Origin of the sequence: Rhodococcus sp. MS16 (assembly GCF_013277795.1) — a bacterium.
Lineage (GTDB): Bacteria > Actinomycetota > Actinomycetes > Mycobacteriales > Mycobacteriaceae > Rhodococcus_F > Rhodococcus_F globerula.
Map to the genome: position 1 here is coordinate 362524 of NZ_VBTM01000011.1, position 56814 is coordinate 419337.

The 56814-nt window shown below is 62.6% G+C and carries 56 protein-coding genes (1 of these 56 only partly in view); 34 read left to right on the top strand and 22 right to left on the bottom strand.

Annotation, left to right across the window (positions count from 1 at the left end; all coding sequences use genetic code 11):
• The first annotated feature begins 26 nt into the window (after nt 1-26).
• The 3 genes from FEZ60_RS24290 (at nt 27) to FEZ60_RS24300 (ending at nt 2915) form a co-directional block, all read left to right on the top strand.
• Nucleotides 27-590 carry a PadR family transcriptional regulator gene (locus FEZ60_RS24290; RefSeq protein WP_033237088.1) on the top strand — a complete coding sequence of 188 codons (564 nt, stop codon included), beginning with the start codon at nt 27-29 and terminating at the stop codon, nt 588-590.
• Nucleotides 583-1686, top strand: a complete 1104-nt coding sequence (locus tag FEZ60_RS24295) for an inositol-3-phosphate synthase (protein ID WP_033237087.1) — start codon at nt 583-585, stop codon at nt 1684-1686. Before FEZ60_RS24290 ends, FEZ60_RS24295 begins: the two co-directional genes overlap by 8 nt.
• A 215-nt stretch (nt 1687-1901) precedes the next feature.
• Entirely contained in the window at nt 1902-2915 is a 1014-nt protein-coding gene (locus FEZ60_RS24300; RefSeq protein ID WP_172937191.1) for an isopenicillin N synthase family oxygenase, read from the top strand.
• Nucleotides 2916-2953: 38 nt separating this feature from the next.
• Here the strand turns inward: FEZ60_RS24300 and FEZ60_RS24305 are convergent, their stop codons facing one another.
• Nucleotides 2954-5074: an NAD(P)/FAD-dependent oxidoreductase gene (locus tag FEZ60_RS24305; protein WP_172937192.1), complete on the bottom strand. Its 2121-nt coding sequence runs from the start codon at nt 5072-5074 to the stop codon at nt 2954-2956.
• A gap of 41 nt (nt 5075-5115) precedes the next feature.
• Nucleotides 5116-6510: a PLP-dependent aminotransferase family protein gene (locus tag FEZ60_RS24310; protein WP_045065893.1), complete on the bottom strand. Its 1395-nt coding sequence runs from the start codon at nt 6508-6510 to the stop codon at nt 5116-5118.
• Between the two features lie 84 nt (nt 6511-6594).
• Here FEZ60_RS24310 and FEZ60_RS24315 point away from each other — a divergent pair, with 84 nt between their 5' ends.
• Complete coding sequence (locus tag FEZ60_RS24315) at nt 6595-7272, top strand: pyridoxamine 5'-phosphate oxidase family protein (protein WP_116104653.1); 678 nt, start codon at nt 6595-6597, stop codon at nt 7270-7272.
• Nucleotides 7273-7283: 11 nt separating this feature from the next.
• On the opposite strand, the gene FEZ60_RS24320 is transcribed toward FEZ60_RS24315, so the two are convergent.
• A complete protein-coding gene (locus FEZ60_RS24320; RefSeq protein WP_080711885.1) occupies nt 7284-8141 on the bottom strand; it encodes a slipin family protein in 858 nt (285 codons plus the stop codon).
• Nucleotides 8138-8608 (bottom strand): NfeD family protein, encoded by a 471-nt coding sequence (locus tag FEZ60_RS24325; RefSeq protein ID WP_033237083.1) that lies wholly within the window; start codon nt 8606-8608, stop codon nt 8138-8140. Before FEZ60_RS24325 ends, FEZ60_RS24320 begins: the two co-directional genes overlap by 4 nt.
• 327 nt (nt 8609-8935) lie before the next feature.
• On the opposite strand from FEZ60_RS24325, the gene FEZ60_RS24330 reads away from it, so the two are divergent.
• Complete coding sequence (locus FEZ60_RS24330; protein WP_172937193.1) at nt 8936-10204, top strand: reverse transcriptase family protein; 1269 nt, start codon at nt 8936-8938, stop codon at nt 10202-10204.
• A gap of 10 nt (nt 10205-10214) precedes the next feature.
• Here FEZ60_RS24330 and FEZ60_RS24335 read toward each other — a convergent pair whose 3' ends face one another.
• From FEZ60_RS24335 to FEZ60_RS24350, 4 genes are read right to left on the bottom strand one after another with little or no spacing between them, the layout of a single operon-like run.
• Nucleotides 10215-11468 carry an FAD-dependent oxidoreductase gene (locus tag FEZ60_RS24335; protein ID WP_172937194.1) on the bottom strand — a complete coding sequence of 418 codons (1254 nt, stop codon included), beginning with the start codon at nt 11466-11468 and terminating at the stop codon, nt 10215-10217.
• A gap of 11 nt (nt 11469-11479) precedes the next feature.
• Entirely contained in the window at nt 11480-12178 is a 699-nt protein-coding gene (locus FEZ60_RS24340; RefSeq protein ID WP_172937195.1) for a maleylpyruvate isomerase family mycothiol-dependent enzyme, read from the bottom strand.
• Complete coding sequence (locus FEZ60_RS24345) at nt 12175-13011, bottom strand: fumarylacetoacetate hydrolase family protein (RefSeq protein ID WP_172937196.1); 837 nt, start codon at nt 13009-13011, stop codon at nt 12175-12177. The genes FEZ60_RS24340 and FEZ60_RS24345 overlap by 4 nt, the downstream gene beginning before the upstream one ends.
• Nucleotides 13008-14144, bottom strand: coding sequence for a cupin domain-containing protein (locus FEZ60_RS24350; RefSeq protein WP_172937197.1), 1137 nt, complete (start codon nt 14142-14144; stop codon nt 13008-13010). Before FEZ60_RS24350 ends, FEZ60_RS24345 begins: the two co-directional genes overlap by 4 nt.
• A gap of 57 nt (nt 14145-14201) precedes the next feature.
• Here FEZ60_RS24350 and FEZ60_RS24355 point away from each other — a divergent pair, with 57 nt between their 5' ends.
• From FEZ60_RS24355 to FEZ60_RS24380, 6 genes are all read left to right on the top strand, one after another.
• Nucleotides 14202-14969, top strand: a complete 768-nt coding sequence (locus tag FEZ60_RS24355) for an IclR family transcriptional regulator (RefSeq protein WP_092805019.1) — start codon at nt 14202-14204, stop codon at nt 14967-14969.
• A 75-nt stretch (nt 14970-15044) separates the two neighbouring features.
• The gene (locus FEZ60_RS24360) at nt 15045-16220 is read left to right on the top strand and encodes a cytochrome P450 (RefSeq protein ID WP_172937198.1); all 1176 of its coding nucleotides are present in this window, start codon (nt 15045-15047) and stop codon (nt 16218-16220) included.
• On the top strand, nt 16217-16411 hold the full coding sequence (locus tag FEZ60_RS24365) for a ferredoxin (RefSeq protein WP_172937199.1): 195 nt from the start codon (nt 16217-16219) through the stop codon (nt 16409-16411). Before FEZ60_RS24360 ends, FEZ60_RS24365 begins: the two co-directional genes overlap by 4 nt.
• The gene (locus tag FEZ60_RS24370; protein WP_172937200.1) at nt 16408-17535 is read left to right on the top strand and encodes an NAD(P)/FAD-dependent oxidoreductase; all 1128 of its coding nucleotides are present in this window, start codon (nt 16408-16410) and stop codon (nt 17533-17535) included. The genes FEZ60_RS24365 and FEZ60_RS24370 overlap by 4 nt, the downstream gene beginning before the upstream one ends.
• 24 nt (nt 17536-17559) lie before the next feature.
• Nucleotides 17560-18483 carry a LysR family transcriptional regulator gene (locus FEZ60_RS24375; RefSeq protein ID WP_172937201.1) on the top strand — a complete coding sequence of 308 codons (924 nt, stop codon included), beginning with the start codon at nt 17560-17562 and terminating at the stop codon, nt 18481-18483.
• A gap of 222 nt (nt 18484-18705) precedes the next feature.
• A complete protein-coding gene (locus FEZ60_RS24380) occupies nt 18706-20367 on the top strand; it encodes an MFS transporter (protein ID WP_172937202.1) in 1662 nt (553 codons plus the stop codon).
• Between the two features lie 12 nt (nt 20368-20379).
• Here FEZ60_RS24380 and FEZ60_RS24385 read toward each other — a convergent pair whose 3' ends face one another.
• Nucleotides 20380-20967 (bottom strand): TetR/AcrR family transcriptional regulator, encoded by a 588-nt coding sequence (locus tag FEZ60_RS24385; RefSeq protein ID WP_045065917.1) that lies wholly within the window; start codon nt 20965-20967, stop codon nt 20380-20382.
• 148 nt (nt 20968-21115) lie between these two features.
• Here FEZ60_RS24385 and FEZ60_RS24390 point away from each other — a divergent pair, with 148 nt between their 5' ends.
• The 8 genes from FEZ60_RS24390 to FEZ60_RS24425 all read left to right on the top strand — a co-directional run bounded on the left by FEZ60_RS24390 (nt 21116) and on the right by FEZ60_RS24425 (nt 29402).
• Nucleotides 21116-22129, top strand: a complete 1014-nt coding sequence (locus FEZ60_RS24390; protein ID WP_172937203.1) for a phosphotriesterase — start codon at nt 21116-21118, stop codon at nt 22127-22129.
• A 57-nt stretch (nt 22130-22186) separates the two neighbouring features.
• Nucleotides 22187-23140, top strand: coding sequence for an aryldialkylphosphatase (locus FEZ60_RS24395; RefSeq protein ID WP_045066811.1), 954 nt, complete (start codon nt 22187-22189; stop codon nt 23138-23140).
• A 14-nt stretch (nt 23141-23154) separates the two neighbouring features.
• Nucleotides 23155-24282, top strand: a complete 1128-nt coding sequence (locus tag FEZ60_RS24400; RefSeq protein WP_045065919.1) for an FAD-dependent monooxygenase — start codon at nt 23155-23157, stop codon at nt 24280-24282.
• Between the two features lie 12 nt (nt 24283-24294).
• A complete protein-coding gene (locus FEZ60_RS24405; RefSeq protein WP_095887497.1) occupies nt 24295-25212 on the top strand; it encodes an alpha/beta hydrolase in 918 nt (305 codons plus the stop codon).
• A 1-nt stretch (nt 25213) separates the two neighbouring features.
• On the top strand, nt 25214-26155 hold the full coding sequence (locus FEZ60_RS24410; RefSeq protein ID WP_172937204.1) for an MBL fold metallo-hydrolase: 942 nt from the start codon (nt 25214-25216) through the stop codon (nt 26153-26155).
• A gap of 13 nt (nt 26156-26168) precedes the next feature.
• Nucleotides 26169-27890, top strand: a complete 1722-nt coding sequence (locus FEZ60_RS24415; RefSeq protein ID WP_172937205.1) for a CocE/NonD family hydrolase — start codon at nt 26169-26171, stop codon at nt 27888-27890.
• A gap of 193 nt (nt 27891-28083) precedes the next feature.
• On the top strand, nt 28084-28743 hold the full coding sequence (locus tag FEZ60_RS24420; RefSeq protein ID WP_045065926.1) for a TetR/AcrR family transcriptional regulator: 660 nt from the start codon (nt 28084-28086) through the stop codon (nt 28741-28743).
• Nucleotides 28740-29402 carry an enoyl-CoA hydratase-related protein gene (locus FEZ60_RS24425; protein ID WP_045065928.1) on the top strand — a complete coding sequence of 221 codons (663 nt, stop codon included), beginning with the start codon at nt 28740-28742 and terminating at the stop codon, nt 29400-29402. Before FEZ60_RS24420 ends, FEZ60_RS24425 begins: the two co-directional genes overlap by 4 nt.
• Here FEZ60_RS24425 and FEZ60_RS24430 read toward each other — a convergent pair.
• Nucleotides 29367-29912 carry a hypothetical protein gene (locus FEZ60_RS24430; protein WP_346343404.1) on the bottom strand — a complete coding sequence of 182 codons (546 nt, stop codon included), beginning with the start codon at nt 29910-29912 and terminating at the stop codon, nt 29367-29369. The genes FEZ60_RS24425 and FEZ60_RS24430 overlap by 36 nt on opposite strands.
• Before the next feature lie 88 nt (nt 29913-30000).
• Between FEZ60_RS24430 and FEZ60_RS24435 the strand changes: the two genes are divergently transcribed.
• Together FEZ60_RS24435 and FEZ60_RS24440 are read left to right on the top strand one after the other, a co-directional pair.
• Nucleotides 30001-30735 (top strand): MBL fold metallo-hydrolase, encoded by a 735-nt coding sequence (locus tag FEZ60_RS24435; protein WP_033237071.1) that lies wholly within the window; start codon nt 30001-30003, stop codon nt 30733-30735.
• A 121-nt stretch (nt 30736-30856) separates the two neighbouring features.
• Entirely contained in the window at nt 30857-32131 is a 1275-nt protein-coding gene (locus FEZ60_RS24440; RefSeq protein WP_033237070.1) for a YbjN domain-containing protein, read from the top strand.
• 11 nt (nt 32132-32142) lie between these two features.
• Here the strand turns inward: FEZ60_RS24440 and FEZ60_RS24445 are convergent, their stop codons facing one another.
• From FEZ60_RS24445 to ugpC, 7 genes are all read right to left on the bottom strand, one after another.
• Nucleotides 32143-32979 carry a mycofactocin-coupled SDR family oxidoreductase gene (locus FEZ60_RS24445; protein WP_033237069.1) on the bottom strand — a complete coding sequence of 279 codons (837 nt, stop codon included), beginning with the start codon at nt 32977-32979 and terminating at the stop codon, nt 32143-32145.
• A 118-nt stretch (nt 32980-33097) separates the two neighbouring features.
• Nucleotides 33098-35257: a transglycosylase domain-containing protein gene (locus tag FEZ60_RS24450; RefSeq protein ID WP_033237068.1), complete on the bottom strand. Its 2160-nt coding sequence runs from the start codon at nt 35255-35257 to the stop codon at nt 33098-33100.
• Nucleotides 35258-35369: 112 nt separating this feature from the next.
• Nucleotides 35370-35579, bottom strand: coding sequence for a hypothetical protein (locus FEZ60_RS24455; protein ID WP_033237067.1), 210 nt, complete (start codon nt 35577-35579; stop codon nt 35370-35372).
• A gap of 54 nt (nt 35580-35633) precedes the next feature.
• Nucleotides 35634-36470: a carbohydrate ABC transporter permease gene (locus FEZ60_RS24460; protein ID WP_033237066.1), complete on the bottom strand. Its 837-nt coding sequence runs from the start codon at nt 36468-36470 to the stop codon at nt 35634-35636.
• The gene (locus FEZ60_RS24465; protein WP_033237065.1) at nt 36467-37645 is read right to left on the bottom strand and encodes a sugar ABC transporter permease; all 1179 of its coding nucleotides are present in this window, start codon (nt 37643-37645) and stop codon (nt 36467-36469) included. The genes FEZ60_RS24460 and FEZ60_RS24465 overlap by 4 nt, the downstream gene beginning before the upstream one ends.
• Before the next feature lie 20 nt (nt 37646-37665).
• Nucleotides 37666-38955, bottom strand: a complete 1290-nt coding sequence (locus FEZ60_RS24470; RefSeq protein ID WP_033237064.1) for an ABC transporter substrate-binding protein — start codon at nt 38953-38955, stop codon at nt 37666-37668.
• A gap of 169 nt (nt 38956-39124) precedes the next feature.
• Nucleotides 39125-40198, bottom strand: a complete 1074-nt coding sequence (gene ugpC, locus FEZ60_RS24475) for a sn-glycerol-3-phosphate ABC transporter ATP-binding protein UgpC (protein ID WP_172937207.1) — start codon at nt 40196-40198, stop codon at nt 39125-39127.
• A gap of 113 nt (nt 40199-40311) precedes the next feature.
• On the opposite strand from ugpC, the gene FEZ60_RS24480 reads away from it, so the two are divergent.
• The 3 genes from FEZ60_RS24480 to FEZ60_RS24490 all read left to right on the top strand — a co-directional run bounded on the left by FEZ60_RS24480 (nt 40312) and on the right by FEZ60_RS24490 (nt 42079).
• Nucleotides 40312-41148 carry a DUF2786 domain-containing protein gene (locus FEZ60_RS24480; RefSeq protein WP_033237062.1) on the top strand — a complete coding sequence of 279 codons (837 nt, stop codon included), beginning with the start codon at nt 40312-40314 and terminating at the stop codon, nt 41146-41148.
• Nucleotides 41149-41205: 57 nt separating this feature from the next.
• Nucleotides 41206-41649 (top strand): TIGR04338 family metallohydrolase, encoded by a 444-nt coding sequence (locus FEZ60_RS24485; RefSeq protein ID WP_242484809.1) that lies wholly within the window; start codon nt 41206-41208, stop codon nt 41647-41649.
• A 61-nt stretch (nt 41650-41710) separates the two neighbouring features.
• Nucleotides 41711-42079 (top strand): helix-turn-helix transcriptional regulator, encoded by a 369-nt coding sequence (locus tag FEZ60_RS24490; protein ID WP_033237060.1) that lies wholly within the window; start codon nt 41711-41713, stop codon nt 42077-42079.
• Nucleotide 42080: 1 nt separating this feature from the next.
• On the opposite strand, the gene FEZ60_RS24495 is transcribed toward FEZ60_RS24490, so the two are convergent.
• The gene (locus FEZ60_RS24495; RefSeq protein WP_172937209.1) at nt 42081-42668 is read right to left on the bottom strand and encodes an ATP-dependent Clp protease proteolytic subunit; all 588 of its coding nucleotides are present in this window, start codon (nt 42666-42668) and stop codon (nt 42081-42083) included.
• 5 nt (nt 42669-42673) lie between these two features.
• Entirely contained in the window at nt 42674-43282 is a 609-nt protein-coding gene (locus FEZ60_RS24500) for an ATP-dependent Clp protease proteolytic subunit (protein ID WP_172937210.1), read from the bottom strand.
• 226 nt (nt 43283-43508) lie between these two features.
• Here FEZ60_RS24500 and FEZ60_RS24505 point away from each other — a divergent pair, with 226 nt between their 5' ends.
• The 7 genes from FEZ60_RS24505 to FEZ60_RS24535 all read left to right on the top strand — a co-directional run bounded on the left by FEZ60_RS24505 (nt 43509) and on the right by FEZ60_RS24535 (nt 49719).
• On the top strand, nt 43509-44210 hold the full coding sequence (locus tag FEZ60_RS24505; protein ID WP_033237058.1) for a Clp protease N-terminal domain-containing protein: 702 nt from the start codon (nt 43509-43511) through the stop codon (nt 44208-44210).
• A 58-nt stretch (nt 44211-44268) separates the two neighbouring features.
• Nucleotides 44269-45945, top strand: a complete 1677-nt coding sequence (locus FEZ60_RS24510) for an FAD-binding protein (RefSeq protein ID WP_172937211.1) — start codon at nt 44269-44271, stop codon at nt 45943-45945.
• Nucleotides 45942-46295, top strand: coding sequence for a ferredoxin family protein (locus tag FEZ60_RS24515; RefSeq protein WP_033237056.1), 354 nt, complete (start codon nt 45942-45944; stop codon nt 46293-46295). Before FEZ60_RS24510 ends, FEZ60_RS24515 begins: the two co-directional genes overlap by 4 nt.
• Nucleotides 46292-47293 (top strand): ABC transporter substrate-binding protein, encoded by a 1002-nt coding sequence (locus tag FEZ60_RS24520; protein ID WP_141485277.1) that lies wholly within the window; start codon nt 46292-46294, stop codon nt 47291-47293. Before FEZ60_RS24515 ends, FEZ60_RS24520 begins: the two co-directional genes overlap by 4 nt.
• Entirely contained in the window at nt 47290-48135 is an 846-nt protein-coding gene (locus tag FEZ60_RS24525; protein WP_172937212.1) for an ABC transporter permease, read from the top strand. Before FEZ60_RS24520 ends, FEZ60_RS24525 begins: the two co-directional genes overlap by 4 nt.
• The gene (locus FEZ60_RS24530; protein WP_172937213.1) at nt 48132-48860 is read left to right on the top strand and encodes an ABC transporter ATP-binding protein; all 729 of its coding nucleotides are present in this window, start codon (nt 48132-48134) and stop codon (nt 48858-48860) included. Before FEZ60_RS24525 ends, FEZ60_RS24530 begins: the two co-directional genes overlap by 4 nt.
• A gap of 64 nt (nt 48861-48924) precedes the next feature.
• Nucleotides 48925-49719, top strand: a complete 795-nt coding sequence (locus FEZ60_RS24535; protein WP_033237104.1) for an LLM class F420-dependent oxidoreductase — start codon at nt 48925-48927, stop codon at nt 49717-49719.
• 53 nt (nt 49720-49772) lie between these two features.
• Here FEZ60_RS24535 and FEZ60_RS24540 read toward each other — a convergent pair whose 3' ends face one another.
• The 3 genes from FEZ60_RS24540 to FEZ60_RS24550 are packed head-to-tail and all read right to left on the bottom strand — an operon-like array spanning nt 49773 to nt 53652.
• Nucleotides 49773-51464, bottom strand: coding sequence for an acyl-CoA dehydrogenase family protein (locus tag FEZ60_RS24540; RefSeq protein WP_172937214.1), 1692 nt, complete (start codon nt 51462-51464; stop codon nt 49773-49775).
• Nucleotides 51465-51474: 10 nt separating this feature from the next.
• The gene (locus FEZ60_RS24545) at nt 51475-52980 is read right to left on the bottom strand and encodes a long-chain-fatty-acid--CoA ligase (RefSeq protein ID WP_172937215.1); all 1506 of its coding nucleotides are present in this window, start codon (nt 52978-52980) and stop codon (nt 51475-51477) included.
• A 36-nt stretch (nt 52981-53016) separates the two neighbouring features.
• Complete coding sequence (locus FEZ60_RS24550; protein WP_045065966.1) at nt 53017-53652, bottom strand: TetR/AcrR family transcriptional regulator C-terminal domain-containing protein; 636 nt, start codon at nt 53650-53652, stop codon at nt 53017-53019.
• Between the two features lie 249 nt (nt 53653-53901).
• Here FEZ60_RS24550 and FEZ60_RS24555 point away from each other — a divergent pair, with 249 nt between their 5' ends.
• From FEZ60_RS24555 to FEZ60_RS24565, 3 genes are all read left to right on the top strand, one after another.
• The gene (locus FEZ60_RS24555; protein ID WP_045065969.1) at nt 53902-54900 is read left to right on the top strand and encodes a helix-turn-helix domain-containing protein; all 999 of its coding nucleotides are present in this window, start codon (nt 53902-53904) and stop codon (nt 54898-54900) included.
• Nucleotides 54901-55112: 212 nt separating this feature from the next.
• Complete coding sequence (locus tag FEZ60_RS24560) at nt 55113-56162, top strand: phenylacetaldoxime dehydratase family protein (RefSeq protein WP_045066813.1); 1050 nt, start codon at nt 55113-55115, stop codon at nt 56160-56162.
• Nucleotides 56163-56184: 22 nt separating this feature from the next.
• Nucleotides 56185-56814, top strand: partial view of an amidase gene (locus tag FEZ60_RS24565; protein ID WP_172937216.1) — the 5' end (the start) only. Its footprint extends 936 nt past the window's final position; the window shows 630 of its 1566 coding nt (coding positions 1-630); it begins with the start codon at nt 56185-56187; its stop codon lies beyond the right edge, outside the window.

Genomic DNA, 56814 nt, shown 5'->3' on the forward strand with positions numbered 1-56814 from the left:
AGATCCACAGACTCGGGAGGTGTCAGTTGCTCGAACTCGCAATTCTCGGGCTACTCCTCGAGTCACCGATGCACGGATACGAGCTGCGTAAGCGGCTCACCGGTCTGCTCGGCGCATTTCGTGCGTTCTCGTACGGATCGCTGTACCCGGCACTACGGCGCATGCAGGCCGACGGCTTGATCTCGGAAGACATCGACAACACCACCGGCCCACTCAAGCGTCGGGCCCGTCGCGTCTACCAGCTCACCCCGGAAGGCCGGCAAAGGTTCACAGAATTGGTTGCCGACACGGGACCGCAGAACTACACCGACGACGGCTTCGGCGTTCACCTCGCCTTCTTCAGCCGCACCCCCGCAGAAGCGCGGATGCGGATCCTGGAAGGCAGACGACGCCAAGTCGAGGAGCGCCGCGAAGGCCTTCGCGACGCCGTCGGCCGGGCCAGCGGATCGCTGGACCGATATACCCGCCAGCTCCACCAGCTCGGACTCGAGTCGAGTGAACGCGAAGTGCGTTGGCTCAACGAATTGATCGCAGCCGAGCAATCGATACCAGGAACATCCAAGAAAGAAGGAGAGCCCGACCATGGGTGAGAACAGCACCGCGGTGCGCGTAGCAATTGTGGGCGTGGGTAACTGTGCCTCGTCCCTGGTTCAGGGCGTCCACTACTACAAGGATGCAGACGAGACCGGCACCGTTCCCGGCCTCATGCACGTCAAGTTCGGTAAGTACCACGTCCGCGACGTGCAGTTCGTCGCTGCTTTCGACGTGGACGCCAAGAAGGTCGGCTTCGACCTCTCCGAGGCAATCCTCGCCAGCGAGAACAACACCATGAAGATCGCTGACGTCCCGCCGCTCGACATCCCCGTCCAGCGCGGCCCGACACTCGACGGCATCGGCAAGTACTACGCCGAGACCATCGAACTGTCCGACGCCGAGCCCGTCGACGTAGTCCAGGCACTCAAGGACGCCAAGGTCGACGTCCTCGTGTCCTACCTGCCCGTCGGCTCCGAAGCTGCTGACAAGTTCTACGCACAGTGCTGCATCGACGCAGGCGTCGCGTTCGTCAACGCGCTTCCCGTGTTCATCGCCTCCGACCCGGAGTGGGCTGCCAAGTTCAAGGACGCCGGCGTCCCGATCGTCGGTGACGACATCAAGAGCCAGGTCGGCGCCACCATCACCCACCGCGTGATGGCGAAGCTGTTCGAAGACCGTGGCGTCGTGCTCGACCGCACGTACCAGCTCAACGTCGGCGGCAACATGGACTTCAAGAACATGCTCGAGCGCGATCGCCTGGAGTCCAAGAAGGTCTCCAAGACTCAGGCCGTCACGTCGAACCTCACCGGCTCCCTCGCCGGCAAGGTCCACGACCGCAACGTCCACATCGGCCCCTCGGACTACGTGGAGTGGCTCGACGACCGCAAGTGGGCATACGTGCGCCTCGAAGGCCGTGCTTTCGGTGACGCTCCCCTCAACCTGGAGTACAAGCTCGAGGTCTGGGATTCGCCCAACTCCGCAGGCATCATCATCGACGCCGTCCGCGCAGCCAAGATCGCCAAGGATCGCGGCATCGGCGGACCGGTTTACCCGGCATCCGCTTACCTGATGAAGTCCCCGCCGGTACAGATGGCCGACGACAAGGCTCGCACCGAGCTCGAAGCGTTCATCATCGGAGCCGATGAGGCGTAGGTCTACACCGGGCCGATGAGGCGTAGGTCTTTTCAGCTCACACGGATTCGGGGTCTTGCGCCACTGGCGCAGGGCCCCGATTTCTGTATCCCGCAGGGCGTTTCCGCAGCCGCGCGGCTGATCACGCCTGCGGATGCGGAATCGCCGCGCGGGGCCAGGTGCCGGGCTGCGTGGAATGATGGACGGTAAGGACCATCACACGAATCGAGGACCCCATGTCGATTGCGTCCCTGCCTGTTCTCGACCTCGCACTGGCGGAGAATCCCGAGACTGCCGAGCAGTTCCGGACTCAGCTCCGCGACGCGACCCACGACATGGGCTTTTTCTACCTCGTCGGCCATGGAATTCCCGACGCTTTGCAACGACGCCTCCTCACCGTCGCGCGCGAGTTCTTTGCTCTCCCCTTGGCGGAGAAACTGGCGATCGAGAATCTGCGCAGCCCGCACTTTCGTGGATACACACGCCTGGGCGGTGAACTCACCGAAGGTAAGCAGGACTGGCGTGAGCAGATCGACATCGGTGCCGAGCAACCTGCTGCAGCGCGCACAGCCACGTCGCCGGACTGGGAGATCCTGCAGGGGCCCAATCAATGGCCAGACGCCCTTCCCGAATTACGGGAAGTCGTCACCGAATGGAATGACGAACTTACCGGCGTCGCATTGCGACTGCTCCGGGAGTGGGCTGTCGCCCTGGGACAGGATCCGCACATTTTCGATGCCGCGTTTGCGAAGGATCCGTCGATCCTGATCAAAGTGGTGCGCTATCCGGGCCGACCGAAGAACGCGGGAACTCAGGGAGTCGGCGGCCACAAGGACGCCGGCGTACTGACCCTGCTGTACGTCGAACCCGGCAAAGCCGGCCTGCAGGTGGAGCACGACGGCGACTGGATCGACGCACCGCCACTCGAAGGCGCGCTGGTGGTCAACATCGGCGAACTACTCGAGGTCGCAACGGGCGGATATCTGAAAGCCACTGTGCACCGGGTTATTTCACCGGAAGGCGCGGGCGAGCGAATCTCCGTGCCGTTCTTCTTCAATCCGAACTACGCCACCCAGGTCCCGGAGTTCGATCTCCCACCGGAATTGGCGAAGCACGCTACCGGCGTCACCGTCGATGCGAACAACCCGATCCACGATTCCTATGGCGCCAATGCGCTCAAGAGTCGGCTGCGCGCACATCCCGATGTTGCGGCGCGGTGGTGGCCGGACATTGTTGCTGTGCGCCTTTAGTAACCGCCCGCGGTTAATAAAGGCGCACAGCAGAGGGCTCAGATATCCATCGCAGCTTTCCACGCGGTGTGCATGGCACCCTCGATGTAGTCGACCTCGGAGGCGTCACCGACAACACGTACGTCGGCCACCACACCTGCCAATGCGTCGGCCAGCGGCGCCTGAGCCGACACACCCGAGGCGACGACAACCATGTCGGCCGGAGCTGTCAGTGTCTTGTCACCGGAACGGAATTCGACGTGTTCCTTGGTGATTCGCTGCACCGTCGAATTGCGGTGAATGTTCACACCGACATGCTTGGCGTGGCGCACAGCGGTCCAGCGGCGCGGCATCGCCATCGGAATGCCCAACTGCTGGCCTTCTTCGATCAGCGTCACGTTGCGACCGCGCTCGGCCAGGAACTCCGCAAGTTCAAGTCCGACAAGCGAACCACCGATGACCACGACGTCCTTGCCCATAGGCAGGAACTTGCGGGTCACCGCACGAATCGCGGCGGGACTCTTGGTGATTCCGGAGAGCTTGCCCAGCTTCGCCATCGTCCGCAGGAACGGCGGAACCTGCGACGTGTCGCCGGCACCGGTCATCAAGGCGCGCAACGTATCACCGGTGTGCACGTGCGGCAGGTCGCCGCCGGGAACGGACGGACGGTCACGAACAGCGCCGGTGGCCACCACAACCACGTCGGCGCCCAGAGCCTTGATCGAAGCGACCGTGGCCTCGGTGTTCAGCCGGATATCGACGCCCAGGCGCGAGGTTTCCACCTTGAGCCAATCCAGCAGACGACCGTTGTCCGGCGTCGTGAGGCTCGAGAACCAAAGCGTGCCGCCGAGCCGATCTGCCTTGTCTACCAAAGTAACTCGATGTCCGCGTTCACTGGCGACTCGTGCCGTCTCGAGGCCACCTGGTCCGGCACCGACAATCACGACGTGCTTGGGTGTCGTCGACTTGACGAAAGGTACGAGCGCCTCGTTGCCGAGCGCCGGGTTGACAGCGCACAGCGGGGTCTCGTCCCAGAAGTTCTCCTGCACGCAGACGTAGCAATTGATGCAAGGCCGAACCCGCTCGGGTGTCCCGTCTTTGAGTTTGTTCACCAACTGTGGGTCTGCCAGGAGCTGACGGCCCATTGCGGCGAAGTCCGTGCGTCCTTCCGCGATCATCTTCTCGCCGACCTCGGGGAGCATACGTCCGACGGTGATCACGGGGATCGATATCGCCTGCTTGATTCGCGTTGCATTGTCGGTGTAATAGCCGACCTTGTCTGGCAGGGGGCCGTCTGTGAAGTTGGCAAAAGCATTCAGTGCGGTACCGGTGACGTGGATGGCGTCAGCGCCGGCCTCTTCGAACATCTTGGCGGCAGCAACAGCCTCGTCGACGGTTAGCCCGTCGGATTCGCCGTACTCTTGACCGGCCAGACGCACGATGACGGCAAGCGAACCGCCGACCTCCGCCTTGACTGCGCGAATAACTTCACAGGCCAGGCGAGCCCGATTCTCCATCGAACCGCCGTACTCGTCGCTGCGCTGATTCGTGTACCGACTCAGGAACGCTCCGAGGACGTAGTTGTGGGCGCAGTGAATCTCGACTGCGTCGCCGCCCGCCGCCTTCACCCGTCCGGCAGCCTCGGCGAACATGCGGACCAGCCAATCAAGATCTTCCTGGTCGGCCTCGTGGTAGGTCGCCCTCTTGCCCTCGTTGATGGCAGCCATCTTGCCCAGTTCTTCGGGTGTGCAATCGGCCATCGCACTCATGTCACCCGGCGGCTTCGGCATGGACGGCACCAGCTGCGGTCGGCCGTCGAGGGTGTCGATTCGCGCGACCTTGCCGTGGTGCGTCATCTGCACACACAGCTTGCTGCCGGCGTCGTGCACCGCGTCGGCCAATGCCTTGAGTCCGGGGATGAACCGGTCTTCCGAGAGCCCCGGTTCCTTGCGGCTGGTGCAGCCCAACGGATACGCAACAGCGCAGCAGCCGGTGATGATCAGCCCGGTTCCACCGGCCGCACGCGCCACGAAATGGTCGATGTCGCCCGTCTCGATTTCACCGTCTTCGCAGAGGTTCATGTCCATGGCGGGCAGAACAACGCGGTTGGGCACGGTGATGGGACCGATGGTCCCGGGTGCGAGCAAGTGCGGGAAGGTCTGGTTGCGGATCACGAGCAAACGCTAGAACCGAGAGCCGCACCTCGGGGCGCCGTTCCCGATCAACGGGATTCAACGCCGTGATCTGCGAGACAGTTAGCGATCACCTCGAGTGCATATTCCAGGTCGCGTGCGTCCACTCTGCCGTATCCGATCACGAGTCCGCCCGGGTTTTTGTGACTGCGCGCAGACTCCGTCAGAGTCGGTACCTCCACTCCGTATTCGAGCGCATGACGTGCGACGGTCTCGGCCAGATCCGCATCCAACACCAGCGTCGTGTGCATGCCGGCTCCCAGCCCGCGCAGTTCCCCGAAGCGGGACAGCGCAGCGTGTACCAACCGATCGCGCTCCCGATATCGCCGACGCGCAGCCCGTACCGTTCTGTCCCATTCACCGTCCCGCAGGAGTGAAAGCAGAGCCCGTTGCAGCGGAAGAGACGGGAAATCCCCGATGCGAACCCGATGCGCCGCAATTCGACGGGCAAGCTCTTCCGGCGCAACCAACCAACCCAGCCGAATTCCGGCGCCGAGCGTCTTGGCGACCGTACCCAGATACACCACCCGATCCGGCGCGAGTTGCGCCAGCGCTGGCAAAGGCGCTACGTCGTAACGGAATTCGGAGTCGTAGTCGTCCTCGAAGAGGAGGACGTCCCGAGCCCGCGCAAAGTCGATCAACTGATTTCGCCGACTCACCGGCAAAAGTCCACCGGTCGGATACTGATGTGACGGGGTCACGTACACACCACGAACATTCCGGGGCGCCGATTCCAGCTCGTCGACGCAAAGTCCGTGTGCATCTACCGGCACGTCGAGCAGTGACCATCCGGTGGCAAGCGCCGCCGTCGACGCGCTTCGATAGCCCGGATCTTCCATTGCCAGTACAGCGTTGGGGGAGCGCAGCGCTGACAACGCCAGTCCGAGGCCGTGTGTAGCCCCGGAGGTAATGACGATGCGCTCGGGTTCGACGGCCATGCCGCGAGCCCGGCCCAACAGTTGCGACAGCGCAGAGCGCAATTCGACGTCGCCCGCCGGGTCAGGATCTCCGAAAGGTGGTGGCATGGAACCGACATCTCGCCAGGCCCGACGCCAGGCCGCACTCGCCCGCGGCGGAGTCCACGGCACTCCGGGGCGCAATTGAACCTGCGGCGGTGCGGGAGCGACTACCTTTGTAGGCTTGGGAGTAGACAGCACAACGGATGAAGGAGCTTCGGCCACAAAGGTTCCCGAGCCGCGCACCGCTACGAGCCAGCCCTCGGCAATCAGTTGCTCGTAGGCTCGTTCCACCACGGCGCGGGCAACACCGAGCTCAGCAGCCAGTTTCCGCGAACTCGGCAGCCGCAATCCCACAACAGCCGATCCACCGCGAATGTCTGCTCGCAGGTGATCGGCAACCTGGATCGGCAAAGGTCGCCGATCGGTCCGGTCGAGCACCACCGCTACCGCCGAGGGCAGAAGCATCGTTTCCCTTTCCCTAAGTGGCCTACCAAAGTGCCCACAAATTGGACCATGACGCAAAGCCACTTGGCTAGGAGTATTGCTCACATGACACACACCGTCGCACTCGCCCCACTGTCCCCAACAGCACGTACAACCCATAAGCGCGCGCGTCATCACGGTGTCACCGATCGAGCAGCGCTCTTCGACGTCCTGCGCTCCGCCAAGCTGTGCCACTTGGGCGTGTCCACCGACGGTGTGCCCCTCGTGCTGCCGACCGCATACGGATTTGATCCCGAGGGCCCGGATCAAGACGGTACCCTCTACCTGCACGGTTCGGTAGCGTCACGTAGCCTCGCACCCGACAGCGAGATCTGCGTAACCGTCACCGTGCTCGACGGACTTGTTCTGGCGCGCTCCGGTTTTCACCATTCGATGAACTACCGCAGCGCCGTGATTCTCGGTCGACCCCGGATCGTCACGGACCCGGACGAACGGCTCAGTGCACTGAATTTGATTGTCGATCAAGTAGTTCCCGACCGTTCCGGACACCTGCGGGCGTCAACACGCAAGGAACTGGCGGCAACAGTGGTGCTTGCACTGCCCCTGTTCGAGGCGTCGGTGAAGGCACGCACCGGCGGCCCCGGCGACGACGAATCAGATATCGGTGTCGAAAAGGTCTGGGCGGGTGTCATTCCGGCATCCGTACAGTTCGGTGAACCCATCCGAGCCGAAGACCTCGATGCGGATATCACGCTGCCGGAACATGTCTCGGCAATGATGTAGCCGAAGCAACGCTACCGCGGGATCGGCGGCGACAACGGCGGGCGAATATCCAGACCATTAGGTCGCGGCTCGGAAGTCACCGGCGTGGCCGATCCGGACTCGTCCTGCTTGTCCTCGCCCCGGTTCCCCAGGAACGGACGAACCAGGTCGAGGGGCAGCGGGAATACGACGGTCGAATTGTTCTCGGCGCCAATAGCGTGCAACGTCTGCAGGTAACGCAATTGCAGGGTGGTCGGGTTGCGGCTGATCACGTCGGCTGCGTCGGCGAGCGTAGCCGACGCCTGGAATTCGGCTTGCGCGTTGATGATCTTGGCTCGCCGTTCTCGTTCGGCCTCCGCTTGACGGGCGATGGCGCGCTGCATATTGGCTGGAATCTCGACGTCCTTGATCTCCACCGTGGTGACCTTGACTCCCCACGGTTCCGTCTGTTGATCGATCACTTTCTGCAGGTCTTCGTTGAGACGTTCACGTTCGGAGAGCAAGGCGTCGAGGTCGGCCTTGCCGAGGATCGACCGCAGAGTTGTCTGCGCAATCTGCGACGTAGCTGCCAGGAAATCTTCGACCTCGACGATTGCGCGATCGGCATCGACCACTCGGAAATAGGTGACGGCTGTGACTTTTGCCGGCACGTTGTCGCGCGTAATGACTTCCTGCACCGGAATTTTCAGTGTCACGGTCCGTAGGCCGACCCGCTCCATCCGATCAATTGCCGGAATGAGGATTACCAGACCCGGCCCCTTCAACGCGATCAACCGTCCGAGCCGGAACACCACTGCACGCTCGTACTCTCGCAAGACCCGAATCGACATGCCGACCAGCGTCACGAGAAGCAGAACAACGATGCACAGGGAAATGAGAATGGTGGTCATAGCAACTCCCACGGTTCACGACGGCGCACTGTCAGGGTCAGACCCCGGACCTGCTCCACTACGACAGGATCGCCGGCCTTCGGAACAGAATCGTCACTGAACCCGAAATCCATTCGGGCGTTCCACAATCCACCCGCAGCCTCGACCTGTCCGCGCGAGCCGTCCCAACTGCGAACCGTCGCATCGGATCCGATCAGCGATTCCACTCCGGTGCGCACGGGCGCATGCCGGGCGGTCAGAACTTTCCGGCTCGCCACCGCGGTAACACCCAGGCCGACCACTGCAACCCCTGCCGTCACCGGAATTGCAATCACCTGGCCCGCATCGCCGGAGGTGAAGAGCAACCAGACACCCGCCCCGATCAGGAGCGCACCAAGACCGCCGAGCACCCCCGCAGTCGGGGCATGTGCCTCGACCACCATCAACAAGACACCCAACAGCAGGGCCGCGATACCCAATGTCGTCATCACTCGTCTCCACGCTCACGAGGACTCGGTCGCGTCGCGTAGCCATCGTGCGATCGGGCCCTCGACATCAACGGTAATCACGTTTGTCCGGATCTGCCACAACCTGAAGTGATCCACGTGACAGATACCGGACGGTCTGCCATTGTGAAGGGATGCGGCGGCGCGTGGGTGAGAGTTGGTCCACGCGACCAGTCTCAGGGGTAACCCCTGGGTCGGCCAGAAGAATTGGATACTGCGTCCGACGGCATTCGGCACGCTCCGCGTGCTCCCCGCCGCCCCGGACAAAGGATTTGGTCACCCCGCGCCGCCGCATCCCGGATATACATCATGAGTGACTTCGAACTCGACGCCGAATTGGCGCGTCGGCTGGCAGACGCAGCCGACGACGCACCGTGGACCGTCGGCGGCCTCGAAGAGGCATTCGCAACCGTCTTCGGTGTTTCCCCGACACTCCTGGCGGTCCGAGTCCTCGATCTCATGCCCGCCCCACCGTTCGAACCGCAGACTCTGTACCGATTGCTTCGCGAACTACCTCGCCTGCGGCCTGTTCCTCTCTCACTGGACACCAATGAATCTTCGGTGTGGCGGTTCGACGTTCCCCGCTACAACACCAGTGCCGACCTGGCCCGCTCCCTCGATCTCACAATCTCGGAACTCGAGTGGTTCGCCGATCGAGGTGAATGGCTACGCACGAAACCTCTCCCGCTGCGCCACTACCGGCCCATGCAGATCAGCAAGAAGGCCGGCGCTCGACTACTCGAGATACCCAAACCAAGGCTGCGCGAAATTCAGCGGAAGATCCTGCGCCGCATACTCGATCAAGTACCAGCACACGAGGCGGCACACGGATTTGTCCGTGGTCGAAGTCCCTTGACATTTGCAGCGCCGCACGCACTGTCGGAAATCGTGATCGGTGTGGACCTCGCTCAGTTCTTCCCGTCCATCACCGGCGACCGTGTTCACGCGATCTTCACCGCCCTCGGCTACCCGCCCGCCGTCGCGGAAGTTCTCACCGGATTGTGCACTGTTGCAACGCCTGCCGATACCCTGCGCGGAGTGCCATACGCACAGGCGTCACAGTTGCGAACGGCGCACCTGCCTCAGGGTGCGCCGACGTCGCCTGCGCTCGCGAATCTTGTAGCGCGGGGGCTCGATATCCGGTTGAGTGGGCTGGCGAAGACGAACTGGCTCACCTACACCCGCTACGCCGACGACCTCGCATTTTCCGGAATCGAAGTGACTGACATCGGCACCCTCCTGTGGACGGTCGAACAGATCGCCGGAGACGAAGGGTTCGCCGTCCATCCACGGAAGACAAAAGTGATGCGTCCGCACCGACGCCAGCACCTCACCGGCCTGGTCATCAACAACCAACCGTCGTATCCGCGTGACGAATACGACCGATTGCGCGCCCTGCTCCACAACGCCGCCAATACCTCTGCCCAGGAACAGAATCGAGAGGGAGTCGCGAACTTTCGCGCTCACATCTACGGCCGGATCGCGCACATCGGCGAAACCAGCCCTACGCGCCGACGCACGTTATTGCGGTTGGCCGACCGTGTCGATTGGGGCGCCGAGATTCTCGAGTCGGACTGACCCATGAGTTTCAGCGATTCGCGACCAACTCGGCGGCCGAGGCCAGAGGGACAATCGGATACAGCGGCGGCTCGTCCTCGGGCACCAGGGCGGTCGGCCCGTAAATCCAGTCGGTATAGGTGTAGTCCTGTGTGCCGCGGGCTCGCAGCAACAGATTTCGCTGCTGCCGTTCCTCTCCGTCGAGGTGCCACAACTCGCCCCAGACGCGTGCCGTCGTCAGTACCCGGCGGCAGTGCTCAGGGCGAACGGCCTCATAGGCCGCGAGGGCTGCGTCCCAGTCGATCACGCCGTCGGCACTCCGCAGACGGGCAACATGTTCGGCGAGCACCCAGCCGTCTTCGATCGCCATGATCGCGCCCTGTGCCATGTACTGCAACGGCGGGTGTGCCGCATCGCCGAGCAAAGCGATCCGGCCCGAAACCCACGTCATGATCGGGTCTCGGTCGTACATCCGCCACCACTTGTCACGCCACATGAACGGGATACCCTCGCGCACCTCCGAACAAGAATCAGCGAATGCCGCGTCGAGTTCGTCAGGTGTGCCCCAGTCCTCCTCACCTGCAATTGCTTTGGGTGACTCGAAGACGGCAACCTGGTTGAGCATCTCGCCGCCGCGCAGACCGTAGTGCACAAAGTGATGCCCCGGCCCGACGTAGACCACGACCTCCGACAGATCGACGGGGCGGTCGGCCAAATCCGCCACCGGCACCGTGCCACGGTAAGCGACGTAGGCGGACGACACAGGTTCGTCGTCGATCAACAGTTTGCGTGCAACCGAGTGCAGACCGTCAGCCGCGATGACCACACCGGCCTCGTGCACTTCACCACTCGAAAGACGCACCTGCGCACCGGTATCGGCGTTTTCGTAGGCAACGGCCTTGGCGTCGGTGACAAGTTCGACTCCGGCACGCTCGCACGCACGCAGGAACAGTCCGTGCAAGTCGCTGCGGTGGATGACCAGGTACGGAAACCCGTACCGGCGTTCGAGATCGGTCAGGTCCAGCTTCGTCAGCTCCGACGCGTCAACGGCATCACGCATCACCATCGACGTGGGCACAACCCCAAGGCTTTTGGCCTCGTCCAGTAGGCCGTACTCGTTCAAGATGCGGGTGCAGTTCGGTGCGAGCTGCAGGCCGGCGCCGACCTCACCGAACTCGGCGGACCGCTCGAGCACTCGCACGGTAAGACCCTGGCGCGTCAGGGCAAATGCAGCGCTGAGGCCGCCGATGCCGCCACCGACAACAATGACGTCAGGTGTGTTCATGATTGCTCCGTTCACAGCCACGCCGGCAGTACCGGCACGGGAGATCCGTCAGTGGTCGACAGATCGTGAGGGCGGCCGCTCAGATAGGCGACCAGGTCGGCAAGCGGACCGGCGATGCCAACCGGTGCATCCGCGCCGGGGAGGTCCCAGGCCACCGAAGCGTCGGTGGCTTCGATCCGAAGCGCCACGCCGGGCACCGCGCCGCGCTTGCCCACGATGTCATTGCCAAGTGCCACAAGGAAATCGGACGGAAGATCGGCGAAGGTGACGCCCGTACCGAGATCAACAGCATGGACGCACACCTCCCGCGCCCGCATCCACGGGATCTCCGTGGCTGGGACGGTCCGACCCTGGGCCGTCACGATCAGCTGGGTCCACTGCTCATCGGAGAGTGACCCCATAGCAGCGTCGAGCTTCTCGGCCGAGGACCGCGGCCACGCAAGCAGAGTGGCCGCCGGCAACTGGGAACCTTCCTCGATCCCACGGGCGCGGGCGTCGGAGGAGGCGTACATCGGTGTCTCCTCGCCGGTTTCGGCCCAATGAACGAGGTTGCCGAGCGCTTCGGCGTTGGCGGCGACGTGGGCGAGGAGGTGGCGCCGACTCCAGCCCGGAAGGCCAGACGGCGCAGCCACACCGGCGTCGTCGAGTCCGTCGACGCCGCTCAGGAACAGCTGCGTTCCGTGCTCCATCCAGCGCCGGGCGTCAGTCATTCCTTCACTACCTTGTTGGTGCACGCACCGAGGCCCGAGATAGCGGTCACGACGGTCTCGCCGCCGAGCAGGTAGACCTTCGGATCGCGGGCATGACCCACGCCTGCGGGTGTTCCGGTTGCGATCATGTCGCCCGGGTTGAGGCGCGTGATGGTCGAGATGTACTTCACGAGCGTGATCGGATCGAAAAGCAGTGTGCCGGTGTCGTCACGCTGCATGACCTCACCGTCGACGGTTGTCGTGACCTCGAGAGCCGGGCGGACTCCGCCGACCTCGTCCGGCGTCACGAGGAACGGACCGACCGGAGTCGTGGAATCCCAGATCTTGCCCTGGGTCCACTCGATCGTGCGGAACTGCCAGTCGCGCACCGACACATCGTTCATGACGGTGAAACCGGCAATCGCAGCCTCGGCCTGAGCATCGTCGGCGCGGCGCACCTGCTTGCCGATGACGATGACCAGCTCGACCTCCCAGTCGAAGGCCCCGGTCTCGTCGGGCCGGACGATATCGTCGTTCGCGCCGATCAGGCTGTCGGCGAACTTCGGGAACAGCGTCGGATACGACGGGAGCTCGCGGCCCATCTCCTTGATGTGATTCGTGTAGTTGTGACCGACGCAAATGACCTTCGACGGCTGCGGCACTACCGGCGCGAAGTCGGCACCTTCGAGCGGGTACGTGGTGGCATCGTCGGCGGACACAGCTTCTGCACGACGTTTCCAATCCTCATGGGCAAGAAAGATTCCCAGATCGCTCTCACCGAGGTCGACCAGGCGGTCGCCGTCGAGCTTGACTGCGCGCGTCGCTGCGCCGGTGCGAATTGTCGTGAGCCTCATCGTGAAATCTCCATTCGGTTGAGCTGCAGTGCTTCGAAGACGGGGGCGTCGCCGAAGCGGAAAAGGTCGAGTGCGCCGGAATCCGAGTCCGTCATTCCCGCTTCGGATTTCGCGGAGAACGGCGTCCAGGACGGAACGACGAACAGGTCGCCGCGCGTCACTGTCCAGGTCCGGTCACCAACCGTCACCGTGCCGGAACCGTCGAACACCTGGTAGACGCTCGAACCGGTCTCCTTCACCGGAGCGGTTTCGGCGCCGCGGACGATGCGGTGGAACTCGGTGCGCATCGTCGGCAGGACGTCGCCGCCGGTGTGCGGGTTGGTGTAGCGAACCGCCGCGTGGCCGGGTTCGACTGTGCCGCCGTAACCTTCGGTTTCGATCGCGAGCTGATCGCGCAGTGCGCGGTCGGTGAACTCCCACTTGTACGAGAGCAGTGGGCTGCCGGGAGCGACCTGCGTGGCACTGAGCGGGCGCAGTCCGGGGTGACCCCACAACCGTTCGGACCGGGAGCGCTCGGGAGTGATGCGCTCGGCGTCACTGATCTCGTCGCGGCCGAACTCGAAGAACTGCGCTTCCGTCAGGTACTGGAACGGGATGTCCAGGCCGTCGATCCACGCCATCGGCTTGTCGGTGGCGTTGTGGTGGGCGTGCCAGTTCCAGCCCGCCTGCGGCAGGAAATCGCCGCGGTTCATCGAGACGGCGTCACCGCCGACGACCGTCCAGACGCCGGAGCCTTCGACGACAAATCGGAATGCGTGCTGGGTGTGGCGGTGCTCGGGAGCATCTTCGCCCGGCATCAAGTACTGGATCGCCGCCCACAAGGTGGGGGTGGCGAAGGGTCGGCCACCCAGCGACGGGTTTGCCAGCGCAATCGCACGACGCTCACCACCGCGGCCGACCGGGACGATCTCGCCGGCTTGCTCCGCAAGGCGTACCAGGTTCTCCCATTTCCACAGGTGCGGGACAGCGCGCGAGCGCGGATGAGCCGGCATGAGATCGCCGATCTCAGTCCACAACGGCACCAACAGTTCTGACTCGAAGCCGCGGTAAAGCTCCTCGAGCGCTGGGGTCACATCCGGCTGGCCTGGCGCGTCGACGGCGTGGAGCCGGACGGGGGAGTCGGTCGAAGTCATGACATAAGAGTGACTGGATTATTCAAGACAGAACACTAGATTCTGCTATACAGAATTATGGAGAAACCACAGAAGACCCCGCCGGCGTATGCGATCGCCAGCGTCGACCATGCACTGAGATTGGCGACAATCCTGCAACTGGAGGGAAACCTGACCGTCGCGGAAGCGGCAGAGCGACTCGGGGTCGCCAGATCGACAGCACACCGGCTACTGCAAATGCTGGTCTACCGGGACTTCGCGGTGCAGCACCCCGGCCGTCAGTACGGCGCCGGACCAGTCCTGGAACTGGCCGAACACTCACGCTCCGCGACCTCGTTGCTTCGATCGGCCGCGCTGCCGCACATGGAACTCCTGGTCCAGGCGGTCGGAGAGTCTGCCAATCTGACCATTCGCACCGGCGTCGAGGCCCGGTTCATCGTCTCGGTGGAGTCCGCCCAGGTACTGCGCGTCGGATCACGCGAGGGCATGGTCTTTCCGGCACACCGCCTTTCCGGCGGGTTGTTATTGCTCGCCGAACTCTCCGCCGACGAACTGGGCCAGGCCTACGAGAGCAGGTCAGACGCGGATGTGACCGACCAGCCGGACCTGCCGAAACTACGTACCGAGCTGGCGCGGATCCACAAGCAAGGGTTTGCGGTCAACCAGGGCCGCTCCGAGCGCGGTGTCGTGGCCGTCGGAGTACCGGTGCGTGATGCCAACGGCAAAGCCCTTGCCGGACTGTCTGTTTCAATCCCCTCCGTGCGCTACGACCGGCAGCAGCTGCCGTCCCTGGTAGCGACCCTGCGCATGGCTGCCGATCGCATCGAGGCGGACCTGGCTCACTGAACATCAATTTGGTGCATGTTTCTCTATGCAAAATATGAGTTGGATTTATGTGACTGCAGTCACTTCACTGGGTGTATGCCCAATTCTCCCGCCACTTCCACCGTCGACTTGTTCGCCGACGACGTCCTGACCGATCCCTATCCGATTTACACCGAACTCCGCGAACTCGGCGCAGTGGTGCATCTGACCACCAATGACGTCTACGCCCTGACGCGCTACGACGCGATCCGCGACGCGTTGGCTGATCCCGGCACGTTCTCGTCCCGCAGCATCGGATTCAACCCGATGGTCAACGAGGCATTACAAGGCACGTCGCTGGCGTCGGATCCACCTGTTCACACCGAACTACGGGCGACACTGACGGAGAACCTCTCCCCACGGGCGTTGCGCGGGCTCGCGGGCCAGATCCAGACCAAGGCCGATGTTCTGGTCGCGGACCTGGTTACCCAGGGATCGTTCGACGCCATCGATGCGCTGGCACGCGCATTTCCCCTCGAGATCGTCGCTGACCTGATCGGCTTCACCGGCTCGGTGCGCAACGACATGCTGCGCTGGGGACAAGCCGCGATGGAGGTTATCGGCCCGATGAACCAACGAACTGCCGAGAACTTCCCCATTGCCGGAGAGCTCTACGGCTGGTGCGCACAAGTCCGCGCCGAGGATCTGGCACCGGAGTCGGTGGGCCGCGGCATATTCGATGCCGAGGCCAGGGGAGCGATCCCGCCCGATACGGCAGGCAAGATCATCCACCAGTATCTGGGCGCGGGAGTCGATACGACGATCGCCGCGATCGGCAACATCGTCGCACTGTTCTCGGCATTTCCGGACCAATTCGATCTAGTCCACCAAAATCCCGAGCTGGCACCGGCAGCATTCAACGAGACGCTCCGCTTCTGGGCGCCGGTGCATGCATGGGGGCGCTTTGTCACCAAGGATGTAGAGATCGACGGAACGCTGGTCCCGGCCGGATCCCAGGTTGCGATTCTCTTCGGCGCGGGCAATCGCGACTCACGGCATTACGAGAATCCCGACGCCTTTTCGGTCGAACGGAATCCGGTGGACCATCTCTCCTTCGGTTACGGCTCGCACGGCTGCGCCGGGCAAGGGCTGGCTCGTCTGGAAGGCCAGGCTGTCATCAAGGCACTGGCCAAGCACGCTCGACGGATTGTGGCTGCCGATCCGATTCTGTTGCCCAGCAACATCACTCGCTCTATCAATCAACTCGACGTCCTGAAAGTGATCCCCGCATGAGAATCGTGCTCGATCGGCCCCGTTGCGAAGGCCATGGTCTATGCGAAAGTGTTGCCCCCGCGTTGATGCACCTCGACGACGAGGGCGAACTGGTCCTCGACCTCGAAGAGTTCGCCGAGGGAAGCCGCGAGCTCGCCGACGCCGGCGCAGCTGTCCGGGTCTGCCCCGTCGCCGCGCTCAAACTGGCATGAACGGCGCTGACGCAAGTCGACGAATTCTGGTGGTCGGCAATGGAATTGCAGGCCAGACAGCCTGCGACAGCCTTCGGGCCGCTGGTTTCGACGGCAGCCTGACCATCGTGGGGGACGAACCCTGGACGGCATATTCACGGCCGGCACTCTCCAAGGCACTCCTGGTCGACGGCGGCTCCCCCGAACTGGCTTCGCCGATGCACGAGGCCACCGAGCTGCTCGGGGTGGCGGCAGTCGGTCTCGACGTCGAATCACGCCGGGTGCACCTCGACGACGGTACAAATTTGCCGTACGACGGACTGGTCATCGCGTCCGGTTCACGGGCTCGCCGGCTGGGAGGCGTGGAGAGTGCGGAGCTGACGCTGCGCACGCTCGACGATGCCTGGGTTCTGCGCGAACGACTGGCCGCCCAGCCGTCCGTCGTAGTCGTCGGGGCCGGCCCGCTGGGCATGGAGATCGCATCAGCGGCCATTGCCGCGCGTTGCCAGGTCACAGTGGTGGCCGACGGCAGGCCGATGCTCTCGCATCTGGGTCCACACCTGTCTGAAGCGTTCACCGCGACCGCGGTGGCGCAGGGACTGACCATCGTCGACGGGTCGGCCGCTCGCATCGACGGCCCTCGCGGAGTGATCCTGCGAGACGGAACGCGGATCGAGGCCGAGCTGATCGTCACTGCGATCGGCGACATACCCAACACGGAATGGTTGGCTACCAGCGGACTCGCAGACGGCCGTCTCGAAGCAGATTCACGAGGACGGATTCGGCCGAACATCGTGGCAGCCGGGGACGTCGCGGCCATCCCCACGCGTCAAGGAATACGACGGATTCCGTTGTGGAGCAGCGCAATAGAACAGGCAAAAGTTGCCGCCGTCGCACTCTTGAGCGGCGATGACGCGCCGGAGCTCGACCTCGATCCGTACTTCTGGACCGAGCAGTTCGGGTTGAACCTCAAGGCCACCGGTCACCTGCCGGTGGTGGGCGAACCCAAGTTCCTCGTCGGCGAGCGCCCAGAAGGACCGTCGGTGATGCGCTGGACTCACGACGACGGCCGCGGTGTCGCCGTCGCGGTCAACCACCGCATCGCGATCCCGAGACTGCGACGCATGGCCTCGACCGCCGGATGACACAGGCCGCGTAACTTCGTGTGGATGAACCAACCCCGGAACCACGAGGGCGATCTCGGCCTGGAGCGCCTCGGCGGGGTCAACCTCAACCTGCTGGTACCGCTGCTTGCGCTGCTCGAAGAGGGTTCGGTCACGCGAGCCGCCGCAAGGGTTGGCATGACCCAACCCGCGATGAGTCACGCCCTGGGCAGGATGCGCCGGATGATCGGGGACGATCTGGTCGTGCGGCAGGGGAGCGGACTGGTGCTCACTCCGCGCGCGCTGGAGCTGATCGATCCATTGCGTGAAGTGCTACGCCAGACTGCCCGAGTGGTGAACTTCCCGGGCTTCGACCCTGCTCACGACAGCCGCACCATCACAGTTGCGATGACTACCAGCACCGCTTTCGTGGTCGGGGCGGAGTTGGCGAGACTGATCGCCGAGCGGGCCCCGAATGCGACGCTGCGCATCCGCAATTTTGTCGCGCCACAGGCTGCCGACTTCACCGACAACGGCGTGGACGTCGTACTTCTGTCAGAAGCCTTTCATTCGCCGTACCCGCGCGAGCGTCTGTACGAGAACCGGTGGGTGGTGATCGCCCACCGAGACAGCCACCCCGAGGCATCTGCACTGGAACTGCTGACGTCGTTGCCTCATGTCACCTACGACTCCCGTCACCGCGTGCCGCCGTACGCCTCGATGGACGCGCACGGAGTGGACTACCGCATCGGGACGTTGATCTCCGATCACCTGCTCATCCCGCACCTGGTGGCAACGGCCGGTGGAGTTGCCTTGCACACCTATCGCGTCGCGGTCGCGATGGCGGAGCGGGTTGACCTGCGGATCGAGGAGTTCCCGCTACCGGTCGCACCGCTCGTCGTCGACATGGTGTGGAACCCACGCCTGGCCGATGCCGAGTTCAAATCCTGGTTGCGGGGGATTCTCGTCGAAGTAGCCGCGCCCAGCTAGCACCCTTTTCCTCGATTTCACACCCCTTTCAGCGCGCTGGAAGGGGTGTGAACTTTGCCGAAAACATGCTCGCTCTGTCCACCATTACCCGCGATACAGAATTCGCTTGACAGAGAGTAAACCGATGTGACACCTTGCTCACTCAGTGCGTGACACGTATCACAAGCGCGCTCGGACTGCCGATCGGGCGGTTCGGAATCCTCGAGCAAGGAGCTCACAGAAATGAGTAACCCGACTGCGCGGCCATCGCGCTACGTAGCGACTCTCGTAGCCGCATGCCTGGCCGTCATGGTGGCCCAGGTGGCGTACTCGCTGCCCGGCGCCCTGAACGGAACCTTCCAGCAGGACTTCAACATCTCCGGCGCAGAACTCACGTGGATCAGCGCCGCTTTTGCCACGACGATGGTGGTGTTCGAACTGACCTTCGGCGTGCTCGGCGACATGTTCGGCCGCAAACGACTGCTACTCGGCGGAGCGCTGCTGATCGTCGTCGGCGCAGCCCTGTGTGCAAGTGCGCAGGAAGTTCACCTGATGTGGATCGGCCAGGCCATCGCGGGCATCGGCGCCGGCGCGCTCTACCCGATCTCGCTGGCGATGATCGCCGCTGCAGCGCCCGACGCCCAGGCCCGCGCCAGGGCGATCGCACTGTGGGCGGGCTTCCTGTCCCTCGGTGCCGCACTCTCACCGATGATGGCCGCCGTGCTCACCGAATTCGGCAGCTGGCGTTGGGCTTTCGGTGCAGTGATCGCCGCAGCACTGATCTCGTTTGTCGTTTCACTGGGCGCGCAGGACTCGTCGTCGCCGGAGGGCCGCAAGCTCGACCTGCCCGGCCAGGCAACGTTGGCGGTCGGCCTGATCGCCCTCCTCTGGGCACTGACGCAGGGATCCGAGATCGGTTGGGGCAACACCACGATCGTCGTCGGCTTTGTCATCGGCGTCGTATCCCTGGCCGCGTTTGTCGTCATCGAATTGCGCACCGAAGTGCCACTGCTGCACCTGAATCTGTTTGCCAACCGGGTCTTCGCGATCTCGGGTATCACCGCCGTCGTCGGCATGTTCGCGTTCCTGGGCCTCTGCTTCTCGATGAGCATTTGGCTCGGTGCGGTTCAGCATGTCTCACCGCTCAAAATCGGCGTGTTGTTCCTGGTCATCCAGGGTCCCGCGTTCCTGCTGGTGCCGCTCGTATCCCGCCTGATCCACAGCGTTTCACCGCGTTGGGTGCTGACGTCGGGCTTTGCACTGATCGCGATCGCCGGCTTCATCTGCTCGCAGTTCGACGTCCAGACCTCGACGTGGACGGACTTCATCGTGCCGATGCTGCTGCTCGGCGTCGGGTTCGCCTTCACGGTCGCGTCGATCACCGCGGTGGCCATCAACACCGTGCCGTTGCGCTTGGCCGGCATGGCCAGTGCCACGACAAACCTGTTGCGTGACTTCGGCTTTGCGCTCGGACCCGTTCTCGTCGCCGCTATTGCGAACAGTGTCGCCAACAACGAAGTCAGGGACGGCCTCGGCGCGGCTGTCGGTGAATCCGATCTCGGTCAGGCTCATGCAGGCGCTGTCATGGGGATCGGCGAGCAGGGCGGCGCGATGGCGCTCAACTCGATGCCGGTCATTCCGGTGCCAACCGATCCGAGCCTGGCACCCGGACCTGACAATCCAATGCTCGCAATGCCTTCCCCGATCAGCGATCTGGCGTTCTCGTCGCTCGGTAGCGGTTACAGCCTGGCGTTCCTGGTGTGTGCGCTGTGCGCTGCCGCGTCCGGTGTCCTGACCCTGTTCGGACTCTTCGGAAGCCGCCCGGAGTCCGAAGCCGCAGTCGATCTGGGCACCGACGTACTGCATGAGATCGCCAATGTGGCCGACGACGTCAACGTCCGATAAGGCCGGTGAACCTCAGTTGTCCGCTGCGAGCAGGTAGCACCAGGATTCGGTGATTTCGTCGAGGCAGATCTCGCGCGGGGTCCGCCAGCCGATGGAGAAGTAGCGCCGCGAGAGGTGCTCGAGCTGACCGAAAGCCAGCACGCAGCGGATCCGGCGCCGGTCGGCCGGCAGACGCTTTGCCGTGTCCAGCCCCGCGGTCATGTCCTCGACGGCGGACTCGAACCACTGCTCGGTCTTGGCCTCGACGTCCGGCTCGTATGACGCCTCGTAGGACGCGGTGAGGTAGGGCTTGATCTCGTCCCATTGGGAGAACTTGCGGTCGAGCCACGCGTGGATCTCGCCTCGCGAGCCGGAGGCAACCACCGCGGTCAGTGTGGGGTTGTCGGCCGCGGTAAGGATCGCGTCGACCTTGGTCAGCAGCGCACTCATCACGTCGGCCTTGGACGAGAAGTGCAGGTAAAAGGTAGTCCGGGTCGAACCTGCGGCCGACGCGATGTCGTCGATCGTGGTCGCGGAGTAACCCTTCTCTCCGAACAATTCCAGCGCCTTGGCAAGGAAGAGCTCGTAGGTCATCTGTTTTTGAGCGGCGCGAAGCGACATGGCCACAGATTCTAGCCGCAGCAAAGCCACAAATCAGTGCGACAAGTCAGATGTCTGTTAACCAACTCACTTGACGCTTTGTAATGTTAATGGCTACTGTGATCGCTACCACGTCATGCAGGCATGACGATGACGAAAGGAAATGCCGATGAAGGTCGACCAGATCGCTGAAGGCAACACCGTCAACACCGTTCTCGGCCCCGTTCCCGCCGACCAGTTGGGTGTTGTCGCGGTCCACGAAGCACTGCTGTCAGTGCTTCCGGGTGCGGAATACGCATTCGACATCACGCTGGACCGCGCCGACATCTTCGAGACCCTGGCGGACAAACTGAAGGATTTCCGAGAACACGGCGGAGCGACGATCGTCGACGCCACCGGCATGTTCCACGGTCGCGACGTCAAACTGTACGAGGCTCTCTCACGCACCACCGGCGTGCACATCGTCACGTCGACCGGCCTCGGCCCGGAGGAGATGCTCGGCGGTTATTTCCTTACGCCGCAGACCAATCCGCCGACGCCCTGGCCGGCGGAGAAGTTCGCCGAGCTCTTCACTCAGGAAATCACCGATGGCATGGTGATTCCGCGCGTAGAGCGTCGCGGCATCCCCGGATTGGTGGCTACCGCCGCGAATCACGAGGGAATGACCGCCACCGAGGAAAGCCTGTTCCGCGGAGCGGCCCGCGCCGCGCTCGCCACCGGCGCCCCTGTCTCCATTCGCTACGGCAACGATGCGGTTGCCGACCTCGAGATCCTCGCGGACGAGAAGCTGCCGGCAGAGCGCGTCATCGTCGGCGGACTCGACCGCAAGGATGCCGTCGCCGCCGGCGCCCCGGCCGAAATCGCCCGCCGCGGCGCCTATGTCGCACTGGACCACGTAGGCACAGCAGATGACGTCCACATCACCGACGCCGAGCGTGCCGTTTTGGTTGGCGAGCTGGTCAAGGCCGGCTACGGAAACCGGATTCTGCTCTCCAGCAACGCAACCGGCGTCGCCAAGGGTCATCCCGGGAACGATCTGCCGTTCAGCTACATCCTGTCGACGTTTGTCCCCGCCCTCACAGCGCAGGGGCTGAGCGAGCTGGATGTGCAACGCATCCTCGTCGACAACCCGCGCGACTTGCTCAGTGCGTCAGGGGCTACGTCGACGCGAGCCGTGGGCTGACCCCACCGCGACAACGGATAACCATCCAATTTTCGAATCTTCTTAGAGGTGAGTGTTGTGTCGAGAGTGAACACCGTTCTGGGGTCGATCCCCGCCGAGGAACTCGGGATCGTGGCCATCCACGAGCACATCGGGTACGGCATGCCGGGCTCGGAGCTGGACACGAAGTGGTGGAAGACCCCCGAGGAGCGGTACTCCGAGACCGTCCCCAAGCTTCGGAAATTCCACGAGTACGGCGGCGGAACCTTCGTCGACGTCACCGGAATCTGCAACGGCCGTGACGTCGACTACTACAAGTCACTGTCCGCCAAGACCGGCGTCCACATCATCGCGTGCACCGGCTTTGTCGGCGGCGACACCGCACTTCCGTTCTTCGAACGAGCAAGCGTCGAGTACCTCACCAGTCAGTTCGTTCACGAGATCACCGTCGGTATCGGCAATACCGGCAGCAAGGCCGGTGTCATCAAGGTCGGCGTAAGCCGCGGTGGCCGGATGACGGATCTGGACAAGCGCATCTACCGCGCGGCCGCTCGCGCTGCGCTGAGCACCGGCGTGCCGATCCTGACGCACCTGGCTATCGACGCCGAGAACGCAATCAAAATCTTCAACGACGAGGGCTTGCCGCTGGATCGGGTGCTGTTCGGGCACGTCGACGACGGTGTGAACGCCGACAAGACGCGTGACACCTGGATTGCCGAACAGGGTGGACGCGTCGGCTTCGACACGTTCGGCTACGAGACCGAACTCCCGGACCCCCCGTTTTGGGCGCGCCCCCGCAAGGAGCGTCTTGACCACTTCCTGCGCTTCCTCGGCAAAGGCCACTTGGATCAGGCACTCGCGGGCGTCGACGCCAACTGCAGCCCGCTCGGATGGCCCGGCGTCAAGGGCCACACCCTGAACTACCTCTTCGAAGACCTCATTCCCGACCTGCGCGAAGCCGGGTTGGACGAAGCCACCATCACCAAGTTGTTCGTCGAGAACCCGGCCGACTTCTTGACCATCCAGAACTGACAAGGACAAGAACAATGCAGTCTTCAGAGCTCGAGAACCTGAAAATCGCCATCGTCGGCGCGGGATACGCCGGTGCTGCGGCAGCCAAGGCCCTGAGCCTGCTCGGCGCCGATGTCAACGTGTACGAGCAAGCTAGCCAGATCCGGGAGGTCGGCGCCGGCATCGGTCTGCGTCCGTCCACCATGGATCGCTTCCGCCAGTGGGGCATCTTCGACGCCGTCGCGCAGGTCAGCTCACCGAGTGACTACTTCGAAATCCTCACGGGCACAAATGATCCGATCATGAAGGAGGAGTGGCCCGCTGTCCCCGGCGACACCGAGGGCACCAAGACTCACCTGATCCACCGCGGCGACTTCATCGACGCTCTACTCGGCGTACTCCCCGAAGGCATGGTGCATCTCGGCCACAAACTCGAGACCCTCGAGGACAAGGGCGATCGCTCCGTCCTCACCTTCACCAACGGCACCACGGTCGAAGCCGATCTGGTCATCGGCGCCGACGGCATCAAGTCGGTTGTGCGTCAACAGCTTTTCAGCGACAAGGGCCCCGTGTTCTCCGGTGAGCACGCGTACCGCACGGTCATCTCGGTTGACGACGCCTACGGGATGGCGACGGACGACAACCTCCGCATGTACATCGGACGGGGCACGAAGGTCTACCTGCTGCCACTGCGCCACCGCGGCCAGGTCTCCTTCGACATCACGGCGCTGTGCCCGGACAGCACGTGGGCGCCGACGATCACCAAGGAAGACATCCTGGCGACACTCGAAGGTTTCGACGAGCGGATCGTGAACATCGCTCGCGACCTCGACATGGACACGGTGAGCATTCGCGCGGTCTACGACATCGACCCGGTTGACGTGTGGCACACCGACTCTGTTGCCCTCGTGGGCGACGCTGCCCACTCGATGCTGCATCACCAGGGCCAGGGCGCGAACTCGGCGATCCTGGACGCCGGCGGTCTCGCCGACGCTCTGAAGGAAGCAGATTCCGTCAAGGAAGCACTGGCGTTGTACCAGGCAAACCGCAAGCCGGTGACGGACGAGCTGCAGCGCATCTCGCGTCAGGGCTGGACCGAAGACGAAGTCAACGACGTGTTCCCCGGCCAGAAGACGGCAGCTCAGCCGGCTGCGACCAAGTAAGGAAGCCACGACATGCCCTTGCATCCCCAGATCGCTGAGCTCATCGCCACCCTGCCGGCCCCGCCCGAGGGACCGCTCGACCCGGCGCTCATGCGCGCCGGCGATGAGACGCACGTAGCTCCGCTGAAAGAACGTCTGCCACTGCACGCTGTCGAGGACACGACCGCGGGCGATGTGCCCGTCCGGATCTACACACCGGTCGACGCCGACGCGTACGGACTGTTGGTGTACTTCCACGGCGGCGCGTTCTTCCTCGGAAGCCTGAACACGCATGACCACGTTGCGCGCAACCTCGCGAAGGAGACCGGACTCAAGGTCATCTCCGTCGACTACCGTCTCGCTCCCGAGGCGGCCTTCCCGGCCGGGCTCGAGGATTGCCACGCGGTAGTGCGCTGGGCAGCGGAGAACGGCGAGGCTCTGAAGTGGGACGGGAAGACTCTCGCACTGGCCGGCGACAGTTCTGGTGGCACTTTTGTTGCCGCCGTCGCCGCACTGGCACACGACGAGGGATTCGACCGCATCACGCACCAGGTACTGCTCTACCCCTCGCTGGATCTGGACTTCGACGTCGATCGCTACGAATCCCTGCGGGAGAACGCCGAAGGGTACGGCGTGGAGACGGCAGGACTGAAGGGCTTCAACAGTTTCTACTTCGAGAGCGGTGCGGACGCGGCGAACCCGCTCGTCTCACCGATCAAGCGTGAGGATCTTTCCGGGCTACCCCCGGCACTGATCGTCACGGCCGAGTACGACCCGATGCGTGATGAGGGCGAGTTGTACGGCCAGCGCCTGAAGGAAGCCGGAGTCGAGGTGACGGTGAGCCGTTATGCCGGTGCCAACCACGGGTTCGCGCAGAACTTCTCCTGGATCCCGGAGTACCACAAGGTGTTCGGGGAGACTGCCGCCTTCATTCGTTCCACCGGTGAGTGACATGACAGACGACGTGAAGATTCATCCGCTCGTCTCGCCGTGGGGCCGATTCGGCCTCTACAGCTTCCTGATCGACGCCCCCGAACTCGCAATCGTCGACACCGGGATCGCGTCGTCGCCGGCGCAGGGAATGGCCCCGGCACTCGAGGCAATCGGACGCCGAATCGAGGATGTTCGCTGGATCCTGCTGACTCACGGCCACATTGACCACATCGGTGGCGCTCACGCTCTGTGGGAACTCACGGGCAGGCGTGCGCAGGTTGTGATCCACGAGGCCGACGCACACCTGTTGCGCTCGCGGCAGGCGCACGTCGACGAGTATCTGACGGGGCGTGGGCGATACCTCGACGACCCGCAGGGTGTGGAGAAGCAGATAGCGTCGACGAAAGCAGTCATCTCCGGCGAGATGGAGCCGTCCATCCTGGTTCGAGGCGGCGAAACCCTCTCCCTCGGTGGCGGTGTCACCGTATCGGTGCATTCCATCCCCGGCCACACGGCCGGATCTGTTGCCTACGTGGTTGACGGCCAGAACGATGTGTTCGTCGGCGACGCCGTGCAGGTCCACGGAGCGGCCAACGGCTTCCCCGGCTACGAAGATCCTCTCGCGTACCGGTCGAGTCTTCAGTACCTGCGTGACGAGATCCGCCCGAACCACCTGTATCTGGGGCATCCGTACCGCCGGGCCGACGGCGTCGCCTACGGCGTCGAACTCGACCGCGACCAGGCGTCGGAGGCACTGCGCGAGAGTGTCGACATCGAGGTCGGCGTCCGCGGCGCAGCGCACCAGTGCCTGTGCGGCGGTCTGCCGGAGACGGACTCGGCGTACTCACCGTTTGCACCTGTCGCCGACAAACTCGGCTACGAGGGCGACCCGACCCTCGAACCGTCCCCGTTCTTCACGACGATGCACGGCTACCGCACTCAGTACGACGAAGAAGAATAGGAGTCGTTGACCCATGGCCGAATTCGAAACATTCAACGCAGGTGGACAGGCAATCCACATCCGCAAAGATCTCCGGATCCCGATGCGCGACGGGATCGAGTTGGCGGCAGACGCCTACGAGGGCGTCGACGGAAAACCGCGGCCGGCACTCGTTGCACTGAGCCCATACGGCAAAGAGCTGCAGGCGCTTGCCCTGACCACGCCGCCGCAACGACGCCCCAGCCCGATGTGGGACGGCTGCATCGAAGCCGGCGACATCGCGCGCATCGTCAGCGAGGACTACGTTCACGTCATCGGTGACCTGCGCGGCTCCGGTGCGTCCGAAGGCGAGCACATCGGCAACTACAACGCCGGTGGCGTCTCGCTCGGACAGGATGCCTACGACTTCATCGAATGGGTTGCGGCACAGCCGTGGTGCGACGGAAACGTCGGCATGGTCGGCATCTCGTACTTCGGCTCCATGCAGGTGCTGGCCGCCACCGAGCGTCCGCCGCATCTGAAGGCGATCTTCGTGAGCGGCGGCCACTACGACTTCTACGAGACCACCTACCACGGTGGCATCATGTGGTTCATGCCGCGCGCCGCCCGTGAAGGTCGCGGCGGCGACTCCGGCTGGGCATTCACCGACAACGTCAAGTCCCGCATGCTCGAGACGTACAGCCCCGAAGAGGTCAAGAAACGCGTCGCCGAGCGCCTGCAGGATCCCGACGTCGCCGCCTGGCCGAATCTGGTTCACGTGCTGAACTATCCGAAGAACCACGAAGCCTGGTTCGACATCGTGATGAACGAGTTGGACGGCGACTGGTACGAGGAGCGCAACCCGATCACCCTGGCCCCCAACATCGATATCCCGGTTTACCTGCAGATCGACCAGGGCCGCGGCTGGACGATGGACGGCACGATCGAGCTCTTCGACGCGTTGAAGGGTCCCAAGAAGCTGGATATCGGCCCATACCCGCCGATGCAGTCGCGCCCCTTCATCGAAGAGCACGACAAGATGTTCCGCTGGTACGACTACTGGATCAAGGGCATCGACAACGGTGTCATGGACGAGCCAGCCGTGAGCGTCTTCGTCGAAGGCTCACGCGAGGTGGCCACCGGAAACCAGTGGCCACCAAAGGATATCGAGTACAAGTCGCTGTACCTGCGCCCGCGTCACAAACTCGCTACCGAACCGGAGCCGATGGGCGCCGAGTACGCCGCCCCTGACGGCTTCTACCAGGCCCCACTCACCGTGACCGACAAGGTCGAGATCCTGGCCTGGAGCACACCGGTTTTCGAGGAGTCCACGGAGATGATCGGCACCGGAGCCGCGCACATCTTTGCGGAGATCGACCAGATCGATTCGAATTTCATTCTGCGCCTGTGGGATTACGCCCCGAACGGTAAGCGTCAGCTGATCACCTCCGGCTATCTGAAGGCCTCGCACCGCGAGTTGGACGAGCGAACCACCGAGGGCAACCCGCACCACCCACACACCCGTGCGGTGCCGGTCGAGCCGGGCAAGATCGAGGAGTACGTGCTGCGCCTCTATCCGTTCGCGAATACCTTCAAGCCGGGCCACAAGCTCACAGTGGAGTTGTCCAACGCAGAACCGTTGGCAGACGAGCACAACGCGCTACTCCCGCCGGACGCGTTCCACCTGCCCGTCGGTCGTCCCGTCACTCATAAGATCTACCGCGACGCGGCGCATCGCTCACGGCTCGTGCTTCCGTTCACGACCACGACTAGTTAGCCGCGCACGGCCAGCGCGATTGGCCAGCGCAGATTGGCCGAGTGAGCACCCTTTTCATCAAGCTCGCACCCCTTCCAGGGCTCTGGAAGGGGTGCGAGCTTTGCAGAAGGGGTGCTCACTTCAGCAGGCTGTGACGGCTGCATGATCCGACCACGCACTAGTAACAGAGCAGGCGCTCTGTTACTGTGCGTTCATGCCTCGGCCACGCGTCCACGATCTCGACACACTGCTCGATGCTGCCGAAAATCTCGCCGCCACTGCCGGGCCGGCCGCAGTCACGGTCAGAGCCGTATCCGATACAACCGGCGTTTCCAACGGCGCGATCTATCACGCATTCGGTTCTCGCAGTGGCCTGGTCGGTAGCGCGTGGCTACGCGCCGCACAGCGATTTCTCGCACTCCAGCAGTCGAGAGTGGATGACACCCTGCGTAATCCCTCACCGTCCGCCGCAGTCGACGCAGTGGTCGCCGCCGCGGAAGTGCCGGCGATCTTCGCGCTGGATTACCCACATTCCGCACTCCTTCTGTTGACGATCAGGCGCGACGAACTACTCGGCACCGACGTCCCTGCCGATATCGCAGAGCAACTCACACAACTCGACCGGGCGCTCGTCGAGTTGTTCATCCGGTTGTCGACGGCACTCTGGGGCCGTAAAGACGGAAGAGCAGTCGAAGCAATCGAAGCCTGTGTTGTCGGCCTACCTACCGGACTGCTCATCCACCCGGCCAAACGCGCCGACGGTTGGCGAGTACCCGATACAGCAGCACGCGCGCGGTTGGATGCTGCTGTTCGAGCCGTTCTGCGTCTCGACCCACCACTCCCCAAGTCCCGCAACACGAAAGGTCAATCATGACCCCTACGCTCGGCTTCGAAAACAAGATCGCCGTCCTCGACCTCGGCGACGACGAAAATCGCTTCTCCCCGGATTGGCTCGACTCCGTCGACAAGCTGCTCGACCAGGCTCTGGGCGAAGGCGCACACGCCCTGGTCACCACGGCAACGGGTAAGTTCTATTCGAACGGACTCGATCTCGACTGGCTTGGCGCACACACTGACAAGGCAAATTGGTATGTGCAGCAGGTGCAATCATTGTTCGCGCGGATGCTGACGTTCCCGATGCCGACCGTCGCCGCAGTCAACGGTCATGCCTTCGGAGCGGGCGCAATGCTCGGGGTCGCGCACGACTACCGCGTCATGCGCGACGATCGAGGCTATTACTGCTTCCCGGAAGTTGACATCAACATCCCTTTTACCGAAGGAATGGCAGCGCTCATTCAGGCCAAACTCAGTCCTGCATCGGCCGTCGTCGCCATGACCACCGGGCGGCGGTACGGCGGAAGCGACGCGCTTGCTGCAGGTCTGGTGGACGCCACGGCTTCCGCCGAAGCGCTGACCACCAAGGCAATCGACATCGTCGCACCGATCGGCCCGAAGAATCCGGGCACACTTGGCTCCATCAAATCGACGATGTTCGCTTCAGTGGTCACCGCTCTGCACACTGAGCGCCCGTAACGACGGATAATGCTCTCGCAGAGACGCTTCCACGTCATCGGCAACACTTTCGGGGTCTCGACCTTCGGTGCTGAGAACCAGGTCAACTCCGATCAACGACGGCATCGAACCGGCCAGGAGTCGTGACGCTTCCACCAGCTGCTCCAACCCTGCCCAGTTGGCCGGTTCACGCTCGATGATCCTGTTGCGCAACGTATCCGTATCGGCCTCTAGCCGTACCAGCAGGTGCCCGTCAGCCGCGGTCGCGGCCAGCAGAGCACGCCCATAGTCGTCGTCTTCGACGGTAGCGGTGAGGAACAGGAGTTCGTAACCCACCTCACGGTACGACGTGCACAGCATCTCGACGTGCGCGATGGCTCGCTCGGTTCCCAGTGGCGGGTAACACCGCTCCAGTTCGTCAACCTCGATCATCGCGTTTCTCACGCCGGCCTCGCCGAGTCGATCGTGAAGCGCGGTCGAGACGGAACTCTTCCCCGCGCCCGGCGGGCCTGTCAGCAGCAGTACATACACGTCCTCCACTATTCCAGAGCCTTGTGCCCGGACTGAGCGACGAGAAAGCTGGAGATCACGGAATTACAGCCCTGATCGGAGCACAGCGATGAGCACAACGATCACCGAGATCGCCCCGGATATCTACCGACTCTCGACCTTCGTTCCGGAAGCGAACCTCGCGATGAACCAATTTCTTGTCGACGGTGAAGAACCACTGCTCTTCCACACCGGGCAGAGAGCGCTGTTCACATCGTCGTCCGACGCACTGTCGCGTCTCCTCGACCCAGCCCGGCTGAAATGGATCACGTTCGGTCATGTCGAAGCCGACGAGTGTGGGGCGATGAATTCGTGGCTCGCCGCAGCCCCCGGCGCGCAGGTCGCGCATTGCGCAATGGGGTGCTTCGTCCAGGTCAACGATCTAGCCGACCGAATGCCAGTTCCGTTGCAGGACGGCGATGTTCTCGAAACAGGCCGCCGACGCGTACGCCATATCGACACCCCACACGTCCCGCACGGCTGGGACGCAGGTCTGATGTTCGAGGAGACAACGTCGACGTTGTTCTGTGGCGACCTGTTCACCGCGTTCGGACCCCCGCCCGCAACAACCGAACAGGAAATCGTCGGCCCCGCCCTTGCGGCCGAAGATCTAGGGCATGCAACAGCCCTGACGCCGGCGCTCGCACCCACCATCCGCGCCCTCGCCGACCTCGAACCACGAATTCTTGCCACCATGCACGCACCGACCTTCTACGGCGACTGCGTCGGCGCCCTCCACGATCTGGCGACGGCCTACAAAGAACGATTCGACAACGAAACCGAAAAATTTTCTCGGATGGACTAAGCGCCTCGCTGAAGTTGTCGGCCCCAACCGCTACTCTCACGCCAAGGGCTTGACGGCAGGGGTTCACAAAACGTCGACAAGCCCCTTGACCGGTAAGAACCCCACCCGTGAAGGAGCGTCGATGTCGGAGCACACTTTCGATCTCGAGATCACTGCCGCATGGACTGCATTCGGGGCTCGTGTGTCTCGATACATCGCGGCAATGCAGGACAACGACACCCTGGTCGTGGAGTCGCAGCACGACTCGCAAGACAACCTCGACTACGCCCCCGCCTGCATCCAGTTCTTCGCGTGGGACCAGACCCGCGTCAGGTGCGAGGTACCGTCCAATCAGTTCCTGCACCCCTTGCGGATGCTTGAACCCGAGGATCACGAGTCGCTGATCGGCTGGGGATTCAATCGCCCCGACCAATGCGAGCACGACGCCACCGGCAACGGCTCCATGTCCTTCTACATCGACGTCGATCGTTCCCGGCCCGACGGCGTGGTCGCCCAAGCACTGCGGGTGCTCGGCGACATGTGGAGCATCGCGCACCCAAGTTTTCTCCGTGTACAGGTGAGCGGCCGCGAAGACATTCCAGCCTTCGACAGCGGTCAGAATCAGGCCAGCGAATACGATTCGTTGAACGAGTTGGTCGACAACGCCCTTGGCCGGCTTCTCGACTACACCCCCGAGCGTGACGACGACGGCGACATCCCGCTCGTTCGCGGCGAGCAGATCACGTATGTCCGCGTGCTCGAAGACGACCAGTACGTAGAAGTGTTTTCGCGGGTTGTTCACTCGATACCCGACACAAACCATGCCGCTCTTGTTCTGTCCCAGCTCAATCGACAGTGGCCCACCATCAAGCTCATCCTGGTGGAACAAAGCGTCCTCGGCGTCGCCAGGGTCGATGCTGCTCCGTTTGCACCCGATCATCTACTGCGAACGATCCGATCCTTTGCCGAACTGGCCGACGCATCGGAAGAGCTCGCCGAAGAGCTTGGCGGGCAACCTATTCGAGCAGGCGGGGAGTTCGCCGCCACCGATGGATCGGACAGCGACGGACTCAGCGCGGTTTTTGACGGATCGGCCGTCGAATGGCACGAGTGCTTCGAGTTTCCGCCCGCACTCATGTCCATCCTCGAACTCGACGCCGACCAAAGCGGGGGACTCACCGCCGACGACGTCGCAGAAATCTGCGGACGCGACCGCGACACCATCCTCGAGTATCTGCGCATCAGTCAGGAACAGGAAGCCGAGTGGCATAACGCCCTGACAAACGCTGTCGCAGTCGGCGGCGAAGATATCGAACTGTGCACCGGCGAGAAACTCGCGTGGACTCAGACGATTGCCCACCTACGCCAAGCACTGCGCGTTGTCGTTCTTCCGCGAAAAGGTAGCGGCACGCAGTAACTCAGACGGAATCACTTGATGACCGAACCAGCGTCAACCGGCAATTGAACCCCGGTGACGTAGCGTGCGGCATCACTGACCAACCACAGAATGGCGTTGCTGACGTCGCTTGATTCGACCCACCGGACAGGGAGCGCATTCGAACTTCGGAACGCGTCACTGACATCATCGAGAGTGATCTCGGATGGCTTCTTGTCCGGGCGGAAAAGCGCGTACGTGTATTCGTTGTGAATCATGTCGGTGTTGACGCCCGTCGGGTGTACCGAATTGACCCTGATCATGTGCGGCGCAAGCTCGTTCGCCAGCGACTTCATCAGGCCAACCACGCCGTGCTTGGCAGCGGCATAGTGTGCCAGGTTTCCCAGGCCCTTGATCCCGGCAGTGGAACTGGTGAGGACGATCGCGCCACCGTCGCCGTGTGCCTCGAGATGCGGCAGCGCGGCCCTCACTGTCTTGAACACACCGGTGAGGTTGATCGCGATCATGTCGTCCCACATGTCGTCGGTGAGGTTCTCGGCCGGAGCGAAACTCGCGATGCCCGCGTTTGCGAGCACGATGTCGAGGCGTCCGAGTTGCGAAACGCCCTCGTCGACTGCGGCTCTCAAGCCGGCTGAATCACGAACATCGGTGTGGGTGGCAATAATTCGACGACCCAGTGCTTCGACCTGCCGAACCGTCTCGTTCAAATCTTCGGCAGTGGCCAGGGGATATCCCACTGATCCCACCTGATCGCACAGGTCGATCGCGATGATATCCGCGCCCTCCTGCGCCAATGTTGTTGCATGAGAGCGTCCCTGACCCCGCGCGGCACCGGTGATGAAGGCAACTTTGCCGTCCAGCTGACCCATTCGACTGCTCCTTCGACCGTGCGACGACGCCCGAGTGCATTCTGCAACTCGCGCATCACGTTACGTCACCGCCTGTCGCCAGGTAGGCGATCTGCGAAGATCGCCGCTCTGCAAAAGGTCAGCCGGGCAACGGAATGACGATGCCGGGAAGGATCTCGATCGAACGGGGCCGCTGCGGGATCTGCGGAATCTCCACCGGCGGCAACCCCGGAATATTCAGCGTGGTGGAAGGCGGGGTAGCCGCCCCAGTGCTGCGGTCGTTCGGCGACGTCGCACCGGAGTTGGCGGGAACACCGGCCTGTCCACCGATCGGATCCGGCCACGGGAAGGTCTCGACGTCGGACCCCTTGAGAGCGCCGTCCATGGTGCTCTTCCAAATATCGGCCGGAAGCCCCGAACCGTAGATCAAGCCGCCGTTGTAGTTGGTGATGGCTTGGGCATCGGAAGTGCCGATCCACACCGCCGTGGACAAGGACGGTGTGTAACCGACCATCCAGGCGTCCTTGTTCTGACCGGTGTCACCGAGCTGAGCGGTTCCGGTCTTCGAAGCAACGGCGCGACCACCGGCCAGCGCGTGTCCATTGGAGTACGACGCGATCGGCAGCATCGCCTGCGTGACGTTTTCGGCGACGGCAGCGTCGAGTCGACGCTCACCGGGGGAGACCGGACGATCGAGTAGAACTTCACCTTCGGCCGTCACCACCTTCTGGATGAAGTGCGGCTGCTGGTAGACCCCGGAGTTGGCAAGAGTTGCATAAGCGGACGCCATGTCGATGACGCGGGACTGATACTGCCCGAGCACAATTCCGTTCTCCGGCGGGTCACCCTCCTGGGTCAGGGTGGGGTAGTCGAGCCCAGGAATTCGCTCGGGGATACCGGCCAGGTGAGCCGCGTCGGCGATCTTCTGCGGACCGTTCTCCATCGACAGCATCAGGCGGTAGAAGCTGGTGTTGAGCGAACGCTTCAGCGCTTCCGCGATGGTGCAGGTTCCGCAGGATTCACCGCCGACGTTTCCGATGGTCACACCATTGATCGTGAGCGGCGAACTGTCGAAGCGGGCCGAGAGCGGGATGTCTTCCATCAACGCGGCCACCAGTCCGAAGACCTTGAACGCCGAACCCGTCTGCAACGGCGCCTGGGCGTAGTCGAAACCAGCGCCGTCCGTGCCGCCGTAGTAGGCGGAAACTCCACCGGTCCGTGGGTTGATGGATACCGCCGCGGTGCGCAGTTCCTCCGGTTCTCCGTCGAGGTTCTTGCTCACCGCGTTGAGCGCGGCTTCCTGCGCCTGAGGATCGATAGTGGTCGTGATCTGTAGGCCTGCCGTGTTCAGCGTCTCGTCACTGATACCGGCTTCGGCAAGTTCCTTGAGGACCTGCGTCTTGATGTGGCCTTCCGGGCCGGGAGCCTGATTCAGATCAGTGGGGCGGTTGGCCGCGGCGACAACGGGAAACGTCATCGCGTCACGATCCGCCTTGGCGAGTGTCCCCAAGTCGGCCATTCCGTTGAGCACGTAGTTCCATCGCGCTTCGAGCGCGGGGAGATTGGTCTCCGGATCGAGGAAGGAGGGACTCTGGATCACGGAAGCGAGAACAGCGCCTTCGCCGACGGTCAGGTCGCTGACCGGCTTGTCGAAGTACGCATTCGACGCCGCTGCGATGCCGTACGCACCGCGTCCGAAGTAGATGGTGTTCAGGTACGCCGCAAGGATGTCGTCCTTGGACCACTCGCGCGCCATCTTGGCGGAGATGACAAGCTCACGCATCTTTCTGTCGATACTGCGCTTGTCGCCGACCAACACGTTCTTCACGTATTGCTGGGTGATGGTGGATCCACCGCCGGCGCTTTCCTTGCCCATGATGTTGTCGCGGGCCGCGCGCGCGAATCCCGAAATCGAGAAGCCAGGGTTGGTGTAGAAATTGCGGTCCTCGGCGGAGAGGACGGCGTCGCGAACATGAATCGGAATGGCCGACAACGCAACTTCGGTGCGGTTGCCCTCCGGGGGGACCACCTTCCCGAGCACGGTGGTGCCGTCGGCCATGTAGATGGTGGAGACCTGCTTGGTCTGCATGTCAGCGGGACGAGGAACCTCCGTGCGACTGTAGGCAACGGCAAACACCGACGCGGGCACGATGATCATGAGCAGTACGAGCACGTAGATCGTCCGCCGGACGAACCGCCACTTGGAGCGCTTCTTCTTGGCCGGTTTCCCCGGGTTGCCGGAGCGACGCGAAGTCGATGCAGCACCACCTGCCGCATTCGATCTGTTCGATGGACTCACTTACACACTCCCGGTCGGGGACATGACCTCACAGCATCATTGCACCAGGGTGTTGTCTCGATCAGATAACTCCCGGCAACTGCGATACCGAAACGTCACACTACCGGGAGCTCTACTGCCGACGCTCCGCGCGAACCGCTTTCCGGTATCCGCGGTACGCAAAGCCCAGCGCAATGACGCAACCGAGCAGCACCAGCGACGGCGTCACCCCTGGGTCACCTTTGACGATTGAGACCACAGCGCTGATCAACGCCATGAGAGCAAACACCGAGATGAAGCCGGCGATGAGCTCCATTCGCTGGGCGCGCGAAGCCCGTCTCATATGCACCACGCGCGCGAAGCCCGCCTCATATGCACCACGCGCGCGAAGCTCGCATCACGACTTGACGCCGCCTGCGGTCAGGCCTGCGATGATCCGTCGCTGGAAGATCAGCACCATGATCACGAGGGGGATCATCACGAGGGTGCCACCAGCCATGATGGAGGTGTACGGCGTGACAAAGGGATCGGTGCCGGAGAATTTGGCCATCGCCACGGTGACGGGCGCTGTTTTGTCGCTCGAGAGCTGCAGTGCCAGCAGGTACTCGTTGACCGTCGCGATGAACGCGAGGATCGCGGTGGTGAACAGTGCCGGCGCGGCGAGCGGCAGCATGATCAGCCGGAAAGCCTGGCCGCGGGTGGCACCGTCGATGCGTGCGGCTTCTTCGAGTTCCCAGGGGAGTTCGGAGAAGAAGGAGGTCAGCGTGTACACCGTGAGCGGTAGGACAAACGAGATGTTGGGAATGATCAGCGCTTTGTAGCTGCCGATCCACCCGAGGTCAGTGAACATCTGGAACAACGGCGTCACGAGTGCGACGACGGGAAACATGGACGCGCCGAGGATGATTCCGGTGACGAAGTATTTGCCACGGAAGTCGAACCGTGAGAGTGCGTACGCCGTGAAGACACCGACGACCAGAGCGACAAGAGTGGTAGCGCCGGCGATGATGAGGCTGTTCATCAGAGCGCGGGTGAAGTTCACCTTGGCGTCTGGATCGAGCGCTGCCGTGAAGTTGGAGAATGTGAGGTTCTCGGGCCACAGTGAGGTCGAGAAGGTCTCAGACGGGTCACGCAGAGCCGTCACGATCATCCAGTAGCAAGGAGCCAGTCCCCACACGATGATCAGGACGACGCCGATGTAGGTGCCGATCTTGCCGCGTAGTGCCTTGTTCATACCGGCTCCCCTTTCCGCTGCTTTTCCTGCGTGCTGACCGCGTTGGCTCCGAGGAATCGGACCAGGATGAAGGCCACAGCGAAGATGATGAGGAACGTGATGGTGGACAGTGCCGATGCCGAATTGGCGCCGACGCGCATCTGATCGACCACCAGGACCGAGATGGTGGACGTGGCGGGATTGGATCCCATCATGATTGCGGGCAGGTCGTACATGCGCAGGGCGTCCATGGTGCGGAAGAGCACGGCCACCATGAGTGCGGGCTTGACCAACGGCAACGTGATCATGCGGAAGCGCTGCCACGCCGTTGCGCCGTCGACCTTGGCTGCTTCGTAGACGTCTGCGGGAATCATCTGCAGACCCGCGAGGATGAGCAGAGCCATGAACGGCGCTGTTTTCCAGACGTCGGCGACGACGATCGCGAATCGAGCCGGCCACGGATCGGCCGTCCACAGGATGTTGGTGCCGAGAATCTTGTTGGCGATGCCGTCGTTGGCAAAGATGAAGAACCACAACTTCGCGGTGACAGCGGTGGGGATGGCCCACGGAATCAGGACCGAGGCGCGCAGCAGACCGCGTCCACGGAAAGTCTTGGCCATGATCAACGCCATCGAGAGGCCGATCAGCGTCTCGAGCAGAACCGTCACGATCGTGAAACCGAAGGTATTGCCGATCGACTGCCAGAACTGCGAGCCGAGCGTGCCGGGAGGACACGGAATCGCGCCGTTCGCAGTGTTGCAGGACTGGGTGATCCAGTTCTTGTAGTTGTCGAACCACGTGAACTGACCGGTGACGAACATGCCGGTCTCTGGATCGAGTTTCTTGCCGTCGCTGTGCATCGACATCCAGATCGCGCGCCCGAGGGGGTACACGATGATGACTGCGAGCACGATCAACGACGGTGCGACAAACGCCCACGGCGGGACGCGTCGACGCTTTTTCGGCTTGTCGGCCGACGGTGGCGCGGGCATATCCGGCGGGGGCGGAGGTGTATCTGCAGAGTCAGGCAGAACCTTGGTCAGGGACATCCCTGTGCCCTCGGATACCGACGGCTCTTCGAGAGGTTCCGGCGCTCGGTGTCTCCCACCAACGCCCGAACGGTCGGGACCGGTTGACCCGGCCCCGACCGTGGGGTTGGCAGGCACAGCCGCGGAAGGATCCTGCGGTTCTGCCATTGCTTATTGCTCCTGGTAGATCAGTTACCGGCGGTTTCGATGCCGGCCTTGGTGTCCGCCAAAGCCTGCTCGACGGTCTTCTCGCCGCGAATAGCAGCGTAGGTGTTGTCGGAAATCGACTTCGACACCTGCGTGTAGTACGGCGTGACGGGACGCGGCTGCGCGGTGGCAAGCGCTTCCTTCAGTGTCGCGAAGTACGGGAACTCTGCAAGTACTGCCGGGTCGTCGTAGACAGCCGAGAGGACGGGTGCGCCGCCGACCGCGGTGAAGTACGTCTGCGACTTCTTGGTCTGCATGAACTCGAGGAAGTCGCGTGCCGTGGCGGGAGCGTCCGAGAAGGCACTGATGCCGACGTTGTAGCCGCCGACCGTCGACGCGCCCGGTCCGTCGACACCCGGAAGGACGGTGTAGCCGTACTTGCCGGCGACCGACGTCTCTTCACCGTCGACCGAGAAGCCGGACCAGCTACGCATGAACAGGGCCTTGCCTTCACCGAAGGCGCTCTGCGACTCACCCTCGGAGTACGTCAGCGCTTCCTGCGGGATCGTGTTGTCGGCGAAGGAATCGACGATGAACTGCACGCCTTCCTTCGTCTTGTCGTCGATCGCCGGGGTGATGCCGTCAGCTGCGACCCACGGTCCGTCGTAGGCATTGGTGATCTCGGTGGTGTTGACCGTCAGGCCTTCGTAGTTCTTGAACTGACCGACGTAGCAGGAGATGCCGGCTTCGACAGCCTTCGGGCAGTTTTCCTTGAGCTCGGCCCACGTGGTGGGAGCCTTCTCGACGAGGTCCTTGCGGTAGTACAGGAACGCGGCGTTGGTGTTCTTGGGCGCTGCGTAGAGCTTGCCGTTGTACGTGCCCGACGCGACCGTGGACTCGAGGAGGCCCGACGTGTCGATCTTCAGGTCACCCTCGAGCGGAGCCAGCCAGCCGTTGGCAGCAAACTGCGCGGTGTTGACGACGTCGACGCCGATGAGGTCGTACTCGTCGCTCTTGGCCTGCATGCGCTGGGTGATGTCGTCGACCTGCGCGTTGGCTTCCTTCGCCAGTGGCTTCAGGGTGACCTTCTCGTCCGGATGCTCGGCATTCCAGTCGGAGATGATGTTTTCGAGCGCCTCATTCAGGGCATCCTGGCCCTCGACGATCGTGATGGGGCCGCGGCCTTCGCTGGAGGACGATCCCCCGGATGCGGCTGTGGTGGTGGTGTCGCCGCCGTTGTCCGAATCGGACGAACAACCGGCCAGTACCAGCATCGACACTGCCGACGCTGCAATTGCAGCCCGACGCATCGCCTTCGAGTTCAGAACCATGGATTCGCTCCCCGCTTGTATACGACAAAAGACATCCCGGTCGCCGACGTCACGGCATGCGCCATGAGTGCCGGCTCCCGGCATCGGCCCCTACTGTGGCACGAGACACCCCTACTTGTTGGTATTACGGCGAACCTGAATCGTTCATGTGTCGGATTAGAACGTCGAATCAGCCGAGGCGACGGCCGTCGCTGGATGCAAAAATGTGCACCTTGCCCGGGTCGACGCGAAGATTCACGCGATCACCCTTCTGCGGCGGATTACGCCAGTCACCTCGCGCCACGATCTGTTGTGGGCTGCCACCGATAGTCGTGCGGCCGTAGACGTAGGCGTCGGACCCGAGTTCTTCGACGACGTCGACGTCCATCGGAATTCCCGCAGCGGCAATCTCGAGGTGTTCCGGACGAATTCCGAGCACAACTTCGGTCTCGGGTGTTCCGTTCAATGTTTCACGGGAAACAGGAACAACCACGTCACCGAACGCCACACCGCCGTCGGTGAGCGGAAGGGTGAAGAGATTCATCGCGGGCGAGCCCATGAAACCGGCAACAAACACGTTCTTCGGCCGGTTGTAGAGCCCCCGCGGCGACGCACACTGCTGCAGGATTCCCTTGTCGAGGACGGCGACGCGGTCACCCATGGTCATGGCCTCCACCTGATCGTGCGTCACGTAGACCATCGTGGTCGCGAGGCGTCGCTGCAATTGCGCGATCTGCGTACGCGTCTGCACCCGCAGTTTTGCGTCGAGGTTGGAGAGCGGCTCGTCCATCAGAAACACCTGCGGTTGGCGGACGATGGCGCGGCCCATCGCAACTCGCTGACGCTGACCACCGGACAGCGCTTTCGGCTTGCGATCCAGGTACGGCTCCAGGTCGAGCATCTTGGCAACTTCCTCGACGCGAGCCCGGGTTTCCGTCTTGTTGGTACCCGCCAACTTGAGCGCAAATCCCATGTTCTCGGCGACCGTCATGTGCGGGTACAGGGCGTAGTTCTGGAACACCATCGCGATGTCGCGTTCCTTGGGTTCCTGACCCGTGACGTCGCGGTCACCGATGAGAATGCGGCCACTGTGGACCTCCTCGAGACCCGCCAACATGCGGAGCGTCGTCGACTTTCCACAACCGGACGGTCCGACGAGAACAAGGAACTCGCCGTCCTCGATCTGGAGGTCGAGCTTGTCGACTGCGGGGGAATTCGATCCGGGAAACAGGCAGGTAGTTCCCTCGAATGTCACTGAAGCCATGACGGGTTGATCCCTTCTACCGGCAGGAACGTGCCGGACGATCCAAGTTGAGGGTGAGTGTGTGCCCCAGCAGCATAAGCGCCGCTGTCGGTATCCGGGAGTACCCTTCTGCGGTGAGTTCGGAGAAGATGTTGACCCGCATCGGTGCTCTGCTGCGCCAGGCAGAATCCACCGATAATCCCCACGAAGGTGAAGCCTTCATGGCGGCCGCACAGCGGTTGGCCACCAACTCGGCCATCGACCTGGCGGTGGCCCGTGCACACACGGCGTCGTCCGAAAAACGGGCGACGCCCACCCAACGGCTCATCACGATCGGTGAGCCCGGCAAGCGTGGCTTGCGCACCTACGCTCAGCTGTTCATCGCCATCGCTGCCGCCAACGACGTGCAGTGCGACATCGCGCAGACGTCTGCCGTCATCTTCGCGTACGGATTTGCCGGCGACATCGACGTGTGTGAGGCCCTGTACTCGAGCCTTCTGTTCCAGATGGTGCGAGATTCCGACGCGTATGTGCGCTCCGGTGCGTACCGCGGTGAAACGTCCGTGCGGACGGTCGTCGAAACTCGCGGACGACGACGCGTCAGCACGCAGGTCCGCAAGCCTGTTGCCGGTGTGACCGCACGGCTCAACTTCCAGATGGCCTATGCGGCGCGCATCGGCGCCCGGTTGGCGGAAACGAAGAAGGAGACGGAAACAGTGTCGACTGCGTCATCCTCGGAAACCGCACTGGTGTTGCGTAACAAGGAAATCGAACTCAAGGACTACTATTCGTCCAATTCCAAGGCACGCGGTACATGGCAGGGCGGCGGCCGGGCAAGTGCCGGGCATTCGTCGCATGCACGTCAGGCAGGGGACAAGGCGGCCAGATCAGCACGGCTGGGAAACCTCCCGGAGATCGGTGGCGTCAAGGGGCAGATCGGACGGGGCGAGCGAAGCGACGGGGGTAGGTGAGCGGTGAGAGATAAGCAGCAGTCCGCCGTCTACGAAGCAGAAACCCTGGTGCGCACCATGTTCGACCGCGCGGACCAGCGGGGGACACGTAGCGTCGAAGTTCTGGGATCCACCATCACACTGCCGGTCGAGCGCAAATTCGGATCCGTGGAATCGGTGCAGACATATTGCGAGCAGGTCCTTGCACTGAACTGGGTGGGGGAAACCTGGCCCCGCGCAACTGTTTCGGTAATGGTGCGCGCCCGCGCCGGAAACACTGCCGCCCACTACTCGAATGACACCATCGCCGTCCCCGAGGATCGAGACGGGCGCTGGGCGTTGCGTGAACTTGTTGTCCTGCACGAACTCGCACACCACCTCGGCAACCCCGACTCCGACGAGGCTTCCCATGGGCCGGAGTTCGTCGACCGATACCTCACGCTGGTCGACGAAATCATCGGGCCCGAGGCTGCCTTCGTCCTGCGTGCGATGTTCCTTGCCGGTGGTGTTCGAACCGACTGAGCCCTCTCTGCCCTCGGCGAACCCGGTAGTGGCCGCACTGGTCGGCTGGAATACTCGGCGTATGGATGCGCAGCGCAGATTAGTCCTGGTCAAGGGTGGGTCGGAACTGCCCAACCCGGATGCACCTGCGCGTAAGCCCCCACTGATCCGCGAAGCGTACGGACGAGTGTTGCGTGAGGTCCGACGCGATCAGGACCGGACACTCGGCGACGTAGCCGCCCAGGTCGGAATGTCGAAGCAATACCTGTCCGAGATCGAGCGAGGCAAGAAGGAACCGTCGTCGGAAATCCTGCGCGCGATCTGTGAAGCCTTGGGGATGCCGCTGGAGCACTTGCTGTTCCGATCGGGCAACAAGATAATTGCACTCAATTCCCTCACCTTCGGGCACTCTCCGGCACCGATCTCCGGCCCCGTCCTGATGGCGGCCTGAGTCAGTTCCCTTCGATCAAGCTGTCAGCCAGGCCGTAGGAGATCGCGTCGTGGGCGGTGAATATCCGGTCCCGATCGGTGTCCTTTCGCAGCCGCTCGGCGCTCTGACCGGTGTGCTTACTCAAGATCGTCTCCGTCTGCTCGCGGATTCTCAGGATCTCAGCCGCTTGAAGCGCCAGGTCCGAGATGGTGCCGCTACCTTGCGTCGACGGTTGGTGCAGCAGCACCCGGGAATGGGCGAGAACATGCCGATGGCCCGGAGTACCGGCGGCGAGCAGCACCGCAGCAGCCGACGCCGCCTGCCCCATGCAGTACGTCGAAATCGTGGGTTTCAAGAACTGCATCGTGTCGTAGATCGCGAGCATCTCAGTGGTGGAACCGCCGGGAGAGTTGATGTACAAACCGATTTCGCGATCCGGGTTGTCGGCCTGCAGGTGCAGCATCTGAGCCATCACGACGTTGGCGACGCCGTCGTCGATCTCGGTGCCGAGAAAGACGATGCGCTCGTTGAGCAGCCTACTGAAGATATCGAAAGATCGCTCACCCGTTGGTGTTCGCTCGATGACGCTGGGAATCGTGTACTGGGACATGATGTTCACAATCCGATCTTGGGGAAGGTAGCCTGCGGTGCGATCTCGGCGAACGTCGTCACGACGCGGTCGACGATTCCGTATTCGCGTGCCTGCTCGGCGGTAAACCAACGATCTCGGTCGCTGTCTATCTCGATCTCTTCGACGGTCCGGCCCGTTTCGGCGGCCAGAATTTCCTGCGACTGACGCTTCATCAACTCGAGGCTCTCGGCCTGGATCGCGATATCCACCGCTGTGCCACCGATACCCGCTGACGGCTGGTGCATCATGATGCGACTGTGCGCCAAGCTGATTCGCTTGCCATGTGTACCGGAGCAGAGGAGCACCTGACCCATACTGGCGGCAAATCCCATCGCTACCGTCACGACATCATTGGGGATGAGCTTCATGGTGTCGTAGATGGCGAGACCGGAAAACACCGATCCGCCGGGTGAATTGATGTAGAGCACGATGTCGCGCTTGGGGTCGGTAGTGGCGAGGAGGACCAACTCCGAGCACACGCGCTCGGCCATGTCGTCGTTCACCTCGCCGGTCAGCAAGATTGTTCGTTGACGAAAGAGCCTGTCTGTCAGCAGGTCACGATATCCGGTGTCGGTGAGGGTTGGAGTAGTCATGAATCCATTCCTACCGGCGCCGCGGCGCCGGAATCCCGATTGTCTGCTGTAGGCAGACCCGGACCTGAACCCGACGATTCGGACCAGCCTGAACTAAACCCGTGAGCAGCACTTTTCCGCCTTATCGACGGCAACCGCCATTGTCGTCGCCACGCAGTGGGGGTTATATGGGGTTATGCACATCAGTGCAGGTCAGGGTGTCGAGTTGCGAGAGAGGCCGGGGCAGATGCCAAAGATCAACGTCTATGTTCCGGACGACCTCGCGGCCGCGGTACGTGCCCGACAACTCCCGATCTCGGCGATCTGCCAAATGGCGCTTCGCGGCGCACTCGATCGCGAAGCACCCGATTCTTCGGTGCGCATCACCGAGCACATCGAGACCGATCTGCCGTTCAGCCCTCACCTGGCATCGGTGATATCCCTGGCTCCGGCCGCTGCGGCCAGAAAAGGTTCGTTGACAGTTGATTCCGAACACTTGCTGCAAGCTCTCCTCGACGAGGAAGAGAACCTCATACTGCGCGGTCTCGACCACCTCGGGCTGACCCGCGCATCCATACAGAAAACTCTCGATCTGGTGGTACCCGACAAGGCACCCGTCGACGACAGCGACGTCACGTACGGCCCCGCGGCCCGCGTGATTCTCGAAGCAGCAGTGGCCGATGCGCACTTGGCCGGAAACTCCGTCGTAAACGGCGCAAATTTGGTGTGGGCCTTGGCAAACGCTTCCACAGGATATGCCGCCGATGTCCTGGACCACCTCGGATTCTTCCAGGTGACCACTCACCAAGCCCTCGGCTTGATCGAAGTTGGTGTCGGCCACACAAACCGATATGCACCGGCCGGCCAAGCTGCGATCCTCACGGAACTCGCCAAGATCACCGACCGCCTCGCGCGCCTCGAGGCTTCTCTCTCGTCTTCGTGTAGCTAGAGCGAAAAACTCGTAGCCCCCTCTCTTCTCACGCATTCCAGAATGGAGGTGCGCTGTCATGGCGCGCTCACTCCCTCGCTTTCACGGACAGATAGTCACGGACGATTCCGAGAGTCTGCATGTGTCGACCGACGTGCTGATTGTCGGCGGCGGACCGGCGGCAACCTGGGCGGCAGTTGCCGCAGCGGAATCCGGCGCCAGTGTCACGTTGGTAGACAAAGGCTATGTCGGCGCAAGCGGTGTAGCCGCGACGGCGGGAGTCGGCCATTGGCTCGTGCCCCCGGTTCCGGAACGTCGCGACGAAGAAATCTCGCGGCGCGAACGCTCCGGTGGTTTCATCACCGATCGAGTCTGGACCGAAGCGGTTCTCGACGAGGTCTGGGAGCGAACAGCTCTCATCCCGGAATGGGGATACAAGCCCAGTGCCAAGCCGCGCAGTCCCGGCTCACTGTTCGGCGCCCGTCCCGGCGAGCGATCATTTTCCGGCGCGGCCCCGGACTACCTCCGCTTCCTGCGTGGGAAGGTCAAGAAATCCGGAGTCCATGTACTGGACCACAGCCCGGCACTGGAACTTCTCGTGGATTCCAACGGAACTGTCTCCGGGGCAACGGGTTACCAGCGTCAGGTCAAACGGCCCTGGCGCGTCGACGCCGGCGCCGTGATCCTCGCGACTGGCGGCACCACGTGGAAGAGCCACTCACTCGGCGGTGACGTGAACACCGGCGAGGGACACTTGATGGCCGTCGAAGTCGGCGCCCATCTCTCCAGCATGGAGTTCTCGAACTTTTACGGAATGGTGCCCTTCGGAACAAGCATGGACAAGAACGGATTCTTCGTCTCCGCGTCGTATTGGGATCACCGCGGTGAACCGATCCGGTATCACGACCTTCACCAAAGCCGCGCAGAGCTTCTCGGTGCTTCTCTGCGCGGCACGATCACCGCACAGTTCACTCAGTTCGACAAAGAAATGTGGCCGGCGCTGCGCGCTGCGATGCCCAACTTCTTCATGGTGACGGACAAACTCGGGATCGATCCATTCAACGAACGGTTCCCGATGGATTGGGTCCAAGAAGGAACTGTCCGGGGTACGGGCGGAATACACATTCTCGACTACGAGGCGTCGACGGGAGTGTCCGGCCTCTACGCGGCAGGCGATATCGCTGCGCGCGACCGCATAGTCGGCGCTGCCACCGGAGCGGGTGGCCCCAACCTGTCGTGGGCCATTGCGACCGGGACGTGGGCTGGACGCGCTGCGGCCGGATTCTCCGCACATCGTGGATTACCAACCCGATTCGATGTCGAACCGTCCGGAACCCTCGGTGTTCGTGGTCGAGGTGTCAACAGCGTCGACGACGCTGTTCGCTCGATCCAGTCCGAAATGCTGCCGATCGACAAGGCAGTTTTCCGCAGCAACGACGGACTTGCCGACTCGGCCGCTCGCCTCGATCGACTGTGGGAGAGCGCATCTTCCGCCCCGATCGTCGAATACTCCGGCATGGAGGCAATCGCGCAACGCGAGAGCGCCGGAATGCTGGCGATGGGCCGGTGGGCGGTACGTACGGCCATGGCGCGCACGGAAACCCGTGGCATGCATACCCGCACCGATTTCCCTGACACGGATTCGAGCCAAGCTCACCGACTACTCAGTGGCGGGCTTGACGATATCTGGGTGGAGCCGGATACCGAATTACCCCGTGTTGGTATCACATTGGCCACGCAGGGGAGTGCGTCATGATCGAGATCATCAACGCCGACCGCTGCACCACGTGCGATATCTGCGTCCGGATCTGTCCGATGAACGTCTTCGAAGCCGTCCCGGACGCCCCTCCCGTGATCGCCAGACATTCGGACTGCCAGACGTGTTTCCAGTGTGAGGCGTACTGCCCGGCCGACGCCATGTTCGTCTCGCCCTCACGCACACCGGAACCGCAGGGCTCCGAGTTCCTCGACGAAGAGCACCTCCTCGGGCAGAACCTGCTCGGGATGTACCGCGAACGCGTCGGGTGGCGCAAATCGTCCGCCCGCCCGACACAATCCACAGCCGACTATCACCAGCTTGCCCAGAATGCCAGGAGAACACCATGACCATCCGCACTCGCACCAAAAGCCTTGCCGCACTGCTGGGAATCGCACTTCTCGCAACGGTGACCGCGTGCTCGTCGACCTCGGAAGCCACCGAGGGTACGTCGGCGTCACTGGTTCCGTTGACAGTGGGCGCTCCGTGGAACGGTGCGGCCGGTAAATCCCCCACGGACACAACCTCGTTCGGTTACGCCGTCCACGAGGGTCTGGCACAACCGATTCTCGAGAAGTACGGATTCGAGTACAAAGCCTTCGTCGGCTTCAACAACGGTCCGCCGGTGGTGCAGGCATTGCAGACGGGCGACGTACAGGTCGGCCTGATCGGTGATACACCGGCCGTTCAGGCCAAGGCCAGCGGAATCGACGTGCCCGCCTTGGTGATCGACAAGCCCGCGTCCGATATCTGGTTCCTCGGCCGAGAAGGTGGAGTATCGAAAATCGAAGATCTTGCCGGAAAGAAGGTGGGACTCCAATTCGGCTCCAACTTCGACAAGTACGGACGCGCCGTACTCGAACGTGCCGGTGTCGCGGATCAGGTGGAGTTGGTGAATCTGCTCTTCGCCGACGCGCTTCCGGCCCTGCAGCGCGGCGATATCGACGCCGTTCCACTTCCCGCGACGACGGCCGGCATCTGGCGCAAGCAGATCAACTTCCCCATTCTGTCCAAGGCGAGCGTCGACGACCCCGATCTGCTGGCCACCAGCGTCGCCCTGACTTCGCGTGAGACTTTTGCGGCGAATCCCGAACTGGCAAAGGCGGTCTGGGAGGTCATTCAGGCCGGAGACAAAGCAATCGATGCGAACCACGACGGCTATGCTCAGTTCGTTTTTGATGCCACCGGCTCACCGGTAGATGTGGTCAAGGAAGCAACACTGTGGAATTTCCAGAGCGAACCAGTTGATCCGGACGGATTGAACACGGTGCGTTCGACGCTCGACTTCCTGGTCAAGTCCGGTAAGGCCCCCAACGCCTTCGACGTCACGACCTGGGCAGTGTCATGAGTGTGGAAGCACCGGCACTGCCCACGGTGAGAGCACCTGAGCATCTCGCGCCGGCACCTACCCGTCGGCGGCGACGCTCACGATTGACCGATGTCGCGCTGCGCGCAAGCGTCCCGGTTGCCCTTCTCGCCTTATGGGCGGTGGGATCGGCGACCGGCAAGATCGACGAGAAAACCTTCCCGTCGCCGTGGTCGGTGTGGTCCGCATTTGTCGAACTGCTGACGACAGGGGTTCTGTGGGAGAACCTTTCGGTATCGCTTGTCCGTGTTGCCATCGGATTTGCCATCGGCGGGGCACTGGGACTATCGCTCGGCATCATCTCCGGCCTGTTTGCTCTGGCCGACAAACTCGTCGACCCGACGCTGCAAATGCTCCGCACCATCCCGTTTCTCGCAATCACTCCGTTGCTGATCCTGTGGTTCGGCATCGACGAACGCCCCAAGATCATCATCATCGCAGCAGCAGCACTGTTTCCGCTGTACATCAACACTCACAGCGGCGTGCGAAACGTGGATCGCAAGGTCATCGAAGCCGGACGAGTGTTCGGGCTCCGTGGCATCGGATTGATCCGCCAGGTGATCCTGCCGGAGATGATTCCGTCGGTGCTTGTCGGACTGCGGGTCTCGCTGTCGGTGTCGCTTCTCGCGCTCATCGTCGCCGAGTTGAGCAATGCCCCCAAGGGCCTGGGTTTCCTGATGACCTCAGCTCAGCAGTATTTCCAGACCGACATCCTGGTGGTTGTCGTGATCATCTACGCAATCTGGGGGTTGTCGGTCGACCTTCTCGTTCGAGCTATCGAGCGAATCCTGATGCCGTACAAGCAATGGGGGAAGTCCGCATGAGCATTCGAGACACCGGTGTACGCGCCAGTGGCATCGTCAAGACTTTTGGTGATCGCACAATCCTGGACGGATTCTCGCTCGACGTGCAACCGGGGGAGTTCGTTGCACTCCTCGGAGCCAGCGGCAGTGGCAAGACAACCTTCCTGCGAATTCTTGCCGGCCTCGAGGGATACGACGCCGGGGAGGTGCACGCACCGGATGCGCGGACGGTCGTCTTCCAGGAGCCTCGCCTCATTGCGTCGAAGCGCGTCCAGGACAACGTCATACTGGGTCAGCGTGCTACCCGGAAGAATCGCGAAGCCGCAACCGCTGCGTTGGCCGAGGTGTCACTAGCCGGGCGCGAACGGGTCTGGCCCACAACCTTGTCCGGTGGTGAGGCGCAGCGCGTCGCATTGGCCCGGGCGTTGGTACGCAACCCACAACTGTTGCTGCTGGACGAGCCGTTTGCGGCACTCGACGCGCTCACCCGACTCCGCATGCAGGCCTTGGTGGCAGAACTGTGCCGCAAACATCGTCCGGCAGTGCTGCTGGTGACTCACGACATCGACGAGGCAATCCTGCTCGCGGATCGTATTGCGGTGTTGCGCGACGGTCGTTTGAGCATCCTCGAAAACGTCTCGTTCGCGCAGCCGCGCAATCCAGCGCAACCGGGGTATACAGCTCTGCGCACTCGCCTACTCGAAGAACTGGGGGTCCACGAGTCGGTTGGTGCTGCCCACACGTAGCGGCAACCGGGTCTTCCCGGCCATGATGAAGGGAGCAACCATTTCCTCTCGGCAGGAGCGCGGCATGACTCGTCCGGTACGCATCGGTGTTCAACTCCAACCCCAGCACGCACCCGACTACGGGCTGATCCGCGACGCGGTTCTGCGATCAGAAGACGCGGGGGTCGACATCGTCTTCAACTGGGACCACTTCTACCCGTTGACCGGCGATCCCGACGGAGCCCATTTCGAATGCTGGACCATGCTCGGGGCCTGGGCCGAGCAGACCGAACGTGTGGAGATCGGTGCCCTGGTCACGGGGGGTGGCTACCGCAATCCCGATCTGCTGGCCGATATGGCGCGAACCGTCGACCACATGAGCGGTGGACGCCTCATCCTCGGCATCGGCGCCGGCTGGTTCCAGAAGGACTACGACCAGTTCGGCTACGACTTCGGTACCCCAGGTTCACGGCTGAAACTGCTCGGCGAGTACCTGCCTCGCATCACACGGCGACTGGCCGGTGGCAACCCGCCGCCGACGCGCAATATCCCGGTTCTGATCGGCGGTGGCGGAGAGAAGAAGACCCTTCGACTGGTCGCCGAGTATGCCGATGTGTGGCACAGCTTCGGCGACCGCGAGACGCACCTGCGCAAGTCCGACATCCTGGCCGATCACTGCGCCGCCGTCGGACGCAATCCCCTGGATGTGGAGCATTCCGCCCCGTGGCCCGGATTGGAGAACGCCGCCGACCTGGTGGCCGACGGCGTCACTCTCTTCACAGTCAGTTCGAGCGGACCGGATTACGACCTGACAACCCTCGTCGAGGCAATCGGGTGGCGCGATGAGAACACCGCTCCTGCGTTGAGTGGGTTGGCCTGAAGGCCTGTGCGCCTTTTTGGTAGCGGGAACTACCAGAAAGGCGCACGGGGCGGTTACGCCCTAGCGAGAATCCCTGCGAAATCAGTTCCCACCGGCAGGGTTCCGTACTCGTGACCACGATCCTCGCCCAGTCGAGCGGCGATGAACGCCTCCGACGACGCGGCCGGCGCGTAACGCACCATCAGCGACGCCTGCAGCGCGAGCGCCATGGCTTCGACGACGGTTCGAGCCCTCAGCTGCGCGTCAGCGGGTGCCATCGTGGCGAGCTCACCGAGCTGGCGTCGTACCCGGTCGAGGTGCTGATCGAGAACCGGGTTGTTGCCACGGGCGAGGTTGACCTCGTGATCGAAGGCGGCGACGGAATCGGGTTCACGAGTCATCGCGCGCAATACGTCGAGCGCGATGACGTTGCCTGAACCCTCCCAAACGGCCATGACGGGCTGTTCGCGGTAGCGACGAGCCAGCGGGAAGTCCTCGGTGTACCCGTTGCCACCCAGGCATTCGAGAGCCTCGTACGAGTGATGCGGGCCGCGCTTGCAGATCCAGTACTTCGCGACGGCTGTCGCGAGGCGACGGAACGCCTTTTCCTGCTCGTCTGCGTCGTTGTCCTGCGCACGAGCCAAACGCAGTGCGGTGATGGTCGCGGCCTCGGATTCAAGCGCCAGGTCCGCGAGCACCGACGTCATGGCAGGCTGATCCGCCAGGACGGCACCAAAAGCGCTGCGGTGACGTGCGTGCCACACTGCCTCAGCGACCGACTGCCGCATTCCGGCGGTACTGCCGAGAATGCAGTCGAGACGCGTCTGCGACACCATCTCGATGATGGTCCGCACACCACGGCCTGGCTCACCGATCATGGTGCCGACGGTGCCGTCGAGCTCGATCTCGGATGACGCGTTGGACTTGTTGCCCAGCTTGTTCTTCAGACGCTGGATGCGGAAGACGTTGCGCGTGCCGTCGGGCAGGATGCGCGGGAGCAGGAAGCACGAAAGACCTTCGCCTGCAGCACCTTCAGCCTGAGCCAGCACGAGGAAGGCGTCGGACATCGGTGCCGAGCAGAACCACTTGTGGCCGGTGAGCAGATAATCGGCACCCGGACCGCCGCGGCCCGCGGGCTTCGCGATGGTGGTGTTGGCGCGTACGTCGGAGCCGCCCTGCTTCTCCGTCATGGACATACCGAAGATGGCGGATGCCTTTCCGGGGGCGTCCAACTCGGGCGTGTAGCTGCGTGAGAGTGCGCGCGGCGTCCAGATGGCGGCGACATCAGGCTGCAGCTCGAGCGAGGGGATTACGGCATGTGTCATGGAGATGGGGCACGCATGACCGGGTTCGACCTGGGAGAACAGCATAAATGCCGCTGCGCGAGCAACATTGGCACCGGGCTTGGGGTTTTCCCACGCCGAGGTATGCGCTCCGTGAGCGACCGCGGCCGAGATGATGCGGTGGTACGACGGGTGATATTCCACCTCGTCGATGCGGTTACCCCACCGGTCGAAGGTGTGCAGTTCGGGGAGGACGGTGTTTGCCAACTCGGCATCGTGCTGGAAGCCCGCACTGCCGACCAGTTCACCGATTCCGGCGAGTTCCTCTGTTGCCCAGTTTGCATCATGGCGTACGACGCCTTCCGCAAGCACGGTGTCGAGAAGGAACTCGTTGACGTCGGTACGCGGCACCGACTGATTGAGCACCGCATGTGTGCGATGCGGGGCCGGATGCGTGACGGTGTTTTCGGAAAGTTCAGTCATGACAAACCTTTCAGCTCGCGCTGCGGATGAGGTGCTTCTGGATCTTGCCGGTGGGTGTACGCGGGAGCACGGTCACAAATTCCACCTCACGCGGAATCTTGTAGCGCGCCAGCTTGTCCGAGAGGTAGGTCTTGATGTCGTCGGCATCGATGACGCCAGGTTCACGCCACACGACATGCGCAACGACGGTTTCGCCCCACTCCTCGTTGGGCTTGCCGACAACGGCCACGTCGACAACATCGGGGTGCCCGGAGATCACGTCCTCCACTTCCTTGGAGTAGACATTCTCGCCGCCGGTGATGATCATGTCCTTCGCGCGATCGACGATGAAGAGATAACCGTCTTCGTCGGTGCGCGCGAGATCGCCTGTTCGGTACCAATTTCCTTCGGCAAACGCGGCCGCAGTGGCTTCGGGATCATCGAGATAACCCTGCATGACGGTGTCGGCACGCAACCAGATCTCACCGATCTGCTCGGGCTCCACGTCGATGCCATTGTCACCAACGACCCGCAGATCCACACCGGCAAGCGCGAACTTGCCGATAGACCCGGCCTTGGTCAACTGCTCCTCTGGGTACAGCACCGTGCCGACAGGACCGGTCTCGGTCATGCCGTAGACCTGGCGGAACTCGGTGGTGCCGTAGGACTCCACGAGTCGGCGGGCGACATCGGCACCGATGGGGCCACCGCCGTACAACCACGCACGGACGCTACCGAGGTTGTAGTCGGCGAAGTTCGGCACCATGTTGAGGGCTGTCGTATAGATGACCGGAGGACCAAAGCAAAGCGTAATACGTTGTTCCTGAACAGTTTCCAGGAATGTCACCGGATGGTACTCACGAACCAGCACAACCGTTCCGCCCATGTAGAGCGTGGACATGAACCAGTTGTTGAGCGGTGACGCGTGCCAGATCGGAACAGCCATGAGCAGCCGCTCATCCCGCGTCGTCGAGACGGCAAGGCCGGCAGTGATCGCCACCCCGACCACGTTGCGGTGGCTGTGGACGCAGCCCTTCGGAGCGCCGGTTGTACCTGAGGTGTACAGGATTTCGGCCGGATCGTTTTCGTCGATCTCGACGCCGTCCACACCGTCCACGCTACTGATGGCGTCATCGAAGAAGTCGAAACCGTCTGCGGCAGAGTCTGTACTGACCAACTTTGCGGTGGTTTCGAGGCGACTGACGACCGGTGCCAGTTCACCGTCGAAGACACATACCGACACCTTGGCGTGTCCAAGTACGTAGGCGACTTCAGGCGTCTGCATCTTGTGATTGATGGGAACGACGACGGCGCCCAGACGCCAGGCTCCCAGCATCGCGTAGACAAAACCTGGTGTGTTGAAGCACATCAGAGCTACACGATCGCCACGCCCCACACCCAGATCTTCCAGATACGCGGCAGCACGCCGGCTTCCGTCCTGAACCTGCTGATACGAGTGTTCGTGGCCGCCTGCGATCAGGAACGGCTTGTCGGGCGTCTTGGTGACATTGCTGTCGAATACGCGAACGATGTTCATCGGCAAATCCTTAAAAGTCCTGATGGAGAGAGAGTTTCACTCCATCGAGCTGTTCAGTACTGCGTCGGGTATCTGAAGGGTGGCGAAAATGACGGCTACCGCTTCCTCGAGCGAGTAGCCGAAGCTCTCGCCGGTTGCGGTCTTCTGAATGACGAGGCCGAAGATCGCGGACCAGAAGGCTTTCGATTCGACGTCGATGCCCGCGCGCAGCTGCCAACCGGTGCGGACCAAAGTTCGGAGGAGGGCAGTTTCGCCTGAGGAGTGCAAGGTGCGGAGCGTCTCGGAGATGAGATCGCGTAGCTCGCCGCGTCGGCCCGTCATCATCATCGCTTCGACAAAGATCTCGACACTCGGAGCTCCCGCACCGAGCAGCGATCCGACAAGTTTCTCGGTGTAGTCACCGACGGTAGCGGCGTCCGCGGCATCAACCTCGGCGCGTTTACCCGCCCGGAGAACAGCAGCGCAGGCGACCTCGACAAAAAGCTTCTCTTTGGATCCGTAGTAGTACGTCACCTGATTGGGATGAGCGCCGGCGGCCGCGCAAATCTGGGCGATGGATACGCACTCACCATGCTCGAGAAACAGTTCCGTGGCCGCGTCGAACAGAGCCTGACGGGTCTGCTTCCCGGATTGCCGTGTTGCTCGCGCTGCCGGTACTGCTTCGGTGGCCATGGACGCACTCCTACTTGTTTGTATGACAAACAATAACTTGGTGTTGTTTGTATGGCAAACAATTTTTTCGAACGCGAACGCCCGAGTGAGAATTACGAGTGATGTCGATCGACACCTCACACACAGCGGACTACTCTTCTCCCACAGAGCGAAGCCCGTTCCTACTCGATCGGGATGAACGCCAGACTAAGCACATTCGATGTTTAGCCAACCGAACAACTCGATTCTTCTCCGAGGAGGTGCCCGTCAATGCTCGAGAATTCTGATGTTCCGCTTGCCACTCGGGCAACTATCGCCGGGGACTGGGCAGATCTGCTGCGCGAACATTTTGTCGCTCTGGACGTATCCGATATCGACGACCGCACACGTTTCACCGGCGCTGTCCAATCGGCTCAGCTTGCCCACATCAAGGTTGCTGCCGTTCAGTCGATGGAACAACGAATAGTGCGCAGCAACAGTTTGATCAGGGACGACGGCGCCGACTACCTGCAAATCGGGATGATCCGCCGCGGTAGCGCGATAGTGCGGCAGGACGAGCGAGAATGCGTGCTGCGATGCGGTGACTACGTGCTGTACGACACCACCCGTCCATTCGATTGGCAATTCGAGGGACATCCCAACGACGGGTTCTGGGGACTCGAGGTCTTCACCTGGCCAAGGCCATCTCTGGCGCTCGCGGACGCTGAAATCCGGAGCCTTACCGCCGTTGCGTTTGACGGTCACACCGGCGTGAGTGGACTTCTAGGTCGCTTTCTTCACGATCTTGCGTCAGTCCGCATGGCCTCTGATGTCGCCGGAGCCGAGGCTGAGATCATCGAGGAAATCAGCGGTTTGGTGAAATCGTTCCTGCACACCACAATCCGTCCGGTCGCCTCGTATCGCAACGACCTCTACGAGATGGCACTTTCGGTCATCGACGACCGCATCGAGGACCCGTCGCTGTCGCCGGTAAACATCGCTGAATCGGTCGCGGTTTCCATTCGACAGTTGCATCGGGTCTTCGCCGAACACGGCACGACTGTCTCACGCTCGATTCGACGTCGTCGCCTGGAAGTCTGCCGCCGAGAGATGGTGCGACACGGGACCGCAGAGCGGTCGTTGACTCAAATTGCTCACCGATGGGGATTTACGGACCCCTCTACCTTCAGTCGAGCGTTCAAAGCCGAGTTCGGGATGAGTCCTCGCCGCTACCGCTCGGAATCACTCGCTGCGTCACTCGATTCCGCGAACCCTGCCTCACCCCGGTAACAAACGGTAACGCGCACGTAACCTACTGCGCTACTTATCTATTCGAGATCGCCGCGAAAATCCGGCACTGCAGGAACAAACCGAGGTTCTTGGCACTGTGGTCCATGTTTCTGGCATTTCTGGTCAAGTTTGCCGGGCGTTGCGGGCGTAGATTTTCGATACGCCGTTGCCGAAGCGTCAGGCAACCGATGACCTACTCGGATGGAGTGCTCATGGAATCTGCGATCAGTGAACATCTCAAATGCCCACGGACCTTGACTCGTAGGGTTCCGGATACGTACGCACCGCCGTTTCCCATGTGGGTGGGACGCTCGGACGAGAAATTGCACCAAGTGGTGATGGGCTACTTCGGCGTGCAATTCCGCGGAGACGAACAGCGTTCGGACGCACTGGCAGCCATGCGCCACATAGTCGCCAGTCTCGATCTGGCTGACGGCGCGCTACACCACGATCTGACCCACCACCTCGACAACCAAGGCTACGAGAACTTGATTGTCGCAGGGTACTGGACGGACCCTGTGTCCCAACAACGTTGGAGCAATTCCCGAGCGGTGGCGGACTGGTGGGAATCTGCTGACCGCCTGTCTGACGGCTTGGGTTTCTTCCGCGAGATCGTGGCACCGCGGGCCGAGCAGTTCGAAACGCTGTACGCGTTCCAAGATAATCTCCCCGGTGTCGGAGCGGTGATGGACGGCATCAGCGGCGACATAAACGAACACGGCTACTGGGGTTCGATGCGCGAACGATTTCCGATCTCCCAAACCGACTGGATGCAGCCGTCCGGCGAACTACGTGTGATCGCAGGCGATCCCACAGCAGGTGGCCGTGTAGTGGTGCGCGGGCACGACAACATCGCATTGATTCGATCCGGTCAAGATTGGGCCGATGCCGAAGCAGACGAACGCAGTCTGTACCTGGACGAAATCCTGCCGACTCTCGAAGCGGGAATGGACTTCCTCCGCGACAACGGCCAGGCAGTGGGTTGCTACAGCAACAGGTTTGTGCGCAACATCGACATCGACGGCAACTTTCTCGACCTCAGTTACAACATCGGACACTGGGCCTCGCTCGACAATCTCGAGCGCTGGTCGGAGTCCCACCCGACCCACCTACGCATTTTCACCACGTTCTTTCGTGTAGCCGAAAATCTGGAGAAACTCCGCCTCTACCACGAGGTCTCGGTATTCGACGCGGACGCACAGCAGTACGAGTACATCAACTGTCATCCACACACCGGAATGCTGCGCGACGCCACACACTGATCAGATCAGGAGCACACTTCTCATGGCAATAATTCGACCAGATGACAACGCAATAGATTCTGCTGCACAGCATTACGGAATCGACCTAGACGATACGGCCAAGCGGGAGTGGCCGGCCCTGATCGACGGAGCGCTCGGCTCCTACGATGCAGTCGATCAACTGTATGCCGACGAAGCAGCACCAACGCCGATCTCCCGCGAATACCGGACACCCGAATCTGACGAAAATCTTTTGGGCGCTTGGTATGTGACAACCGAGATTCTTCCGACATCGGACGGCGTCCTGGATGATCGTCGGGTAGCGATCAAGGACAACGTCAGTGTGGCGGGCGTGCCGATGATGAACGGGTCACGGTCGGTCGAAGGATTTGTTCCCTCCCGCGACGCCACTGTCGTCACTCGACTACTCGCAGCCGGGGCGACGGTTGCCGGCAAAGCAGTGTGCGAAGACCTGTGCTTCTCCGGTTCCAGTTTCACCCCGGCTAGCGGACCCGTTCGCAATCCATGGGACCCGCACCGTGAAGCCGGTGGATCATCGGGTGGCAGTGCAGCTCTCGTGGCCAATGGTGACGTCGACATTGCCATCGGCGGAGACCAGGGTGGATCGATTCGTATCCCTGCTGCATTTTGTGGCGTCGTCGGGCACAAGCCC

Coding starts and splice junctions, on each gene's coding strand:
- FEZ60_RS24365 (WP_172937199.1), top strand. CDS start 16,217: ATGAGAATCGTGCTCGATCGGCCCCGTTGCGAAGGCCATGGTCTATGC.
- FEZ60_RS24455 (WP_033237067.1), bottom strand. CDS start 35,579: ATGAGACGGGCTTCGCGCGCCCAGCGAATGGAGCTCATCGCCGGCTTC.
- FEZ60_RS24490 (WP_033237060.1), top strand. CDS start 41,711: ATGGATGCGCAGCGCAGATTAGTCCTGGTCAAGGGTGGGTCGGAACTG.
- FEZ60_RS24410 (WP_172937204.1), top strand. CDS start 25,214: ATGACAGACGACGTGAAGATTCATCCGCTCGTCTCGCCGTGGGGCCGA.
- FEZ60_RS24385 (WP_045065917.1), bottom strand. CDS start 20,967: ATGTCGCTTCGCGCCGCTCAAAAACAGATGACCTACGAGCTCTTCCTT.
- FEZ60_RS24355 (WP_092805019.1), top strand. CDS start 14,202: ATGGAGAAACCACAGAAGACCCCGCCGGCGTATGCGATCGCCAGCGTC.
- FEZ60_RS24435 (WP_033237071.1), top strand. CDS start 30,001: ATGAGCACAACGATCACCGAGATCGCCCCGGATATCTACCGACTCTCG.
- FEZ60_RS24335 (WP_172937194.1), bottom strand. CDS start 11,468: ATGAACACACCTGACGTCATTGTTGTCGGTGGCGGCATCGGCGGCCTC.
- FEZ60_RS24510 (WP_172937211.1), top strand. CDS start 44,269: ATGGCGCGCTCACTCCCTCGCTTTCACGGACAGATAGTCACGGACGAT.
- FEZ60_RS24360 (WP_172937198.1), top strand. CDS start 15,045: ATGCCCAATTCTCCCGCCACTTCCACCGTCGACTTGTTCGCCGACGAC.
- FEZ60_RS24415 (WP_172937205.1), top strand. CDS start 26,169: ATGGCCGAATTCGAAACATTCAACGCAGGTGGACAGGCAATCCACATC.
- FEZ60_RS24320 (WP_080711885.1), bottom strand. CDS start 8,141: ATGACCACCATTCTCATTTCCCTGTGCATCGTTGTTCTGCTTCTCGTG.
- FEZ60_RS24405 (WP_095887497.1), top strand. CDS start 24,295: ATGCCCTTGCATCCCCAGATCGCTGAGCTCATCGCCACCCTGCCGGCC.
- FEZ60_RS24460 (WP_033237066.1), bottom strand. CDS start 36,470: ATGAACAAGGCACTACGCGGCAAGATCGGCACCTACATCGGCGTCGTC.
- FEZ60_RS24520 (WP_141485277.1), top strand. CDS start 46,292: ATGACCATCCGCACTCGCACCAAAAGCCTTGCCGCACTGCTGGGAATC.
- FEZ60_RS24300 (WP_172937191.1), top strand. CDS start 1,902: ATGTCGATTGCGTCCCTGCCTGTTCTCGACCTCGCACTGGCGGAGAAT.
- FEZ60_RS24535 (WP_033237104.1), top strand. CDS start 48,925: ATGACTCGTCCGGTACGCATCGGTGTTCAACTCCAACCCCAGCACGCA.
- FEZ60_RS24340 (WP_172937195.1), bottom strand. CDS start 12,178: ATGACTGACGCCCGGCGCTGGATGGAGCACGGAACGCAGCTGTTCCTG.
- FEZ60_RS24350 (WP_172937197.1), bottom strand. CDS start 14,144: ATGACTTCGACCGACTCCCCCGTCCGGCTCCACGCCGTCGACGCGCCA.
- FEZ60_RS24295 (WP_033237087.1), top strand. CDS start 583: ATGGGTGAGAACAGCACCGCGGTGCGCGTAGCAATTGTGGGCGTGGGT.
- FEZ60_RS24390 (WP_172937203.1), top strand. CDS start 21,116: ATGAAGGTCGACCAGATCGCTGAAGGCAACACCGTCAACACCGTTCTC.
- FEZ60_RS24420 (WP_045065926.1), top strand. CDS start 28,084: ATGCCTCGGCCACGCGTCCACGATCTCGACACACTGCTCGATGCTGCC.
- FEZ60_RS24315 (WP_116104653.1), top strand. CDS start 6,595: ATGACACACACCGTCGCACTCGCCCCACTGTCCCCAACAGCACGTACA.
- FEZ60_RS24465 (WP_033237065.1), bottom strand. CDS start 37,645: ATGGCAGAACCGCAGGATCCTTCCGCGGCTGTGCCTGCCAACCCCACG.
- FEZ60_RS24445 (WP_033237069.1), bottom strand. CDS start 32,979: ATGGGTCAGCTGGACGGCAAAGTTGCCTTCATCACCGGTGCCGCGCGG.
- FEZ60_RS24370 (WP_172937200.1), top strand. CDS start 16,408: ATGAACGGCGCTGACGCAAGTCGACGAATTCTGGTGGTCGGCAATGGA.
- FEZ60_RS24425 (WP_045065928.1), top strand. CDS start 28,740: ATGACCCCTACGCTCGGCTTCGAAAACAAGATCGCCGTCCTCGACCTC.
- FEZ60_RS24470 (WP_033237064.1), bottom strand. CDS start 38,955: ATGGTTCTGAACTCGAAGGCGATGCGTCGGGCTGCAATTGCAGCGTCG.
- FEZ60_RS24505 (WP_033237058.1), top strand. CDS start 43,509: ATGCCAAAGATCAACGTCTATGTTCCGGACGACCTCGCGGCCGCGGTA.
- FEZ60_RS24495 (WP_172937209.1), bottom strand. CDS start 42,668: ATGTCCCAGTACACGATTCCCAGCGTCATCGAGCGAACACCAACGGGT.
- FEZ60_RS24325 (WP_033237083.1), bottom strand. CDS start 8,608: ATGACGACATTGGGTATCGCGGCCCTGCTGTTGGGTGTCTTGTTGATG.
- FEZ60_RS24545 (WP_172937215.1), bottom strand. CDS start 52,980: ATGAACATCGTTCGCGTATTCGACAGCAATGTCACCAAGACGCCCGAC.
- FEZ60_RS24375 (WP_172937201.1), top strand. CDS start 17,560: ATGAACCAACCCCGGAACCACGAGGGCGATCTCGGCCTGGAGCGCCTC.
- FEZ60_RS24550 (WP_045065966.1), bottom strand. CDS start 53,652: ATGGCCACCGAAGCAGTACCGGCAGCGCGAGCAACACGGCAATCCGGG.
- FEZ60_RS24515 (WP_033237056.1), top strand. CDS start 45,942: ATGATCGAGATCATCAACGCCGACCGCTGCACCACGTGCGATATCTGC.
- FEZ60_RS24555 (WP_045065969.1), top strand. CDS start 53,902: ATGCTCGAGAATTCTGATGTTCCGCTTGCCACTCGGGCAACTATCGCC.
- FEZ60_RS24525 (WP_172937212.1), top strand. CDS start 47,290: ATGAGTGTGGAAGCACCGGCACTGCCCACGGTGAGAGCACCTGAGCAT.
- FEZ60_RS24500 (WP_172937210.1), bottom strand. CDS start 43,282: ATGACTACTCCAACCCTCACCGACACCGGATATCGTGACCTGCTGACA.
- FEZ60_RS24400 (WP_045065919.1), top strand. CDS start 23,155: ATGCAGTCTTCAGAGCTCGAGAACCTGAAAATCGCCATCGTCGGCGCG.
- FEZ60_RS24440 (WP_033237070.1), top strand. CDS start 30,857: ATGTCGGAGCACACTTTCGATCTCGAGATCACTGCCGCATGGACTGCA.
- FEZ60_RS24345 (WP_172937196.1), bottom strand. CDS start 13,011: ATGAGGCTCACGACAATTCGCACCGGCGCAGCGACGCGCGCAGTCAAG.
- FEZ60_RS24530 (WP_172937213.1), top strand. CDS start 48,132: ATGAGCATTCGAGACACCGGTGTACGCGCCAGTGGCATCGTCAAGACT.
- FEZ60_RS24540 (WP_172937214.1), bottom strand. CDS start 51,464: ATGACTGAACTTTCCGAAAACACCGTCACGCATCCGGCCCCGCATCGC.
- FEZ60_RS24330 (WP_172937193.1), top strand. CDS start 8,936: ATGAGTGACTTCGAACTCGACGCCGAATTGGCGCGTCGGCTGGCAGAC.
- FEZ60_RS24380 (WP_172937202.1), top strand. CDS start 18,706: ATGAGTAACCCGACTGCGCGGCCATCGCGCTACGTAGCGACTCTCGTA.
- FEZ60_RS24485 (WP_242484809.1), top strand. CDS start 41,206: ATGTTCGACCGCGCGGACCAGCGGGGGACACGTAGCGTCGAAGTTCTG.
- FEZ60_RS24560 (WP_045066813.1), top strand. CDS start 55,113: ATGGAATCTGCGATCAGTGAACATCTCAAATGCCCACGGACCTTGACT.
- ugpC (WP_172937207.1), bottom strand. CDS start 40,198: ATGGCTTCAGTGACATTCGAGGGAACTACCTGCCTGTTTCCCGGATCG.
- FEZ60_RS24310 (WP_045065893.1), bottom strand. CDS start 6,510: ATGCTTCTGCCCTCGGCGGTAGCGGTGGTGCTCGACCGGACCGATCGG.